Annotated in this window: 50 protein-coding genes and 4 pseudogenes (2 of these 54 cut by a window edge); 34 read left to right on the forward strand and 20 right to left on the reverse strand. The window is 60.0% G+C overall.

The window, feature by feature from the left end; genetic code table 11:
• Positions 1-71, reverse strand: partial view of a hypothetical protein gene (locus IHQ71_RS29410; RefSeq protein ID WP_258163223.1) — the beginning only. Its footprint begins 346 nt before the window's first position; only the first 71 of its 417 coding nucleotides appear in the window; it begins with the start codon at positions 69-71; its stop codon lies beyond the left edge, outside the window.
• A 507-nt stretch (positions 72-578) separates the two neighbouring features.
• On the opposite strand from IHQ71_RS29410, the gene IHQ71_RS29415 reads away from it, so the two are divergent.
• Complete coding sequence (locus IHQ71_RS29415) at positions 579-908, forward strand: DUF982 domain-containing protein (RefSeq protein WP_258163224.1); 330 nt, start codon at positions 579-581, stop codon at positions 906-908.
• A 1-nt stretch (position 909) separates the two neighbouring features.
• Here IHQ71_RS29415 and IHQ71_RS29420 read toward each other — a convergent pair whose 3' ends face one another.
• Positions 910-1,344: a GFA family protein gene (locus IHQ71_RS29420; protein ID WP_258163225.1), complete on the reverse strand. Its 435-nt coding sequence runs from the start codon at positions 1,342-1,344 to the stop codon at positions 910-912.
• 101 nt (positions 1,345-1,445) lie between these two features.
• On the opposite strand from IHQ71_RS29420, the gene IHQ71_RS29425 reads away from it, so the two are divergent.
• Entirely contained in the window at positions 1,446-1,742 is a 297-nt protein-coding gene (locus tag IHQ71_RS29425; protein WP_258163234.1) for a RidA family protein, read from the forward strand.
• A gap of 26 nt (positions 1,743-1,768) precedes the next feature.
• Here the strand turns inward: IHQ71_RS29425 and IHQ71_RS29430 are convergent, their stop codons facing one another.
• The 4 genes from IHQ71_RS29430 to torT are packed head-to-tail and all read right to left on the reverse strand — an operon-like array spanning position 1,769 to position 6,391.
• Positions 1,769-2,740 (reverse strand): ABC transporter permease, encoded by a 972-nt coding sequence (locus IHQ71_RS29430; RefSeq protein WP_258163226.1) that lies wholly within the window; start codon positions 2,738-2,740, stop codon positions 1,769-1,771.
• Positions 2,737-3,732: an ABC transporter permease gene (locus tag IHQ71_RS29435; RefSeq protein ID WP_258163227.1), complete on the reverse strand. Its 996-nt coding sequence runs from the start codon at positions 3,730-3,732 to the stop codon at positions 2,737-2,739. The genes IHQ71_RS29430 and IHQ71_RS29435 overlap by 4 nt, the downstream gene beginning before the upstream one ends.
• Positions 3,729-5,324 carry a sugar ABC transporter ATP-binding protein gene (locus IHQ71_RS29440; protein ID WP_258163228.1) on the reverse strand — a complete coding sequence of 532 codons (1,596 nt, stop codon included), beginning with the start codon at positions 5,322-5,324 and terminating at the stop codon, positions 3,729-3,731. Before IHQ71_RS29440 ends, IHQ71_RS29435 begins: the two co-directional genes overlap by 4 nt.
• A gap of 11 nt (positions 5,325-5,335) precedes the next feature.
• On the reverse strand, positions 5,336-6,391 hold the full coding sequence (gene torT / locus IHQ71_RS29445) for a TMAO reductase system periplasmic protein TorT (RefSeq protein WP_258163025.1): 1,056 nt from the start codon (positions 6,389-6,391) through the stop codon (positions 5,336-5,338).
• A gap of 520 nt (positions 6,392-6,911) precedes the next feature.
• Between torT and IHQ71_RS29450 the strand changes: the two genes are divergently transcribed.
• The 8 genes from IHQ71_RS29450 (at position 6,912) to IHQ71_RS29485 (ending at position 17,589) form a co-directional block, all read left to right on the forward strand.
• A complete protein-coding gene (locus IHQ71_RS29450; RefSeq protein WP_258163026.1) occupies positions 6,912-7,868 on the forward strand; it encodes a helix-turn-helix domain-containing protein in 957 nt (318 codons plus the stop codon).
• Between the two features lie 119 nt (positions 7,869-7,987).
• Positions 7,988-10,021, forward strand: a complete 2,034-nt coding sequence (locus IHQ71_RS29455; protein ID WP_258163028.1) for a hydantoinase/oxoprolinase family protein — start codon at positions 7,988-7,990, stop codon at positions 10,019-10,021.
• Positions 10,018-11,979, forward strand: a complete 1,962-nt coding sequence (locus IHQ71_RS29460) for a hydantoinase B/oxoprolinase family protein (RefSeq protein ID WP_258163031.1) — start codon at positions 10,018-10,020, stop codon at positions 11,977-11,979. The genes IHQ71_RS29455 and IHQ71_RS29460 overlap by 4 nt, the downstream gene beginning before the upstream one ends.
• Positions 11,980-12,068: 89 nt before the next feature.
• On the forward strand, positions 12,069-12,920 hold the full coding sequence (locus IHQ71_RS29465; RefSeq protein WP_258163032.1) for a xanthine dehydrogenase family protein subunit M: 852 nt from the start codon (positions 12,069-12,071) through the stop codon (positions 12,918-12,920).
• Positions 12,920-13,390, forward strand: coding sequence for a (2Fe-2S)-binding protein (locus IHQ71_RS29470; RefSeq protein ID WP_258163034.1), 471 nt, complete (start codon positions 12,920-12,922; stop codon positions 13,388-13,390). Before IHQ71_RS29465 ends, IHQ71_RS29470 begins: the two co-directional genes overlap by 1 nt.
• On the forward strand, positions 13,387-15,744 hold the full coding sequence (locus tag IHQ71_RS29475) for a xanthine dehydrogenase family protein molybdopterin-binding subunit (protein ID WP_258163035.1): 2,358 nt from the start codon (positions 13,387-13,389) through the stop codon (positions 15,742-15,744). The genes IHQ71_RS29470 and IHQ71_RS29475 overlap by 4 nt, the downstream gene beginning before the upstream one ends.
• Positions 15,745-16,105: 361 nt before the next feature.
• Positions 16,106-16,327, forward strand: a complete 222-nt coding sequence (locus IHQ71_RS29480; RefSeq protein WP_258163235.1) for a type II toxin-antitoxin system Y4mF family antitoxin — start codon at positions 16,106-16,108, stop codon at positions 16,325-16,327.
• A 2-nt stretch (positions 16,328-16,329) separates the two neighbouring features.
• Positions 16,330-17,589, forward strand: coding sequence for a type II toxin-antitoxin system HipA family toxin (locus IHQ71_RS29485; RefSeq protein WP_258163036.1), 1,260 nt, complete (start codon positions 16,330-16,332; stop codon positions 17,587-17,589).
• Between the two features lie 9 nt (positions 17,590-17,598).
• Here IHQ71_RS29485 and IHQ71_RS29490 read toward each other — a convergent pair.
• A pseudogene (locus tag IHQ71_RS29490) lies at positions 17,599-19,926 on the reverse strand (hypothetical protein).
• A gap of 149 nt (positions 19,927-20,075) precedes the next feature.
• Between IHQ71_RS29490 and IHQ71_RS29495 the strand changes: the two are divergent.
• The 3 genes and pseudogenes from IHQ71_RS29495 to IHQ71_RS32130 all read left to right on the forward strand — a co-directional run.
• Positions 20,076-20,953, forward strand: a pseudogene (locus tag IHQ71_RS29495) (HNH endonuclease).
• 412 nt (positions 20,954-21,365) lie between these two features.
• Positions 21,366-21,605: a hypothetical protein gene (locus IHQ71_RS29500; RefSeq protein ID WP_258163037.1), complete on the forward strand. Its 240-nt coding sequence runs from the start codon at positions 21,366-21,368 to the stop codon at positions 21,603-21,605.
• Positions 21,606-21,954: 349 nt separating this feature from the next.
• A pseudogene (locus IHQ71_RS32130) lies at positions 21,955-22,169 on the forward strand (IS6 family transposase); the annotation flags it as partial.
• Here the strand turns inward: IHQ71_RS32130 and IHQ71_RS29510 are convergent.
• The 3 genes from IHQ71_RS29510 to IHQ71_RS29520 all read right to left on the reverse strand — a co-directional run bounded on the left by IHQ71_RS29510 (position 22,145) and on the right by IHQ71_RS29520 (position 25,645).
• Positions 22,145-23,128, reverse strand: a complete 984-nt coding sequence (locus IHQ71_RS29510; protein WP_374990074.1) for a calcium-binding protein — start codon at positions 23,126-23,128, stop codon at positions 22,145-22,147. The pseudogene IHQ71_RS32130 and the gene IHQ71_RS29510 overlap by 25 nt on opposite strands.
• Positions 23,019-24,827, reverse strand: a complete 1,809-nt coding sequence (locus tag IHQ71_RS29515; protein ID WP_258163040.1) for a calcium-binding protein — start codon at positions 24,825-24,827, stop codon at positions 23,019-23,021. Before IHQ71_RS29515 ends, IHQ71_RS29510 begins: the two co-directional genes overlap by 110 nt.
• A 137-nt stretch (positions 24,828-24,964) precedes the next feature.
• Positions 24,965-25,645, reverse strand: a complete 681-nt coding sequence (locus IHQ71_RS29520; protein WP_258163041.1) for a hypothetical protein — start codon at positions 25,643-25,645, stop codon at positions 24,965-24,967.
• Positions 25,646-26,093: 448 nt separating this feature from the next.
• Between IHQ71_RS29520 and IHQ71_RS29525 the strand changes: the two genes are divergently transcribed.
• On the forward strand, positions 26,094-27,182 hold the full coding sequence (locus tag IHQ71_RS29525) for a helix-turn-helix transcriptional regulator (RefSeq protein ID WP_258163043.1): 1,089 nt from the start codon (positions 26,094-26,096) through the stop codon (positions 27,180-27,182).
• Positions 27,183-27,381: 199 nt separating this feature from the next.
• Here IHQ71_RS29525 and IHQ71_RS29530 read toward each other — a convergent pair whose 3' ends face one another.
• Entirely contained in the window at positions 27,382-28,071 is a 690-nt protein-coding gene (locus IHQ71_RS29530; protein ID WP_258163045.1) for a GntR family transcriptional regulator, read from the reverse strand.
• A gap of 99 nt (positions 28,072-28,170) precedes the next feature.
• Between IHQ71_RS29530 and IHQ71_RS29535 the strand changes: the two genes are divergently transcribed.
• The 10 genes from IHQ71_RS29535 (at position 28,171) to IHQ71_RS29580 (ending at position 37,814) form a co-directional block, all read left to right on the forward strand.
• The gene (locus IHQ71_RS29535; RefSeq protein WP_258163046.1) at positions 28,171-28,773 is read left to right on the forward strand and encodes an amino acid synthesis family protein; all 603 of its coding nucleotides are present in this window, start codon (positions 28,171-28,173) and stop codon (positions 28,771-28,773) included.
• A complete protein-coding gene (locus IHQ71_RS29540) occupies positions 28,748-29,554 on the forward strand; it encodes an alpha/beta fold hydrolase (protein ID WP_258163048.1) in 807 nt (268 codons plus the stop codon). Before IHQ71_RS29535 ends, IHQ71_RS29540 begins: the two co-directional genes overlap by 26 nt.
• Entirely contained in the window at positions 29,544-30,467 is a 924-nt protein-coding gene (locus IHQ71_RS29545) for a flavin reductase family protein (RefSeq protein WP_258163049.1), read from the forward strand. The genes IHQ71_RS29540 and IHQ71_RS29545 overlap by 11 nt, the downstream gene beginning before the upstream one ends.
• A gap of 5 nt (positions 30,468-30,472) precedes the next feature.
• Positions 30,473-31,510: an LLM class flavin-dependent oxidoreductase gene (locus tag IHQ71_RS29550; protein ID WP_258163050.1), complete on the forward strand. Its 1,038-nt coding sequence runs from the start codon at positions 30,473-30,475 to the stop codon at positions 31,508-31,510.
• A gap of 8 nt (positions 31,511-31,518) precedes the next feature.
• Entirely contained in the window at positions 31,519-32,982 is a 1,464-nt protein-coding gene (locus IHQ71_RS29555; protein ID WP_258163051.1) for an aldehyde dehydrogenase, read from the forward strand.
• A 118-nt stretch (positions 32,983-33,100) separates the two neighbouring features.
• On the forward strand, positions 33,101-34,111 hold the full coding sequence (locus IHQ71_RS29560) for an ABC transporter substrate-binding protein (protein WP_258163052.1): 1,011 nt from the start codon (positions 33,101-33,103) through the stop codon (positions 34,109-34,111).
• A gap of 83 nt (positions 34,112-34,194) precedes the next feature.
• Entirely contained in the window at positions 34,195-35,034 is an 840-nt protein-coding gene (locus IHQ71_RS29565; RefSeq protein ID WP_258163236.1) for an ABC transporter permease, read from the forward strand.
• 3 nt (positions 35,035-35,037) lie between these two features.
• Entirely contained in the window at positions 35,038-35,838 is an 801-nt protein-coding gene (locus IHQ71_RS29570; RefSeq protein WP_258163054.1) for an ABC transporter permease, read from the forward strand.
• Entirely contained in the window at positions 35,835-36,914 is a 1,080-nt protein-coding gene (locus IHQ71_RS29575; RefSeq protein ID WP_258163056.1) for an ABC transporter ATP-binding protein, read from the forward strand. Before IHQ71_RS29570 ends, IHQ71_RS29575 begins: the two co-directional genes overlap by 4 nt.
• Positions 36,915-37,628: 714 nt before the next feature.
• Positions 37,629-37,814 (forward strand): hypothetical protein, encoded by a 186-nt coding sequence (locus IHQ71_RS29580; protein ID WP_374990075.1) that lies wholly within the window; start codon positions 37,629-37,631, stop codon positions 37,812-37,814.
• Between the two features lie 106 nt (positions 37,815-37,920).
• Here IHQ71_RS29580 and IHQ71_RS29585 read toward each other — a convergent pair whose 3' ends face one another.
• Positions 37,921-38,097, reverse strand: coding sequence for a hypothetical protein (locus tag IHQ71_RS29585; protein ID WP_258163058.1), 177 nt, complete (start codon positions 38,095-38,097; stop codon positions 37,921-37,923).
• Between the two features lie 199 nt (positions 38,098-38,296).
• Here IHQ71_RS29585 and IHQ71_RS29590 point away from each other — a divergent pair, with 199 nt between their 5' ends.
• The gene (locus IHQ71_RS29590; protein WP_308737977.1) at positions 38,297-38,920 is read left to right on the forward strand and encodes a 3'-5' exonuclease; all 624 of its coding nucleotides are present in this window, start codon (positions 38,297-38,299) and stop codon (positions 38,918-38,920) included.
• A 157-nt stretch (positions 38,921-39,077) separates the two neighbouring features.
• Here the strand turns inward: IHQ71_RS29590 and IHQ71_RS29595 are convergent, their stop codons facing one another.
• Positions 39,078-39,815 (reverse strand): SDR family NAD(P)-dependent oxidoreductase, encoded by a 738-nt coding sequence (locus tag IHQ71_RS29595; protein WP_258163060.1) that lies wholly within the window; start codon positions 39,813-39,815, stop codon positions 39,078-39,080.
• A gap of 259 nt (positions 39,816-40,074) precedes the next feature.
• A complete protein-coding gene (locus IHQ71_RS29600) occupies positions 40,075-40,470 on the reverse strand; it encodes an Ohr family peroxiredoxin (protein WP_258163062.1) in 396 nt (131 codons plus the stop codon).
• 258 nt (positions 40,471-40,728) lie between these two features.
• On the opposite strand from IHQ71_RS29600, the gene IHQ71_RS29605 reads away from it, so the two are divergent.
• Positions 40,729-43,578 carry a helix-turn-helix transcriptional regulator gene (locus IHQ71_RS29605; protein WP_258163063.1) on the forward strand — a complete coding sequence of 950 codons (2,850 nt, stop codon included), beginning with the start codon at positions 40,729-40,731 and terminating at the stop codon, positions 43,576-43,578.
• 23 nt (positions 43,579-43,601) lie between these two features.
• Here the strand turns inward: IHQ71_RS29605 and IHQ71_RS29610 are convergent.
• Positions 43,602-43,726: pseudogene (locus tag IHQ71_RS29610) on the reverse strand (IS630 family transposase); the annotation flags it as partial.
• A 287-nt stretch (positions 43,727-44,013) separates the two neighbouring features.
• Between IHQ71_RS29610 and IHQ71_RS29615 the strand changes: the two are divergent.
• The 7 genes from IHQ71_RS29615 to IHQ71_RS29645 all read left to right on the forward strand — a co-directional run bounded on the left by IHQ71_RS29615 (position 44,014) and on the right by IHQ71_RS29645 (position 50,591).
• The gene (locus tag IHQ71_RS29615; RefSeq protein ID WP_258163065.1) at positions 44,014-44,748 is read left to right on the forward strand and encodes a GntR family transcriptional regulator; all 735 of its coding nucleotides are present in this window, start codon (positions 44,014-44,016) and stop codon (positions 44,746-44,748) included.
• A gap of 2 nt (positions 44,749-44,750) precedes the next feature.
• Positions 44,751-45,785, forward strand: a complete 1,035-nt coding sequence (locus tag IHQ71_RS29620; protein WP_258163067.1) for an ADP-ribosylglycohydrolase family protein — start codon at positions 44,751-44,753, stop codon at positions 45,783-45,785.
• Entirely contained in the window at positions 45,778-46,731 is a 954-nt protein-coding gene (locus IHQ71_RS29625; protein ID WP_258163069.1) for a PfkB family carbohydrate kinase, read from the forward strand. Before IHQ71_RS29620 ends, IHQ71_RS29625 begins: the two co-directional genes overlap by 8 nt.
• 63 nt (positions 46,732-46,794) lie before the next feature.
• Positions 46,795-47,841: an ABC transporter substrate-binding protein gene (locus IHQ71_RS29630; RefSeq protein ID WP_374990080.1), complete on the forward strand. Its 1,047-nt coding sequence runs from the start codon at positions 46,795-46,797 to the stop codon at positions 47,839-47,841.
• Between the two features lie 40 nt (positions 47,842-47,881).
• Positions 47,882-48,751: an ABC transporter permease gene (locus IHQ71_RS29635; RefSeq protein WP_258163070.1), complete on the forward strand. Its 870-nt coding sequence runs from the start codon at positions 47,882-47,884 to the stop codon at positions 48,749-48,751.
• Positions 48,748-49,539 carry an ABC transporter permease gene (locus tag IHQ71_RS29640; protein ID WP_258163071.1) on the forward strand — a complete coding sequence of 264 codons (792 nt, stop codon included), beginning with the start codon at positions 48,748-48,750 and terminating at the stop codon, positions 49,537-49,539. The genes IHQ71_RS29635 and IHQ71_RS29640 overlap by 4 nt, the downstream gene beginning before the upstream one ends.
• A complete protein-coding gene (locus IHQ71_RS29645; protein WP_258163076.1) occupies positions 49,539-50,591 on the forward strand; it encodes an ABC transporter ATP-binding protein in 1,053 nt (350 codons plus the stop codon). Before IHQ71_RS29640 ends, IHQ71_RS29645 begins: the two co-directional genes overlap by 1 nt.
• A 958-nt stretch (positions 50,592-51,549) precedes the next feature.
• Here IHQ71_RS29645 and IHQ71_RS29650 read toward each other — a convergent pair.
• The 5 genes from IHQ71_RS29650 to IHQ71_RS29670 all read right to left on the reverse strand — a co-directional run bounded on the left by IHQ71_RS29650 (position 51,550) and on the right by IHQ71_RS29670 (position 56,685).
• A complete protein-coding gene (locus tag IHQ71_RS29650; RefSeq protein WP_258163077.1) occupies positions 51,550-52,335 on the reverse strand; it encodes an SDR family oxidoreductase in 786 nt (261 codons plus the stop codon).
• 49 nt (positions 52,336-52,384) lie between these two features.
• The gene (locus tag IHQ71_RS29655; protein WP_258163078.1) at positions 52,385-53,335 is read right to left on the reverse strand and encodes a sugar-binding transcriptional regulator; all 951 of its coding nucleotides are present in this window, start codon (positions 53,333-53,335) and stop codon (positions 52,385-52,387) included.
• 22 nt (positions 53,336-53,357) lie between these two features.
• Positions 53,358-54,827 (reverse strand): FGGY family carbohydrate kinase, encoded by a 1,470-nt coding sequence (locus IHQ71_RS29660; protein ID WP_258163079.1) that lies wholly within the window; start codon positions 54,825-54,827, stop codon positions 53,358-53,360.
• An 89-nt stretch (positions 54,828-54,916) separates the two neighbouring features.
• Positions 54,917-55,876, reverse strand: a complete 960-nt coding sequence (locus tag IHQ71_RS29665) for a transketolase family protein (RefSeq protein ID WP_258163080.1) — start codon at positions 55,874-55,876, stop codon at positions 54,917-54,919.
• Positions 55,876-56,685 carry a transketolase gene (locus tag IHQ71_RS29670; protein ID WP_258163081.1) on the reverse strand — a complete coding sequence of 270 codons (810 nt, stop codon included), beginning with the start codon at positions 56,683-56,685 and terminating at the stop codon, positions 55,876-55,878. The genes IHQ71_RS29665 and IHQ71_RS29670 overlap by 1 nt, the downstream gene beginning before the upstream one ends.
• A gap of 205 nt (positions 56,686-56,890) precedes the next feature.
• Between IHQ71_RS29670 and IHQ71_RS29675 the strand changes: the two genes are divergently transcribed.
• Positions 56,891-57,432 carry the 5' portion of an ABC transporter permease gene (locus tag IHQ71_RS29675; RefSeq protein ID WP_258163082.1) on the forward strand. 433 nt of this gene lie beyond the right edge of the window, so 542 of the gene's 975 nt are visible here — the first part of the coding sequence; its start codon is at positions 56,891-56,893; its stop codon lies beyond the right edge, outside the window.

Here is a 57,432-nt window from a genome sequence, read left to right on the forward strand (position 1 = left end):
GTGCATGCCGCGTCGGCGACATTGGATATTCCGAGCAGAACGATCCGTTCGGTATTTGCCAATGCCCTCAAGCTGAAGCTCCACACCATCGTTCCAACTCTGCATGACCGCACTCCCAACGCAACTGACGCGAATCAATCAAATCCCTTGCGACTCGTTCCGCGAGCAAGGAAAGAATCTTCGCAACCGAGCGCAAATCACATTTGATTGTTCAAAGAAGTATCATTTGACTCGCATGACGCCTGTGCCAAGCTGATGATCAGCAGAGGTCGCATCCGTGTCTATGAATTCGCCTCGATATCCTTGGCCGTACCCGCAAAGATCATACGATTGCGAGCAAGCGATAGAGCGTGACTTTCTAAAACACGCAATTGAAGCTGGGACCGCTTATCTCGATCTTGATGGACTTCTCTCCGCTATCGCGGACGACGCCACCCAAGCGGGCTGGTCGGAGGAGGACCTGACAGAGGCAGTCATCGCCTTGGCGAAACGTCACAAAATGGGCGCTGTGGTTGTTCCAATCTGCACGCAGGACTGACGCATCGGACGCCGCATTTATGCGGCCGGTGGGCGATAGCTTGCTTGAGCTTTGGCCCCTAGATACCGGCAGAGCCTTCATGGCCGCTCAGCGAGCCTGTCTGGCGGCCCTGGAGGGTAGAGCTACGGCGGACAAAGCACGTGCGGCCTTTATCAAGGCCGCCGATGAAGCAGACGTCCATATCCGATCGCACGAGGACCCGCGAAAGGCTGCGATGCGCAATCCTGCTAAGTCCCAGGCATGGCGCAAGGCAAACAAGAGCGCGCTTGAAGCCGTCGAGAAATCCGTCACCAAGATCAAAGCCGAGCGGGAACGGTTCTTTCGGAAACGGCGCAACAGCAGGAACAGCCATGGGTCAGGGCTGGCCTGAATTACTCCGCGATCAATTCTCCCGTGCCGCCCAAGGCCGTTGGAACGTCCCGATATTTAGGCAATCCGTCCTTCATCGGCAGCACCGTCTCCTGATAATTTACATGGAGCGCAGGCTCGAACGGCAGTGTCGGAATAATTGCTGCATAGACATCCGTGACACTCCAGAGCGGATGCTCGGTCATAAGATGCCCACCGCAGACCTTGCACCATCTGCGCACACTCGTCGCAGTCTTCTGATAGCCCAGCAGATTGTCCGCTCCCTTGACGATCCGGACCTTCTCCGGTGGCCAAAGCGTGAAGGCATTCACCGGTCCCGCCGACCACGTCCGACAGGAGCTGCAGTGACAGAAGCCCATGGCAGTCGGGTCGCCGCTCACCTCGATCTCAACTGCCCCGCAGAAGCATTTTCCGGTGTAGCTGCCATTCGCTGTCATGACGTCCTCCTTTCGGCTCGCGGCACCCAGAGAGTGGGCTGTCGCGGGTGAACGATGATAGCGAAGTGATCGTGGCACTTTTGAACCTTAGGTCAATCACTATTTCAAGCTGGCTAAGTTTTCCCTGCTCGCTGCGCGGGTCGCGTGTCGGGAGAGCTGACCAGACCATCAACGCGCTTGAGAACGTGACGCGGTTGCTTGAGGCGGTGGGAAGTCATCCGACCCATATCCTTAGCGCAACGATATGGCTTGCCGATATCGCGACCTTCGATGAGATGAATGCGGTGTGGGACAGCTGGGTGCCTCACGGCCATTCGCCGGCGCGCGCCACTGTTGAGGCGAAGCTGGCGGGCGTGGAATACGCTGTGGAAATCGGGATTGTCGCGGCGCTGGCTTAGAACCTTCCATCTAACAATGAAAGAATTCAGCCGCGCAATCCGTTGCCTATCGATCCCGCAAAAGCGGCAAGGATGACGATCAGGCCGATGATGACGGACTGTAGCGATCCGTCGATCTGGGCCAGGTTCATCCCAACGGAGACAATCGTCACAAGTAGGGCACCGAAAACAGGCGCCAGTACCGAGCCCACCCCGCCGCGGAGCGAGGCGCCGCCAACCACGGCTGCGGCTATGCTGTTGAGAACGAGGCTGGCTCCCAGACTGGGTTCGCCCGACCCGGTTCCGGCCGTCATCATGAGCCCGGCCATGGCCGCGATCACGCCGCAGCCCATATAGGCGAGAAACAGATGCAGCCTGATATTCCTGCCGGCGACCATTGCTGCCCGCGCATTGTCGCCGATCAGATAAAGTGTCCGGCCGAACACCGTTTTTGAGAGCAGAATATGGAGGATCGCTGCAAGCAGAGCGGCCAGAACGAACGGCGCGGGCAGGGCGAGCACATGTACCTGATTGAAAATGTAGGTGAAGGCCACTGGGACGCCGAAGACGGGAAACCCGCCTGAAATCGTCGTCGCCAGCCCAGTGGCGATGCTCATCATACCAAGCGTGACGACGAACGGGTTGATCTCGAGATAGGCGATCAGAAATCCGTTCACCGCACCGATCACGCAGCCGATCGCAAGCGCCACGACGAGTCCAGCCGCGACCGCGACTCCCGCATGCTCCGGCGGAAGCGCAACCATGACCATGCAGGAGGTCACCGAGACGACGGACACATTGGCGCCGACTGAAAGATCGAAGCCCCGGCCGATCAGCACGAGCAATTGCGCGGCTGCCAGCATGAACAGCAGCGACGCCTGCTTGAGCAGATTTTCAAGATTGGCGAATGAAGCCATTGCCGGCTGGATGAGCGCAAACAGTCCGAAAATCGCCAGGATGACGATCGGCAAGCCGAGCGCGCGGATCGGGGACGAGGGCATGAATGTCGCCGCCTTCATGGGCTGGTGCTCCGCATGCGTTTGAAATTATCGAGCGCCACCGCGGCAATGACGATGGCCCCTACCAGGATGACCTGATATCGGCTGTCAATGCGGACAAGGTTCAAGCCGTTGGCGAGCACCGACAGGAACAACGCGCCCGTCATCACCATGGAAAGGCGGCCCGAACCGCCCTTGAGAGATACCCCCGCCAGGATGGCCGCCGCGATGCTGTCGAGCATCATGGAACTGCCAAGCGTCGCCTCGCCCGATCCCACGCGGGCGGTGAGCAACAGTCCTGTCGCCCCGGCAAGAAGGCTACCCAGGCAATAGGCGAGGATGGTGACAAGCCGCACGTTGACTCCGGAGAAATGCGCGCCGCGTTCGTTACCGCCGACGGCATAGAAATATCGGCCTGTTCGTGTCGATGTCAGCACATAGCCGAGCGCGGCCAAAATGAGAACGGCGACCGCGATCACGATCGGCATGCCGTGGAATCGTCCGCGTCCTATCGTTTCGGTGAAGATCTCGGGAAGCCCGTAGAGCGGTGTGCCGCCTGACAGAAATTGCGCGAGGCCGGCGGCAATCGACATCGTGCCGATGGTGACGATGAAGGGCGGTGCGCGCAGGATCGCGACGCACGCGCCGTTCGCCAGGCCGATCAGGCCGGCGGCAAGCATGCCCGAGAGGCAGCCGAGCACCAAGCCGGCGATCGCGAAATCAGGCATGAACTCCAGGAAATAGACCATCGACATAGTGCTCGTGACACTTGTGAGCGCGATGACAGCACCAACGGAAATGTCGAAGCCGCCGACGACGATCACCAGCATCTGGCCGGCGGCCACCAGCGAGAGATAGGAGGTGTTGCGCAGGATGTTCATGACGTTCTCGAACCGAAGGAATTTGGGTTCGATGAGCGCGAATAGCAGGCAGGTTGCGGTAAGAAGAAGTGGCAGGGCCGGAGGCCTTGTGATCTTGCTCCTGATGGTGCGGTTTTGGACGAGGGTGTTCAAGACGCTACTCCTTCCCTCTGTTCGCCTTTCATGTCCCGCGGCACTTCAACCGGATGGTCGAAGAAGGCCGACAGCAGTGCCGCTTCCGATATGTCATCGCCCTCCAGTTCGGCCACGATCTCGCCGTTTCGCATCACGAGGAGCCGATGCGAGATATGGATGATTTCGGCCATATCGGATGAGCAAACCACGACGGCCTTGCCGGCTTCGGTCAGTTCCTTGATGAAATTGTAGATTTCGACCTTGGCCTGGACATCGACGCCGACGGTTGGTTCGTCGAACAGATAAATGTCGAGTTCACGGGAAAGCCCGCGCGCGAGCAGAACCTTCTGCTTGTTGCCGCCGGACATTCCTTCGACCGGGGCGTTCACGCCGCGCGCCTTGATATCGAGACGGTCGGTCATGCGCCGCGCGAACAGTTTTTCGGCGCGTTGCCGGATCCAGAGCCTGCTCTTCGAGAAGGCACCATCGTCAAGAGCCGCAATCGTCGCATTCCAGCCGAGGCTCTGGCGCATGGCCAGGCCCTCGGTCGCTCTATCGGACGGGAAGTAGCAGAGCTTGCGGCCGAGCATGGCGGCGGGTGTCGGATTCTTCACCGGCTCGGCATCGAGGCTGATCGTGCCGTCCAGGATCGCTTCGAGACCGTAGATCGCGCGTATCAGTTCGGATTTGCCGCAGCCGGCGAGCCCGGCGATGCCCAGCACTTCGCCATGCCGGATCTCCAGATCGACGGCGTTCACGAGGCCGTTCGCAGCACACAATCCCCTGACCTCGAGAGCCGTCGAGGACGCGTTTCGCTCGATCTTCGGATAGAAGGTCTCGAAACTCCGCCCGGTCATCGATTTGACGAGTGTCGGATGGCTGATCTCATCGCGAGCGAGGGTGCAGACATATTTGCCGTCGCGCAGCACTGTCACGCGATCGGCGAGACGATCGATCTCGGCCATGCGATGGGTGATGTAGACGATCCCGAGACCCTGGTCGCGCAGGGACTCGATCAGATCGAACAGCGCCGCTGCCTCCTGGTCGGCGAGCGAGGCGGTCGGCTCGTCGAAAATCATCACCTTCGCGTCGTGCAGCAGTGCCTTGGCGATTTCCACCATCTGCTTGTGGGCGCGTCGCAGTGTGACGATCCTCGCATCGGGGTCGAGGGCAAAGCCGAGCTTGCCAAGAATGGCGTCGGCCGCTTGTCGCATGGCCGTTTTGTCCAGCCGACCCCGGCGCATCAATTCCCGTCCGAGAAAGAGATTTTCGGTGACGGTCAGTTCGGGGATCAGGCTGAATTCCTGGAACACCGCGGAAATTCCGGCGCGCTGCATCCTGGCCGGCGTGGCGTTCTCGATAGTCTGCGACAGGAGCCGATATTCGCCTTCGTCGGCCTGCAAGACGCCGGCCATGATCTGGATGAGCGTCGATTTCCCGGCACCGTTCTCGCCAAAGAGCGCGTGGACTTCACCCGCTTCGAGATCGAAATCCACGCCTGACAGCGCCGCGAATGCGCCGAACCGTTTGACGATTGCCCGCATCGAGAGGACCGGGCTTGACGATACGGGTTCTTTCGAACCCGTATCGTCCGTGTTGGCAGTCTTCATCAACATGACTTTCAATCGACCGAATAGACTGGCTTCCAGCCGGCGGGAGCGAAGGAGCGGGTCAGATCGATAGTATCGATATTGTCCTTGGTCACAATACTCATCGCCGGATTGAGGTGCTTGTAATGCTCCTTCTTTTCAAGGATTCGGACTGCGAGGTCGACCGCGATACGGGCCTCCATAACAGGCGACTCCGTAACCGTCGCGGACACGTCGCCTTTCTTGACGAGATCGACGATGCCCTCGTTGGAATAATAGGAGGCGATCGTGACGTCCCGGTCGATGCCGGCTTCCTGAAGCGCCTGCTTGGCGACCTCGGCCGTCACCGCTGTGCCGTAGATGATGCCGACATCGTCATAGGTCTGGAGGGCATCCTCCACCAGCTGGAGCTGGATGCTCTTGCCGGTGTCGCCGTATTTGGCGTCCGCGAGCTCGATCTTGGAGTCCTTGATACCGAGCTTCACGCCCTCGGTTGATGCCTCTGCCCAGCCGGAACCCTGCGGACCGGGAAAATGCAGCAGTTTGACGGGATCCGCGCTATCCTTGAATTTCTCCGCCAGGAATCTTGCGCCGGCTGCGGCCGCGACGTCGTAGTTCGCATAGATCTTGGCATCGGCCACGTCGCCCTGCAGCGGATTGATCACGCCGACCTGCACGATCCCCTTCGCCTTGCCCTCGGCCATGCTCTTGGCGAGACCCGCCTCCGAGATCGCGCCGATGATGATGGCATCGACGCCGAGCGCCACGCAGTCGTTATACTGTGCCACCTGCTTGGCGGCTTCGGTATAACCGCCGGCCTGGAAGATCGTCGCCTTGACACCCAGCGCCTTGGCCTGGTCGGCAATGCCGTAGTCGACGCCCACCCAATAACTGTCCTTCATATGCGGGAAAAGGACACAGATGTGCCATTTCTTCGATGCCTTATCGAGGCCCTGATAGGAGACCGTCTTGCCGGCAACGACATCGGCCACGTCGAACGGCCAGGTATCGGTGGCATGCGACAGGGTAGGGGAGAGAAGCGCCAGTAAGCCTGACAAAATCACTTTCTTCATGTTTGTGCGTTTCATTGGTTCCGACCTCTTTTATTTGATTATGTTTGCACGCATGAATTTATACTTCGACGCGTCCACAGTATGGAATGCGGTCCGCCAGCATTTCGAGCGTCGAAAGGCCCTGAGGTTGTTTTCCTTCCCCGCCATGCGCAACACCTGCCAACGTAGCAGAGAGACGGGGAAATACATCATTTCTGCGCGAACAAATTCTGGTTCCACTGCGCACAGTCAGGGACGTTCAGTCACCAGAGTTTCACAGTCTATACTGCCTGGTTTATGAATAGATACGCGCGCGCGACGTTTTGCATTCTATGGATGAGGCGAGGAACGTTCTGCAATTTTCGATTCGATTGCCCGTGCGCATTGCCTGTTCTGGGCTCGGTAATGACGGGTCCTATGCCAGGATTGACGAGATTTTATGCGCCTGGTGACAAGACACCCGCCTATTTCATGCTATCTTCGGAAAAAGAACGAATGGGAACAACTGGTGAGACCGGTAACAGCCGGCCGCCGCCTTCGCAAAGGAGGATGAGACATGCATTATTCGACGGCCAATTCCAGCCCTGGGGCTCGCGCGGGTTACTGGAAAGACATCATCTCCAACGCGTATTTCCCGCTCGACCTCAAGTATCGGGACGAAGACCGGTTCAACGGCGGTTTGGACTATTGGTCGATGGGGAGCGTATCGCTTTCCAGAATTCAATGCGACGCGATCCTTTATAAGCGCCACGAACGGCAGATCGTCACGGAACGTGAGAAGAGCTTCCTGGTCACCATCCCCGATCTTGCCGATATCAGATTTGCCCAGGACGGTCGGGAAGTCTCCTGCGCACCAGGCGGATTTGTGCTCGAACGCGGCGATGCGCCTTATGAATTCAGTCACCCCGGTGCCAATCTGCTGTGGGTTTTCAAGGTGCCGGCCGCAGCGCTGAGGGCGCGTGTCGGGCCGCCGGAGCGGCTTTCGGCGATGTCCTTCGATGCCACCAAAGGTGTGGGCGCCTATTTCGTGGATGCGGTGCGGACAAGCGCTCGCCGGATCGCCGAGATGGATTCCGCCGCGCATGAAGTGGTTGGGCAACACCTGATCGATCTGCTTTGCCTGGCGATCCAGGGCGACGAGCGTGTGCTGAGCAGCAATCTCAGTTCCGTACGGTCGGCGCATCTGTTCCGGGCCGAGCAATTCATTCGCGGCCAACTCAACAAGCAGGAACTGCTTCCCCAGGATATCGCCGATGCTTGCGGCATCTCGCTCAGATATCTCCAGCGGCTTTTCACCGACAGTGGCCGGTCGATCTGCGAATGGATCCGCGAGCAGCGGCTGCTGATGTGCGATGAGGAATTGCGCAAGAAGAATTCGCAGCTGACGATCTCCGAGATCGCCTACAATTGGGGCTTCTCCGACCAGTCGCAGTTTTCCAAGCACTACCGGGCCTATTTCAGCCGCTCGCCGAGCGAAGCGCGCCTGCAATACCGGCAGCAGACTTTCTGCTGATCCATGAAATCTAGCTGGCCGCAGCGAGCGGCCATCCTGCCAAAACCCAACTTCTGCATGAAAGCGGCAATCCGTTGCGTCAGCGAACGGTCTCCGCTTGCCTATAGAAAGGACATACAATGGAGACCATCCGCGTTGCGGTGGATGTCGGCGGCACGTTCACCGACATCTGCATCCTCGACGAAACAACCGGCGAGATCAGGATCGAGAAGACGTCCTCGACGCCGGATCCGATCGACGGGATTATATCCGGGATCGAGCATGCAAAGGTCGATCTTTCGCAAGTCTCGATGTTCTCCCACGGCACGACCGTCGCGACCAATGCACTGATCACCCGCCGCTTGCCCCGCACCGCCATGATCTGCACCGAAGGTTTCCGCGACGTGATCGAGATCCGCCGCGCCAACAAGCAGGATCTCTGGGACGCCTACAAGGATGTCGCCAAGCCTTATGTGCCGCGCAAGGACCGGCTGACGGTCGCCGAGCGTGTCGATGCGTCCGGCAAGGTGCTGACACCGCTCGATGAAGACGGCGCCCGGCGCGTTGCCCGCATCCTCAAGAAACGCGGCGTAAAGGCGGTATCGGTCTGCTTCATGAACGCCTTCGTCAACGGTGAGAACGAGCGGCGCATGCGCGCCATCCTGCGCGAGGAAGTGCCGGGCCTTCCGGTTTCGATTTCATCGGAAGTCATGCCGGAGATCTTCGAGCATGAGCGATTCTCGACGACGGTGGTCAATGCGGTGCTGAGCCCGGTTGTCGTCGACTACACGACGCGCCTCGGCGACAATCTGCGCAGCAAGGGCTACAAGCGCGACCTGTTGTTGCTTCACACCGGCGGCGGCGTGATGACGCCGAAGAGCGTGCAGGATTTCGCCGCGCGTCTGGCCGGCTCCGGCATCGCCGCAGGCGCGATTGCCAGCCGCTATATCGCGATGCTCTGCGGCTATCCCAATTCCATCGGCCTCGACATGGGGGGCACATCGACCGATGTGTCGATGGCCTATGAGGGCGAATCCCGCATCAGCAAGGACTGGTACATCGAATTTGGCTATCCGATCCGCTTTCCCAGCATTGAAGTCCTGACGATCGGCGCCGGCGGTGGATCGCTCGCCTGGCTCGACGAGGCGGGATCGCTCCGCAACGGCCCGCAATCCGCCGGTTCCCAGCCCGGACCGGCCTGCTATGGCAACGGCAATGTGGTGCCGACCAATACCGACGCCAATGTCGTGCTGGGCCGGCTGGGTACGAGCCTGGCAGGCGGCAAGCTGACGCTCCGTCCCGAACTCTCGGAGGCGGCCGTTCGCACCGGTGTCGCGGAGCATTTCGGCATCGATATCCATGTTGCGGCGGAGTCGATCATCAAGGTCGCCAATGCCAATATGGCGAATGCCGTCCGGCTGATTTCGATCAGCCGGGGCTATGATCCGCGTGATTTCGCGCTGGTTGCCTTCGGCGGCGCGGGCGCGCTCCATGGCGCGGCGGTCGCACAGGAACTGGCCATCCCCGTCGTCATCGTGCCGCCCAATCCCGGCGTCACGTCGGCTCTCGGCTGCCTGCTCGTCGATATCCAGCATGATTTCTCCGACAGCTTCATGGCGGATGCCGCCAGCACGAAGCCCGAAGAGATGGAGGCGGCATTCCAGCGGCTCGAGAAGGAAGCGCTCGATCGGCTGATCCATGAAGGCGTGGCTCCAAAGGACATCGTCCTCCAGCGCAGTGTCGAAATGATGTATCAGGGCCAGTGGCGCTCGCTTGCCATATCGGCGCCGGGCAAGGTGGTCGATATCGGTCTCCTGATCGAAAGCTTCCATCGCGAGCACGAGCGGGAATACAATTTCCGTCGCGACGACGCCCCGGTCGGTCTGTTCCGTGTCGCGCTCAAGGCCATCGGCACGGTGCCCAAGGCGCAATTGTCCGAGCACAAGCCCAGCATGGAAAGACCCGGCCCCAAGTCGCGGCGCCCAGTCTGGTTCGAAGGCGAGCCGCATGACACACCGGTTTTCGAGCGCAGTGAATTGCCGGCCGGTTTCAAGATCACCGGACCCGCGATCGTCGAGCAGTTCGATTCCACCGTCGTCGTCCCGCCGAACACCACGGCCGTGGTCGATAAATATCTCAATATTCTCATTCACCTCCAGGGAGTTGCCAGATGAACGGCGAAAAGTTGGACGGGCTCGATCCCGTCACGTTCGAAGTGCTCAAGAATTCGTTCATCACCTCGGTCGACCAGATGGCCGAGCAGATGCTGAGGACCTGCTATTCCTTCGTGATCTACAATCGCGACTTCTCGAACGGACTGCATGATGCCGAGGGCAATTCGGTGGCGCAGGGCACGCAGGATATCGCGGTGCATGTCGGGACGCTGCATTTCACCTGCAAGGAGGTCATCCGCGCCTTTGAAGGCGACATGCTGCCCGGCGATGTCTATGCCATCAACGATCCCTATGCCGGCGGCACGCATTTCAGTGATGTCCGCTTGATCCGGCCGATCTTCGACGAGGACGAACTGATCGGATTCAGCCAGTCCAACGGCCATTGGTCGGATCTCGGCGGCAGTGTGCCGGGTTCCTTCGATGTCACGGCCAAGGATATGTTCCGCGAAGCGCTGCGTATCACGCCGGTTCGGTTGTTCAACGGCGGGCGTTTCTGCAGCGATGTCGCAAACCTCATTGCAGCCAACACTCGCGACCCGCGGTCGATCATCGGCGATATCCACGCCCAGGCGCAGGCAACCCACGTCGCCGAGCGCGATGTGCTGCGGCTGGTCAAGAAATATGGCCGCAAGACGGTTACATCAGGCATGGCTGCCGTTCAGGACTATGTCGAACGCGCCATGCGCCAGCGTATCGCCGCCCTGCCTGACGGCACCTGGGAAACCGTCGACTATATCGACCGCGATCCGGCCGCGGGCGAGGGCATGATCCCTATCCGCATCAAGATGACGATCAAGGGCGACAAGGTCTATTACGACTTCACCGGCAGCCATGGAACGATCGGATCGATCTACAACTCCGCGCCCGGCGCCACCTTCTCCGCCGTCGCGGCCGGCATGAAGACCTTCTTCCCGGATCTCCCGCTCAACAGCGGCTTCTACCGGATCTTCGAGATCGTCAGCCCGGAAAACAGCGTGGTGAGCGCCCAATGGCCGGTCGCCGTCACCGGCTTCCTGATGCCGTTCGAGAAAATCATGAATTCGATCTTCGAAATGTGGTCGAAAATCATCCCCGAACGGGCGATTTCCTGCTCGTTCAACCTCGAATATCTACTCACCGGCGGCCATGACCTGCGCCGCGCCGACAAGCCGATCTTCATGTTCTACGACTGGCTTCCCGGCGGCTGGGGTGGTCGCAACGGGCTGGATGGCTGCAATGCCACGACGGCCTGCTTCGGCACCGGCCTGATGGCACAACCTGTCGAGGGGCAGGAGCGCGTCAACCCGGTCCTGACGACGAAATTCGAGATCAAGCAGGATTCAGCGGGGCCTGGAAAATTTCGCGGCGGCGCCGGCGTCGAGAAAACCTCCGTGCTTCTCGAGGCAGAAAAATCAGTCATTTCGTACATCTGCGACCGCGAGCGGGCGGTGGTCTGGGGCACCAATGGCGGCCTGCCGTCGATGCCGCACGGATTGACACTCCGCCGTGCGGGCGAGGATCGGGACACCTGGCTCGGCTCGGTCTTCTCGGATGTGCCGCTGCGGACCGGCGACATCTTCTCCCGGCCGACCGCCGGCGGCGGCGGCTTCGGCGATCCCCTCGAGCGCGATCCTGACAAGGTTCGGGAGGATGTCGAGCAGGACTACGTGTCCGTCATCCGCGCCCGCAGGGACTATGGCGTGGTTCTCACTGTCGTAGACGAAGATCTTGCCGAATACGCGGTCGATCTCGAGGCGACCGACCGAGAGCGGGCATCCATCCGTGCCGAGCGCCGCAAATGGGCGGCCATGGACCCGGCGATCGTCGCGGACATGTACAAGTCTGGCGATATCGATGCGCTCGACGCCGTCAGGCACTATGCCGTCATTCTCGATTGGGACAATGGCGATGTGCTGCCCGAGACCACGCGGCAGTTCCGCGAGATGCACGAAAAGCGAACAGTCTCGCACTGGAAGTAAGGCGCCTGGTGACGACGCGTTTTCCCCAAGCGTGTCGTGGCCTTTCGAGCCGACGAGAGAAGGTGCAAGTGCCGATGGGATCATCCCCGATGACGATCAGAGAATTCATTGCCGCAACAAGCGTGGAACAGGCGGTGTCGGCTCTCACCGACCACGCCGGTGCCAGCCTGCTGGCCGGCGCGACGTGGACGATGCGGGCAAGACTCCGTGGGGAGGATTTGCCGGAAACAATTGTATCAATATCAGGCATTGCCGAGCTCGGAGAGATCCAAATCGGAGTGGATCGGCTTTCCATCGGCGCCTGTGTCACGCATGCGGGACTCGCTGTCGCATTGGCGGCGTCGGGCGAATTTCAGGGACTTGCCGATGCCGCGCGCCAGTCCGCCAATCCGGCGGTGCGATCGATGGCCACCGTGGGCGGCAATCTTTGTACCCATGATTTTGCCGCAGCCGATCTCGTGCCCGCGCTGCTCTGTCTCGATGCCATGGTTGAATATCGCTCCGCGCAGGGCGTGGTCGTGATAGGCCTCGAGGAATTTCTTCAGATGCGGATGACGCTAGGCCCGGGACTGGTCACAGGGGTGAGCGTGCCGCGCGGAAAATTCCGCTCAGCTCATGCGCGGCTACCGCTTCGCAAGGCAGGCGACTATCCAGTCGCAATCGTCTCGGTTAAGGCGGATCGTCATCCAGACGGCACCTTCCATGAGGTGCATATTGCCGTTGGATCGGTCGAGCCAGCGGCCCGCCGGTGGTACGCGCTTGAAAACGCAATAGAGGGCAGGGCGCTGGCGCCTTCGCACATGGGCGCGATGGCCGGGGAAATATCCAAGGGCTTTTCGGGGCGCGATGGCATCGAGGCTCCGGGCTGGTATCGCGTCCAGGTGTTGCCCGTATTGGTGCGCCGCGCTTTTGAAGATCTCTGCCAGCAGGGGGGAAACTGATGGCCGTCAGCCTCAGTATCAATGGCGATGCGTATACCTATCATGGCGACCCCCTGACGCCGCTTGTCGATGTCTTGCGCAACGAAGCGCTATTAACTGGCACCAAGGCGGTGTGCGGCGAGGGCTTCTGCGGCGCGTGCATGGTGCATCTGGACGGCAAGCCCACTGTCTCCTGTCTTTGTCCGGTTGGTCTTGTTGCCGGGCTGAACGTGACGACAATCGAGAGCATTGCCGCCGGAGATGTTCTCAACCCCATTCAGCAGGCGCTCGAAGATCTCGACGCCGTTCAATGCGGAATGTGCTTTCCCGGCATAGTGATGACGCTGACTGCTTTCCTCGATCAAAATCCAAATGCGGACCGCGCGGCGCTCAAGGCAGCGCTTTCGGGCAATATCTGCCGCTGCACGGGCTACGAGCGGATCATCGATGCAGCACTTGTGGCGATGATGAACACGGAGCGCCCGGAATGAACATGGCAATTCCTCCCGAAGGTGCAGTCAGGAATCTCGCCCGGCGCGACGCGCGCGACAAATTGAGCGGCCGGACGCGCTACACCATCGACCAGGCCGGACCCGGCACGCTGCAAGCCGCGATCCTGAGATCGCAGGTCGCATCCGCACGCATCCTCGGCATCGACACTTCCATGGCCAAGGCGATGCCCGGCGTGCGTGCGGTGATCACGGCCGCGGATGCACCCGGCCGGCACGGAATAGGCGTTATCGATCATCCGCTGTTTGCCTGCGATGTTATCCGCTACTACGGCGAGCCGATCGCCGCCGTTGCCGCCGACACGATCGAGCAGGCGCAAGCGGCTGCGGCAGCCATTCGGCTCGAAACCGAGTCCCTGACTCCGGTCTTGAGCATGGCGGAGGCACTGGTATCGGGTGCTCCGCTCGTCCATCCCGATTGGAAGAGCTACGTGGTACAGCTTGATGGTGTCGCGCGCGAGGGCAATGTCGCCTGGGAGGCCAAGGTCATCCGTGGCGATACCGATGCCGCCTTCGCGCGGCCCGATGTTGCCATTGTCGACAGTTGCTTCACTGTCGGCCGCCAAAGCCATGTGCCTTTCGAGCCGCGCGCGGCCGTCGCCACCTTCGAGGATGGCCGCTTTCACATCATCTGCTCTACACAGGTGCCCTGGACCGTCCGCAAGGTGACGGCCGAAGTCCTTGGCGTCTCCTCGTCGCAGGTGCGGGTAACCGTTCCTCCTGTCGGAGGCGGTTTCGGCCTCAAGTTCGACTGCACGATCGAGCCGATCGCGGCGCTGCTGGCGAAGCGAACGGGCCGGCGCGTGGCCATGATCAATTCCCGCTACGAAGAGACGATCACCTGTCTCTGCCGCGAGAATGCCGAAATCCGCATCCGGTCCGCCGTGACCGGGGAAGGTGAGATCGTCGGCCGTGAAGCGACGGTGCTGATGGATTGCGGCGCCTATGGTGGCGAGCAGATATTCCTGACGACGATGACCGCCCACACGCTGGGCGGCAATTACAAGCTCGGCTCGGTGCGTCTCAACAGCCGCGCGGTCTATACGAACACCACGCCCAACGGTGCCTTCCGCGCATGCAACGGCGTCTACAATACCTTCGCGCTCGAGCGTCATACAGATGAAATCTGTACGGCCATCGGCATGGATCCGCTGGAATTCAGGCGACGCAATGTCCTCGGTGACGGGGATATCGGCGCGACTGGCCAGGTGTTCGAAGGCGAGGTCCTGCGTCCGATGCTCGAGCGGATGGAGGCACTGAAGGCGAGCCTGCCGTCGAAAGCGCCGCTGGCGGACGGGCGGCTCTATGGCCGGGCGACGACCGTCGGCACGTGGTTCATCTTCGTCGGTCCCTCCGCCGCAACCGTCAATCTCAATGCCGATGGAAGTGCCACGCTGGTGACATCCGGCGTCGAGATCGGTTCGGGCAGCATGGTTCAGTCGCTGCCGCAGATCGTAGCGGCGGAACTCGGCATCCGGCCGGAGGACGTCGTGGTCAAGGCAGCGGATACGGATGCGGCGGGTCTCGACCTCGGCGTCGGCGGCGGACGCACCACGGTCTCCATTGGAGCGGCGAGCCTCAAGGCATGCGAGGAAGTCCGCAACAGGATACTGCCGGTCGCCAGCGAAATTCTGCAGACGCCGCGCGACCAATTGGTGCTCGCCGATGGCCGTGTCGAAATCGCGGGCCGGAAAGGGGCGGGCACGACTATCGCCAAGGTGGTCGAGCGCGTCCAGCAGCTTTCGGGGCCGGTAATGGGTTCAGGCGCCTTCACCAAGCCGGGCGTGCAGGCGATGGCCGGTTGCGCCATGGCGCATTTCATCGATGCAATCGATATCCCAGTCTTTGCCGTCCACGATTGCGAGGTCGCTGTCGACCCGGAAACCGGACATGTCGAGGTCCTGTCCTATTCCGTGGTGCAGGACGTCGGCCGGGCGCTCAATCCTCGTGCGATCCACGGCCAGATCCAGGGCGGGGTGGTCCAGGGGCTCGGCTATGCATTGCATGAAGAGGTGACCATCGACGCAGGGGGCCGCATCGCCCAATCCGGCTTTGAGACCTACAGGTTGCCATTGGCGCAGGATGTCGTGCCCGTGGTCGTTGATCTTTACGAAGGCGCCCCTTCGATCGGTCCGCTCGGCACAAAAGGCGCGGGGGAGGTACCAATCCTCAATGTCGGGGCCAGCGTCGCCTGCGCGGTCGCGAATGCCACGGGCAAGAAGGTTGAGAGCCTACCGCTCACACCGCCGCGCGTCCTTGCGTTGCTATCCGGAACCAACGCCCCACTTAATCCCGGACATATCGACGTTGTTTGGCGCAAGAATATCATCCCCTGATGTCGCCGCGGCATTTTCGCTCGATTTTGACGGATGATCTCTATTCGGGAATATGGAACGCACGAATCTTGGCACCAAACGCCGAAAAATTTCGCATTGGCGCGGATACAGTTGTCATCGCAGAAGTGCATGGAACGTACGCAATAACAGTAGGCTGCGGTTCGATTCCTATCAAGGCGTTCGTAAATGTATAAAGCGGAAATGATTTTCCGTCTTCTCGGCTCAATATCTCCCAGACCGATCGTCCCGATCGGGATGAATATGAAGCCATTGTGCAAGAAATTGCGAAATCATCCCGATCGGTTCGTTTCCTTGATAGTTGGCTCATGAAGTGGTAATTTCGTCCCGAAAAGGGACGATGATGGACACTGTTAGCGACACCAATACGCTTGGAATGCTTATTCGGGCTGAGAGAAAATCTCAGAGCCTCACCCAAGAGCAGCTTGCCGGCATTGCTGGAGTTGGTGTTCGATTTGTGCGTGAGCTCGAGGCCGGCAAGGAGAGCTGTCAACTTGGTCGAGCGTTGCAGGTGGCCCAAACACTCGGCCTTGTCCTGTCTGTAAGCACCAGACGGGAGAGATAATCGTGACTCGATACTTGGACGTCTATTTCAGCAACATAAAGGCCGGCACACTCGGCCAGGACGCCGACGGGACGCTTACCTACTCATACGACGTCGAGTATCTTCGAGATGGAGGAGTCGCGGCGATTTCCTTCTCAATGCCGTTGAGGGAAGAGCCCTACCTCGACCAGATCGTTCGCCCATTCTTCTCGGGCTTGCTTCCCGATGAGGGCGCCCGACAGCGTCTTGCGGGCGCACTTGGCCTCTCGTCCGGCAATGCATTCGGTTTACTCGAAGTGATCGGCGGCGAGTGTGCAGGTGCATTGTCTCTCCATCGCGCTGGCGAGGCGCCTGCATTGAATGACGATGAGGGGGTCGAGGAGCTTAGCGGCGAACGACTGAGTGATGTGATCGGCAAATTGCGCAGCCGTCCCCTCCTGGGTGGCGAGGAAGGGGTTCGCCTCTCGCTTGCGGGCGCGCAGGACAAGCTCGCGGTCATCGCGCAAGACGACACCATTGGCTTGGCCAAGGGTGGCCGTCCGACAACCCACATTCTCAAACCGGTGATCCAAGGCCTGGAAGGAACTGTCGAGAATGAGCTTTTTTGTTTGCGTCTTGCTGATCGCCTGAAACTACCGGTTCCTACTGCAGAGATGCGGTGGAGCAACGAGACAGCCTTCTTGCTCATTGAACGTTATGACCGTGCCCGGGCGAGCCACGGACGTATTGACCGGTTGCACCAGGAGGATTTTTGCCAGGCGCTGAGCGTGCCACCAGAACTCAAATACGAGGAGGAGGGCGGTCCTAGCACGGAACGCTCAGTTGATCTCATCAACCGAGCCTGCGGTCGCCCGGCCGCAGACCGCCTACGCTTCATCAGGATGCTGATTTTTCACTACCTTGTTGGCAATGCGGATGCCCACGGGAAGAACTATGCCTTACTCTATGACGGTAAGTCTCCAGACCTTGCGCCGCTCTATGATGTGGTTTGCACAGCCGCCTATCCCAGACTGGCCAAGAAGCTCGCAATGAAGATCGGTGGTCGGGCGGTTCCAGACACGACCCAACTGAAACACTGGCTGACCCTCGTCCCCGACACAAAGGCGGCACAACGTCTTCTCGTCAGCGATATCGCAAATCTCGCTGGCAACATTGAAAGCGAAGCCGACGCGCTGTTGCTTGAGTTCTCGGATGCGGGCGTCAAGCACCCGGTCCTCAAAGCAGTGCGCGGAATTGTTGGAACCCGCGCCGCACATCTGCAGAGGATTATCGAGAGGGTGTGAGCAGGCCGCTTATGCGGCCTCCCACACACGGTTCAGGATCTTCGCTGCCAGTGCGGCCTTATCTTGAGGCAAAAATCGCCCATAATGTTGCGCCACCATGTCCGGCGTGTCCTGGATGGCATAACTTGCCTGCTCATAAGAGCCGGTTTGCTTCAAGATATGGGTCGCTAGGACGTCTCGAACATTGTGCGGTCCATGCGGCAACAGTCCCTTGATGACGCCACGACCGGTATAAGGGTTGAAGATTCCGTATCGCTAGATGACCAGCTTCCACGCTTCATAGAAGGTGGTCTGATTGTAGGCTGCGTCCTTGCTGGTCGTTTTCACCGTCTTGATGAAAAGGGTGCCTGGGTCTTCGGACCCGGCGAGAAGCACACGACGATGGCGATCAACATAGGTGTTGATATAATGGTACAGATCCTGGAGGTCGGGCAAGATGAGCCTGAACGGTTTTGAGCCGAAAAACGACGAGTTTGCGTTCTTGAAGGCGACTGCGGGGATCAGAACTTCCCAACCATGATCACGCTCGCTCCATCGGAGCTCTCCACGCTTCATGTCCTCCAATCGGCGCTCTGACGTTGGAAACTGCCCACGCGGGCAGACCAGTAATTGTCGAAGGTTCTTCTGACGCAGCCCCAGATGAAGTCCGAGCCGGAGGAGAAGGAAGGATCGGACCGCTTCCGCCGCCGCACGCGGATAGCGGTTTTCGTCCGGCATCCGCTTGACAATTTCCTCTGTGATTTTTCTGTATTCGCCCAGCGGGCTTTCTGCCTCGAGCACGCACATGATTGGTTCGAAGGGGTCGCGATGGACCCGTGCCACACGCTGGATTTCTTTTTGCCGCTGTGTCGCGTGCTTGAAGCAGGCTTCGCATGCCGCGTACCAATCATTCCGGGCAGTGCGAATTTCGGCTGCGGTAACCAAGCCAGCAATGGGCTTTGTATTGAGGGCAAGTTCTCGGTGCTGCCACATCCAACCGGTTTCTGGTCGAACCATGCCGAGGAGGATTTGGAGCATGTCCTCCTCCCATTTCGTGTAGAACCCGCGGCGGCGCTCGCGCCACTGCAGATACCAATCCCAGACACCTGGGAAGACCAGTAGACCGAATGTCAGTTGTGCCAACGGCACGCCATAGCCTTTGACAGCGCTCTTAGGCGACGCCGCCAGTGAACCGAACATCAATCCAAGATGTTCGATCTTCTGCGATGTCGTTTCCTCACCCCAGACCCCGTTTCTCCGCAATCCAACGGCCGTCAGTGTGGCAGTCTTGAAATGCACCAGGTTCGCCATCTCCATCGACAACCGCGGGGGCGCATCGATTACGCCCGCCAAGAGATCTAGATCTTCTATGGTCGTGTGATCCCCGTCGCCATCGAAGGCCGTTTCCTCAAGCGTTAGACGAGGAGACAGCGTGCCGCCGTACGAGATGGCGGGGAAGCGTATCGCATACCGCTGTTTTGATGCGGCGGCTTGGAAGCGGCGGTAATCCGTAGATCCGGTGATGATCACTCGACGCACCCATTCGAGGATTTCTTCGCGCTTACCGAATGGCAGGGTGTTGAAGTCGTCGGGAAGATGCCAGGCCAGCCGTCTTCGCTCGGCGGCGGTTACCTCGCTTCCGAGCTCATACCCAGACGCCGAGCGAGACTGATGTGGCAGCTTCGCCTTGAAGTAGCCTGCGCGGAGGCGATATCGACGTTCGAAAGATGCCAAGACCTCCAGGCTATCCACCGTGCGTGGCGACTTCGTCCCCTTCCTCCAACTCACCAGCGTGGATCGCTCGAAGCCTGGGTGTTGGTCGGCGATTGCCCGATGAAGATGCCAATCGGAGTCGCAATGTCTGCGCATCTGGTACATCAGAGCCGCTGCGAATTCGATCGGATCTTCCGAAGCATCGAAGAGTGGCTCTGGAAACTCCGCGACCTGTTTTGGCGGTATACCTACCTTTGCCCTGGCTGGTTGTGCCGAGTCACTCAATGTCGCATCTTCCTGGCTCTTGGCCCGCGCAGACTTCTTCTGTACCTTTGCCGGCGAGCGGCTGCCATCTTGGCTAGATTCCTCTTTGTCGATCCAGCGGACGATTGCCTCGAGCCCGGATTGAAGATTCTGTTTCAAAGCGCTGCTCATCACAGATTCAAACCCGCACGCCGATTGGATGGAAAGCCAGTCCGTGCGACCCGATCGTGTCGGTGGATACTTGCGATAGAGGATCAAACTATGGAGGTAAGGTCTGATATTGTTCAACTCTCGGGTTGAGACGAGCGGCGCAATCCGAACATCGCAAAAGGTTGAAATCTTACGCTGAAATTGAATAGATGAAGCAGACTGGTTTCTCATGGCATTCCTGGTTCGCACTCTATATCGGAACAAAGCACCGGGGGGTGGCCTGCTAAGGCCACGGGGTTAACGAAATCTGAATGCATGCGATTTCAGATGTAATGCCCAGGCGAAAACATTGGTGTGGGCAATTGCGTGGGGGACGGAGAGTGGCGTTCGGGATCTTCATCCATCGAGCAGATTCGATTTACGACGATAGCCCGTCGGAGCAGTATCAGTTCCCGAAACAATATCTCGGACGTGTGCAAGCTTGTGCCGGCGATTGGGTCATCTACTATGAGCCCCGCAAGGCGTCGGCGGCGCGAGGCTACTTCGCCGTCGCTAAAGTCGCTCAGGTCATCCAGGACCCAAAGGCGCCTGCGATGTACGTGGCCTTGATCGAACCGGGGAGCTACCTCGACTTCATCAACCCTGTTCCGTTCAACGGTCCAGCGGGAGTTATCGAGAGCGGTGTGCTAAATGAAGCCGGGCGGATTTCTGGCAGAGCGCAAGCAGCAGTACGGCCGGTCTCAGCATCAGACTTCAATCGTATACTCTCGATTGGGCTCGAAGAGCGCGGGCTGGAACTGCCTCGAATTGGCGAGCCATCTGTGCCTGGCTATGGTTTCGGTGATGGTCCTCAAACGCCATTTGTCTTCGATCAGGAGCGCGATCGCATCAGCCACTTTCTTCGCGTATTGTCCGTGATCGGATGTTTCGGCGCCTCGTTCTCCAAGCTTATGACAAACGATGTGCCATCACCGGACTGAAGCTCATCAACGGTGGCGGGCGTGCGGAAGTAGATGCTGCTCACATCAAGGCGGTTGACGCGAACGGACCCGATATTCTCACCAATGGTATCGCACTGTCTGGCACAGCGCATTGGATGTTTGACCGAGGGCTAATAGGCCTGTCGGACGACTTGGAAGTCCTGATTTCACGACAGGCGAATGATGCTGGCAGCATTCGAAGTCTGATCAATTCGACCGGGAAGGCAATTGTACCTTCGAGGCCGTTCGAAAGGCCCCACCCGCAGTTTCTGCAGTAGCATCGCGAAAACCGCTTTAAGTATTGAAGCCTGTCTGCGCTCCGTCAAGTCCGGTGGTTCGATTCCCATCAAGACCTTAAGAGCTCGTCCGCTGACGAGGACATTGCGGAGTTTGCGATGTATGCGTTCAACGACGGCTTCGCGCCCTATCCCTATGGCCTCGTTGCATGAGGTGCGTCGATGAAACTTCAGTCGTTCAACTCAGCGCGAGAAATTGAACATGAACATCATGCTTGAAAGGTCTGTCAGGACTGCGAAACGTTGGCGGGTCGGCGCAACGTATGCTGACGGCGCAGGCCCCGCCAGGCGCACGGAAATCCTTTACGAGCTCACTATTTAGAACTGGACGTGGGCTACCGCGAAATGGCAAACGGGGCGAATTTCGTATGGAACGCAGTCGCGAGGAACTGTCATGAAAACACTCATTCGCGTGGTGGTGATGATCGCTGTTGCGGTCGTCGTTGTTATAGGTTTCCGCTGGTATCGTTATGTTACCAACACCGACAGCCCTTACGATGAAATCGGCATCACGCTCAACAGTTCCATGCCCGGTCCGCTCAACAGTTGGGGCTGCGCCAAGCTCAAAACCACTTTTGCTAATTCCTTGCCACCGTATGGCTGCGCCGCGGGCGACGGAACCCAGTGGAAGTAAGGCTGTGGGGCCGCGCCAGAGGTTGATCCAGTGAACATCAGCATGCCAGATCATGGCGATCGGCATTTCAGCGACCTTGTCAGTAGCGGTTCCGGGCGCCCCCGCGGCAACACCACGGAAGCAAATGCAAATGGCATTCCGAATAACCGCCGTGAGAATTTCGCTCACGGCCACAGCTTACGTGCTATTCGCGCCACCGTTAGAGGTGGCCGCCTGAAAACCGAATGGACATCCAATCCGCGATGGTGACAGCCAGCGCAGGATCTCCCGCTTCGCAAACTTATTGTGGTTAACGGCATGTTGACGAACGCGGAAGAAATTCCCGCTCCCGATGTTGTGGATCGTACCGATGATTCTGAATGCCATCGCCGAAAAGTTGAAGCACCAATCAAGAGACGATTTCAAAGGGCGGATTTCGAGGTGGGGCTGATCGTACAAGCGGTTGTCTGGTATCTGCGCTATCCACTCAACCGAGACCTTGAGGGATGTTCCGAGAGCGCGGTTTTCAGTCGAGCATAGCACGATCTGCTGGCGCCAATCTATATGATCTCAAAGTCATTGAGACCAAGCGCACTAGCGTCTGTGAAATTGAGGAGTGCGATGAAAATTGCGGCTTCTGAACCCACACCGTCGGGGTCAAAGTACAGTCGGTCGTTATCCTGCCGAAAAATGAACTGTGCCTTACTGCCAGTGGCAATGCTGTCAGAAGCACGGTTGAAAAGTTCGTCGGATCCCAACACCGCGCCGATTCCGAATTCTTTACCTCTCACTCGGAGGATGTCCTGATTGTCGGTGAAGTAGTTAATAACGTCCGTTCCCTTGTTCAATTGAATCCAGAACGTCTCAACTGTCGCCTCGGCGGTGTCACCAAACAGAGTATCGTCGCCACCATCGCCGCGCATTAGGTAGCCGGGAGCATAGATCAGGTCGGCGCCAGCTCCCCCGTACACGAAGCAATCCTTCGCTGTTGTGTTATCGGTAAAGTTGAAAACATCATTCTCTCGAGTTAAGACGAAGTTCTCCATCCCCAAATAGGTATCACCCGCAGCGTCCTCTTGGCCGGTACTGGTATCGGCCGAAGGTCCTTGAATAGTGACGCCCGCCGAGGTGGAGAATTTCGAATAATTCACGGTATCGCTGCCCTTGCCGCCATTCATTGCATCGATGCCGCCCATACCTGGCAGAAACAGGTCATTTCCATCGCCGCCGAGAAGTTCATCGTCGCCGAGCTTTCCGTCGAGCTTGTCGTTACCATCGCCACCTTTCAGGACGTCATTGCCACTAAGACCGACAAGATAGTCGTTGCCACCAAGACCCATCAACAGATCGTCGCCAGTGGTGCCATTGATCTTGTCGTTGTTGCCGGTGCCCTTCTTCTTCGCCATCGCAAACCCTCTCAGGAAAAACGTCACGTCAAAACAAGAAATCGCTGCTGCCCAAATCCTTGATATTGAGCCCCGCCAGCGTGATTGTATCGCCATGGCCGGCATTGATGAGCACGGAGGAGCCTTTCTGGCTGACATGGTCGGCCTTGAGATCGGCAAAATCGGCAATCGACGTCATGGCCTTGAGGTCGAGGCGATCGTGGTCGGCGCCCGCAGCGTCGAAATCGGCGATCGCATCCTTACCGGATCCGGTCTTGAACACGAATCGGTCGGAGCCATCGCCGCCAAAAGCCTTGTCGGTTCCCTTGCCGCCGATAAGAATGTCGTCGCCGCCAAGGCCCTTGAGGATATTCTTGCCGGCATTGCCTGTCAGGACGTTGTCGCTGCCATTGCCGGTGGCGTTGATGGTGTCCTTGCCCGTCAAAATCAGGTTCTCCAACCCGGCATGCTGCAACAGGCTGAAGGATACCGAGGCCAGGACGCGGTCGACGCCTTGCACGACGAATTCCCGCACATCGTCCAACCCGGAATTGATAATATAGGTGTCGTTGCCAAACCCGCCGACTAGGACGTCGGTACCGCCCGCGCCGCCGAGCCGATCGTTGCCGTCATAGCCGATCAGCGTTTCGTCCGCCTCTGTGCCGGTCAGCGTCTCGTTCTTGTCACCGGGTGTGTCGTCAGGGACAAAGCTGCGCTGGTAGATGCCATAGGTGTCGCCCGCCCCCTGGCCCTCCCAGCTCACAATCCAGCCGCCGTTGGCAAGCGCCTTGACCGTGGGATCGAACTGCACGCCCGCCGTGCCGGGATTGACTAGCGTTTCCGACCCAACAATGTTTCCATTGGTGTCATAGCGCTGCTGATAAATGTCGAAGGTAACGCTGTCCGGGCCGAAGGATCGCCAGGTGACAAGCCAGCCGCCATCGGCCAGGCCTGTCACCGAAGATTGCATCTGGAAATTGGTTGTGTAGGTGTTGACCTGCGTTTCCGTCCCGACCTTATTGCCAGCCATGTCATAACGCTGCTGATAAATGTCCCACCAATTTGTGTCTCCATAGCTGTTCCATGTCACCAGCCATCCGCCATCGGCAAGCGCCGTCACGCTGGATTGCGCTTGATCTGCGGTTGTCTGCGTGTTGACCGCCAATTCGGGACCGAGTGCGGCACCGTTGCCGTCGTAGCGTTGCTGATAGATGCCATAGCCGTGGCCGTCTTGGCCAACGGACGACCAAGTGACCAACCAGCCGCCATCCGCAAGCGCTGCCGAGGACGATTGGAACTGGGAATCGGTCGCGTGCGTATTAACGCGGGTCTCGGTGCCGCCGGTGCTTCCATCGGCTTGGTAACGCTGCTGATAGATGCCCTCGTTGTCGCCATCTTGACCGGAAGACGTCCAGGCGACCACCCAGCCGCCATCTGTCAGGGTGATCACGGAGGAATCGGCCTGAGAACTGGTCGTGTAGGTATTGACGAGCGTCTCAAGGCCCGTTGCGCTGCCGTTCGCATGGAAGCGTCGTTGATAGATGCCAAAGCCGCTGCCATCCTGATCGGCGGACGTCCAAGTTGCCAGCCACCCACCATCTGCAAGTGCCGTCACGCTGGATTCGGATTGGCCGCCAGTCGTATGGCTGTTGATCAGCGTTTCAGAACCGATCGCATTGCCGCTCGCGCCATAGCGTTGCTGATAGATGCCCAACTGTCCTCCGGACTCGCTACTGTCGGAAGTCCAGCTCACCACCCAGCCGCCATCGTCGAGCAGGGTCACGGCGGGCTGATGTTGATCCATCGTGGTATGGGTGTTGACGCGCGTCACCGCACTGCCCGTGGCATTCGATGGCATGATTTTCTCCTGCATTCCCGCTTATTGAGCCTGCCGTCGCATCGTGACTTTCGCCGCTCGCCAACCAAACGGGGTTGTGTCAATGGATGAATGGGCGTCAAAACCCCTGTGCCCTAAAATCGAAGACGCCCATAAAATTAAACAAAATCAGTGTCGTCAATTTGGGACGGTTTGACGTTCAAGAGCGTCAGAGTATCGCCGCCACCAAAATCAAGGATTGTATTTTTCCCCGACTTCACGATGTGATCTACATCGGCAAATGTTCCATTGATCAAATCTTGAAACCCTACACCACCGGTAGCGTCGAAATCAGTGATGACATCGTTCCCATAGCTCGCGACGAATGCGAAATTGTCGTTGCCCGCGCCGCCTGTTAAAATATCTCTGCCAAGGCCACCCGCCAAGCTGTCATCACCGCCGCGACCGATCAGAATTTCGCTTTTAGCACCCGGTCGCCCCATAGTATCTGCAAGATTTGTTCCGATGGCTCTAACGTTCCCCGAGACAGCTCGGCCACTGATTTCTCCAAATTGTTCAAAAAAAGTATCACCGAGTAGGAATCGCGCGTCGACTTTAAAGTCTTCTATCGACATAAATTTATCGCCGTTCGCGTCCGCGCGGGTAAATTTCTCGACCACCCCGCTTTTTAGGATTCCATGCGCGTAGTCGAGGTTCGTCCCCTCAATAATCACCTCGTCGAGACTCGTTCTATCAACAAAAACAGCTCTGTTTTTCGATCCACTCAACAAGGCGAGATCGTTCAAATCCTCGTCGCCGCTATACCATGCTTCGAAAAGGCGTACGGTTGCCCGGGTCATGATGTTCTCCGAAATGTTGTTTGTTGTGCTATTTCCGAAACGTACCCTCGTTCTTTTCCCGCCGATAAGTCCGCTATCGTCATGAGTCCGCAACTTAGGAGCTAACGGTTTCCGTGCGTGACAGGTCCATGAAATAAACCGGCCTAACCGCTGTGGCCCCGGTGCGACCGACCGCATGAAGTAGCAGCAACTATCAACGCAATTTTGGAGGCGTCACGGAGGGTGAGCCTGATCTTCTTTGCCGTGCGAGCCACTAAAGGAGCTGGTTTCCTGCCGCCAATAATGCATACAGTCGGGCAATCTCCACCTGTCAAATGACAGGGGGCGATGATGAATTTCTGGTTTGTCCATAAGGGCTACGTGTTTCTGCAATGTGGCAGAGTACTCATGGGCTCTTTGGCGATTAGCGCGCTCGTTGCAGCGCCGGAGCCGAGATGCGCGAGCTAACATGACAGTTGATCTTGCCGATGCAATCTACGAGGCCGCGTTTGTTCCGGAACTATGGTCCAAGGCATTGGAGCGGCTGGCGCAGCTCTCGACTTCAGTTGGAACAGCCCTCTTTCTCTTCAGCGACGGCAGGCCGACGCGGGGCAGGGCACTCGATAGCCAGCACGAGGAGTTGGCCGCATTTCTTACAAGCGATACGCTGCCATTTTCCGCAAGCGTACAAAACGTCTGCCGCGCTCAGCCCTCGAGCTTTGTAGACTTCGATAGCCTACTGACGAACGAGGAAAAAGCGAACGATGTCGCCCAAATTCGCTATCGATCAATGGGAATCGGTGCCCATTTAGGAACCGCAATTCCCATGCCGAGTGGTGAGTTGGTCATCTTTGTTCAGCAGAGGCTGATTGAGAGCGGGCCTTATGGCCGCAAGGAAACGCGGCTTCTCAATCGTCTTAGACCGCACTTGGCGCGCGCCAGCATGATCGCGGTCCGGCTGGGTCTCGAACGTGCCGAGAATGCTGTCAATGCCATGGAGACTATGGGATTTCCCGCTGCCGTGCTGTCGGACTTGGGGCGGGTTCGTGCAACCAATGTTCTGTTCGACCGTCTTTCGCAAGTGTTTCTGACCACGGCCTTCGGCGGACTCGCCATTTCCGGACGCGAGGCTAACGGGTTGTTTCAGCAAGCCATTAGGGCCATGCGCGAGGACCGTGAGCCTCTGGTCCGTTCAATTCCACTCGCTCCTCGGGAGGACAGGGCGCCGTTAATCATCCACCTACTGCCCCTTCGCCGCGCTGCACATGACATTTTCGCCAATGGTGACGTTATGCTTGTGGCAACGACGGTGGGTGCTAGCGCGATGGTGCCCGCCGCGACGATTCTGACCGGTCTTTTCGACCTATCGCCGGCAGAAGCGAAGCTCGCAACTTCCCTTGCAGTGGGACTGACGCTCAAAGCCGCGGCAGCGGAGCAAGGAATTCAAGTCAGTACGGCACGATACTATCTGGAAAGAGTATTCCAAAAGACAGGCACCCACCAGCAAAGTGAACTGGTTGCCCTTCTCAAGACTGCGCAGCCCCTCTCGCATGGGTGATCCAAGGGCACTGCCCCAGAAACGACGCGCTGAAGCGTTGGTGCACGGATCACCGGCTCTGAGGTTCTGCTCCCATCAACTGCTGAGTTCGGACCTCTAAAAATGTGCCCACCGCATCGCGCCTGAAATGAGGGTAGGCTCGGTTGCTAGTCGAGATTGCCGATTGGCCTGTGTTGGCTTCACCCGCGAACAGTGGAAATCACTCCACAGTGGCAAGCAAGGTCTTTGCGATACCTGCTGCCGCGGCCACATGGGCTTTGCAGGCTTCTGCGGCGGCCACGGGGTCGTTCTGTTCTATCGCCGCGAAGATCTTGCGGATTTGGGCCGGGCCGGAGGTCGTGCGGTTGGCGGTGGAGAGTGTCATCACGCGCAGCCGTGAGATACGGCCATTGAGCCGGCTGACGATGTCCCAGGCGATATTGTGGCCGCTGGCCTCGAAGATCGTGCCGTAAAATTCGGTCGTGGCGTCGAGAATGCCGGGCGGCGAATGCAGTTTCGAGGTGCGGTCGAGTTCGTCCAGCGACTTCCGAAGCTTGGCCTTGATCTTGTCGTCAGCAACGCGGGCGCAATCCGCCACAGCCGTCGATTCGAGTGCAGCGCGAATCTCGTAGATCTGCCTTGCGTCGTCCCAGTTTAGCTTGGCAACGATAGGCCCCTGCTTGGCCAGCATTTCGACCAGCCCCTCGGCCTCCAGATGGCGGATGACCTCGCGGATCACCGACCGCGAGACACCGAGCTGATCGCACAATGTGCGCTCCACAAGCCGTTCTCCGGGCTCGAACAACCCGCTGATGACCGCGCGACGCATGCGATCGAGCGCGATCTCACGCAGCGTCGTGGGTGGCGTTTCAATGCGCAGGGCGGCGAGACTCTTGGCGTTCTTGGTCATGGGCCTTCGTGTAGCCGCAAAATTTCTTTTGCACAAGGTCTTGACACTCGGTCTTATGGTATACCAACATACAGGAAGACAAATTGAAGGAGATTTCCCTTGGCGCCCACCATCCGCAAAACGCTTCTCCACGTGGAGACGGCGCTGATCGAAGGCGGGCGCGAGGCAGCCACGCCGCTCAAGCTGATCGCAGCCATGGCCGTGCTCAAGAACCCCTGGGCCGGTCGTGGCTTCGTGGTCGACCTGAAGCCCGAGATTCATGACGCCGCACCGGTGCTGGGTGCGCTGCTGACGAAAATGATCCTCGAAACGGCCGGTTCGGGCGATGTGGTCGAGGCCTACGGCAAGTCTGCCGTGGTCGGATTGGACGGAGAAATCGAGCATGCCTCTGCGCTGATCCACACATTGCGCTTCGGCAATCACTATCGCACGGCCGTCGGTGCCAAATCCTACCTCGCCTTCTGCAACACGCGCGGCCCGGCCAATGCGCCGATCATGATCCCGCTGATGGACAAGAACGACGAGGGCCGGCGTTCGCATTACCTGACAATCCAGTGCGCCATCCCCGATGCGCCGGCGGCTGACGAGATCGTTGTGGCGCTCGGCGCCTCGATCGGCGGCCGGCCGCATCATCGCATCGGCGATCGCTATCAGGACCTCAAGGAGTTGGGCCACGATGTTGCAAACCCTGCAGCGGTCTAGGACGCCTTCGGGCGCGGCCTATCTCGACCAGGGCGAGGGCGACGAAACCGTCGTCCTCATCCACGGGGTGGGCATGCGGATCGAGGCCTGGGGTCCGCAGATCGAGCGGCTGGCAGAGACCTGCCGCGTCATCGCCGTCGATCTCCCCGGCCATGGTGGTTCGACGCCGCTCGACGGGCCGCCACGTCTCGAGCAGTTCGTCGCGTGGTTCGGCCGAGTGCTGGAAGAGTTGTCATTGGGTCCGGTCAATGTCGCGGGTCATTCCATGGGCGCGCTGATCGTCACCGGGATTGCAGCGACTGCACAGGATAAGGTGCGCCGGGTCGCTTTGCTCAACGGCGTGCATCGGCGTAGTGAGGCTGCCCGGAAGGCGGTCATGGCGCGCGCCGACGAAATCGTCAGCGGCGCGTTCGATCGCGAGGCACCGCTCTCGCGCTGGTTTTCAGTCGAGGAACGCAACAGCGAGGCCTATGTCCTGGTGCGCGATCTTCTCCAGGCCGTCGATGCGGCCGGTTACGCAGACGCCTACAGGGCCTTTGCCTCTGGCGATTCGATCTATTCCGATTGTTGGCCAAGGGTGACCCGCCCGGCACTCTTCCTGACCGGAAGCGATGATATGAATTCGACCGCCGAAATGGCGCAGGGCATGGCGCGCGCCGCACCCCACGGCAAGGTCGTCGTCATACCAGGCCATCGCCACATGGTGAATCTTACGACGCCGGAAACGGTCAATGCGGCACTGGCCGACTGGCTGACATGGGAGGTGGAGAATGACACTTGAACCCAGAGCCCTGCGGGATGCCTTCGGCGCATTTCTCACCGGTGTCACCGTCGTGACGACCGTGGACCAGACCGGCGCGCCGTTCGGCTTCACGGCCAACAGCTTCACCAGCGTCTCCCTCGATCCACCGCTGCTGCTCGTCTGCCTAGCCCGCACCTCGCGCAATTATCAGACGCTGACCAGCGCCAAGGGTTTCGCCGTCAATATCCTGTCGGAGAGCCAGAAGGACGTGTCAAATACGTTCGCGCGGCCAGTGGAGGACAGGTTCTCGGCTGTCGAATGGCGCAAGGGTCCGCATGGCTCGCCCGTGTTTTCCGACGTCGCCGCCTGGTTCGACTGTTCGATGCATGAGCTTGTCGATGCCGGTGACCACGTTATCCTGATCGGCCGCATCGAGGCCTTCGAGAACAGCGGCAGGACCGGATTGGGCTATGCACGCGGCGGCTATTTCACACCAGCGCTGGCGGAAAAGACTCTGCTTGCCAATGCCGAGGGTGGGTTGCTGCTCGGTGCCGTTGCGGTGCGCGACGACGATATCCTGCTCGTGCCCGACAGCAAGGGTGGCTGGACGATTCCCTTCGTCGAAAAGCCCGAAAGCGATGGCATCGAAGCACTTGAAGATCACCTCCATACCCTGACAGGGTTGAGCGTGCAGACCGGCATTCTTTACTCCGTCTATGAAGACACCAAGACCGGCCGCCAGCAGGTGATCTACCGGGGCAGTCTCGGCGAGGGAACGCCGAGAACTGGACAGTTCTTTCCCATACAGGACCTGCCACTGGCCGAGATCGGCGACAATGCGGTGAACGAGCTCGTGAAGCGCTATGCTGCAGAGAGCACGCTGGGCAATTTCGGTGTCTATTTCGGCAATCAGGAAAAGGGCCGGGTGCACGCCGTGGCCGCTAAAGGGTAATCCCGATGAAATTCTCGCTCTTCGTCCATATGGAACGGCTGGATGCCAGCCAAAACCACCAGCAGCTCTATGAAGAGTTCATCAGGCTGTGTGAGATCGCCGACGCGGGTGGTATGCATGCGATCTGGACCGGCGAACACCACGCGATGGATTTCACTATTGCGCCAAATCCGTTCGTCAACATTGCCGATCTCGCGCGTCGAACCAAGAATGTCAGGCTCGGCACCGGCACGGTGATCGCGCCTTTCTGGCATCCGATCAAACTCGCTGGCGAAGCGGCGATGACCGACATCATTTCCGGCGGGCGGCTCGATATCGGGATCGCGCGTGGCGCCTATGGATTCGAATATGAGCGCCTGCTGCCCGGGCTGGACGCCTGGGGCGCCGGCCAGCGCATGCGCGAACTTATCCCTGCCGTGAAGGGCATCTGGAACGGCGACTACGCACATGACGGCGAGTTCTGGAAATTTCCCGCCACCACGTCCGCGCCGAAGCCGGTGCAGCAACCGCATCCGCCGATCTGGGTCGCGGCGCGCGATCCGAACAGCCATGAATTCGCGGTGGCCAACGGCTGGAACGTGCAATGCACGCCGCTTGCTAATGGCGAAGCCGAGATTTCAAGCCTGATGGAACGGTTCACCGCAGCCTGCGGCAAGAACCCAGATATCGAGCGGCCGAAGATCATGCTGCTGCTCCACACCTATGTGGGCAGTGATGCGGCCGATATCGAGCAGGCAGCTCGGGAGCTGAGCGTCTACTACAATTACTTCTTCGCCTGGTTCAGGAACGAGCGGCCAATCCACCAGGGCCTGATCGAACGACTCTCCGAAGAAGAACTCGCGGCCAATCCCAATCTGTCGCCAGAGATGATGCGGACGAACATGCCCATCGGCACGCCGGATGAAGTCATTCGCCGGCTAAAAGTCTACGAGGATCTCGGCTATGACGAATATTCGCTCTGGATCGACAGCGGCATGAGCTTCGAGCGCAAGAAGGCCTCGCTCGAGCGTTTCATTGCCGATGTCATGCCGGCTTTTCAGTGAGGCGAGAGATGCAACGGTTCCAGCAATATATCGACGGTGTCTTTGAGGACGGCTCGGCCCGCTTCGACAGCCTTGACCCCGCCACCGGCGATGTCTGGGCATCGATGCCGGAGGCTCGTGAGGAGGATGTCGACCGTGCGGTGAAGGCGGCCGAGAAAGCTCTCTGGTCCGGCGCATGGCCTGCAATGACGGCAACAGCGCGCGGCAAGCTGCTCTATCGCCTCGCCGACCTGGTGCAGGCCAACGCCCCCACGCTTGCCGAACTCGAAACGCAGGATACAGGAAAGATCATCCGGGAGACTTCGGCGCAGATCGCCTATGTCGCCGACTATTACCGCTATTATGCCGGGCTCACCGACAAGATCGAGGGCGCCACGCTCGCCATCGACAAGGCCGACATGGATGTCTGGACTCGCCGCGAACCGGTCGGTGTCGTCGCGGCGATCGTGCCGTGGAACAGCCAGCTCTTTCTCTCGGCGGTCAAGCTCGGGCCGGCGCTGGCGGCGGGCTGTACGGTGGTGGTCAAGGCATCCGAGGATGGCCCGGCACCGCTGCTCGAATTCGCCCGCCTGGTACATGAGGCCGGCTTCCCGAACGGCGTGGTCAATGTCATCACCGGCTTCGGGCCATCCTGCGGCAGCGCGCTCACCCGGCATCCCGGCGTGGCCCATATCGCCTTCACCGGTGGCCCCTCGACCGCCGCGCAGGTTGTGCGCAATTCCGCCGAGAGCCTCGCGACGACTTCCCTGGAACTCGGCGGCAAATCGCCGTTCATCGTCTTTGCCGATGCCGATTTGGAAAGTGCCGCCAACGCCCAGGTCGCTGGCATTTTCGCGGCCACCGGCCAGAGTTGCGTCGCCGGTTCGCGACTGATCATCGAGGCCTCGGTCAAGGATCGTTTTCTTGATCTGCTCAAAGCCAAGGCGGAAGCGATCCGCATCGGTTCGCCGCTCGATATGCGCACCGAAGTCGGGCCGCTCTGCACGTTGCGGCAGCGGGATCATATCGAGAAGATTGTCGCCGCGTCGATCGAGGCGGGTGCCAAGGTGGTCACCGGTGCGAAAGCCGTGGATGGCGAAGGCTTCTACTATCTGCCGACGATCCTTGATTGCGACGGTGTCACCTCGCCTTCGGTCGAGGCCGAACTGTTCGGGCCTGTGCTTTCCGTGATGTCCTTCGAGACGGAGGACCAGGCAGTCCAACTCGCCAACGATACCCGCTACGGACTGGCATCCGGGGTCTTCACCCGGAATCTCGCACGTGCGCACCGGATGATCCGAAAAATCCGTGCCGGCATCGTCTGGGTGAACACCTATCGCGCCGTCTCGCCTATCGCGCCCTTCGGTGGCTATGGCCAGTCCGGACAGGGCCGAGAGGGCGGCATGGCGGCGGCGCTCGACTATACAAGAACCAAGACAGTCTGGCTGCGCACCTCCGACGATCCGATCCCCGATCCCTTCGTGATGCGGTGAGCCATGTTCGACGAGATCCGCATCAACAAGATCATGACGCCGGCGGCCTTTTCGCCGCTCGGCGGAAATGCGCCTGCCTGAACAATACAACGACCAAACAGAACAAGGAAAAGGGAACATGAAAAACAGGATTGCTATCGCACTCTTCTCCGCCGCTCTCGGCTTCGCCGGAGCCGCGAGCGCCGAGGACATGGTCTTCACCAGCTGGGGCGGCACCACCCAGGACGCGCAGAAGGCCAGCTGGGCGGAGAGCTTCACCGGCGAAACCAAGATCAATGTGACGCAGGATGGTCCCACCGACTACGGCAAGATCAAAGCCATGGTCGAAGCCGGCAATGTCAACTGGGATGTCGTCGATGTGGAAGGCGACTATGCGGTCCAGGCCGGCAAGCTCGGACTGCTGGAAAAGCTCGACTTCTCCATTATCGACAAGTCCAAGCTCGATCCGCGTTTCGTGACCGACTATTCGGTCGGCAGCTTCTATTATTCCTTCGTCATCGGCTGCAACAAGGACGCTGTCGCCGCATGCCCGAAGAGCTGGGCGGATGTCTTCGATACCGCGAAATTCCCCGGCAAGCGCGCCTTCTACAAATGGTCCGCGCCTGGTGTGATCGAGGCGGCCCTGCTGGCTGACGGCGTAGCCGCCGACAAGCTCTATCCGCTCGATCTCGATCGCGCCTTCAAGAAGCTCGACACGATCAAGGCCGACATCATCTGGTGGGACAGCGGTGCGCAATCGCAACAACTGCTGGCCTCCGCCGAGGCGCCCTTCGGCTCCTTCTGGAACGGCCGCCTGACCGCGCTTGCCGCCACCGGTGTAACAGTCGAGACATCATGGACCAACAACATCACTGCGGCTGACTCGCTGGTCGTGCCGAAGGGGACCAAGAACAAGGACGCGGCGATGAAATTCATCGCGCATGCGACGAGCGAGCAGGCCCAGGCGAGCTTTGCGACCGCGACCGGCTATGCGCCCGTGAACCTCGAGTCCAACGTGCTAATGGACCCCGAACTGCGCAAGACCCTGCCCGACATGCAGGCGGATACCCAGGTCAATGCAGACATGGATTACTGGGCGGAGCATCGCGACGAGATCGGCACCCGCTGGTACGCCTGGCAGGCTCAATAAAGACCCGCAAGGGTTCCACGCGGACCGGCACAGCCGGTCCGCCATCTTCTGAACGGACGGCAACGATGGCAGTTTCAGCAACGATGGGTAACGAGGGACGAAAGGCGCGCAGGGACGGCAGCCTCAGCTATGTCGTGCCGGCGCTCGTGCTCGTCGTCCTGTTTTTCGTCGTGCCCGTTCTGATGCTGCTGATGCGCAGCGTGCTCGAACCCGAGCCGGGGCTGCAGAACTATGCGACCCTGCTCGGCTCCACCACCTATCTCAGGATATTCCTCAACACGTTCATCGTCGCGGGCGTGGTGACCATCATATCCGTTTTGATCGGCTATCCCGTGGCCTGGCTGCTTGCCATCATGCCTGAGAAATGGTCGCGGCTCGTGCTCGCCATCATCATCCTTTCGATGTGGACCAACCTGCTGACGCGCACCTATGCCTGGATGGTCCTGCTGCAGCGGACCGGCGTGATCAACAAGTCGCTGATGGGTCTCGGCCTGATCGACCAGCCGCTGCCGCTGGTCAACAATCTCATCGGCGTCACCATCGGCATGACCTATATCATGCTGCCCTTCGTAATCCTGCCGCTGATGGGCGTGATCCGCGCCATCGACCCTGCGATCCTGCGTGCCGCCGCACTCTGTGGCGCCACCAGCATGCAATGTTTCACCCGCGTGCTGCTGCCGCTGTCGCTGCCGGGGATCGCCGCCGGCGCGCTGATGGTGTTCGTCATGTCGCTCGGCTACTTCGTGACGCCGGCACTGCTCGGTGGCACATCCAACATGATGCTGGCGGAGCTAGTGGCCCAGTTCGTTCAATCGCTGGTCAACTGGGGCATGGGCGGGGCTGCGGCTCTGGTGTTGCTGGTTGTCACGCTGGCGCTCTACGCCGTGCAGCTCAAATTCTTCAACACCGCGCGGGCGAGGTAGGCCATGCTGCTCGATTTCGACAAGCTCGGCGCATGGCGATGGTTCCTGATCGGGTTGACCGTGCTGGTCTGTCTGTTCCTGATCCTGCCGATCGTCTTCATCGCGGCGCTTTCCTTCGGCTCGTCGCAATGGCTGATCTTCCCGCCGCCGTCCTGGACGCTGCGCTGGTATCATGACCTGTTCGCCGATCCGCGCTGGCTCTGGTCGGCACTGACCAGTCTCAAGATCGCGGCCATCGTCACCGTGCTGTCGGTGGTGATCGGCTTTCTCGCCGCGCTCGGCCTCAATCGCGGCCGGTTCGCCGGCCGTGATGCGCTCAAGGCGCTGTTCCTGACGCCGATGATCCTGCCGGTGGTGGTGCTTGCGGTGGCGCTCTATGCGCTGTTCCTCAAGTTCGGACTCGCAGGCACCACCATAGCCTTCGTGATCGCCCACCTCCTGATCGCGCTACCGTTCTCGATCATCTCGATCGGCAACGCGCTCGAGGGTTTCGATCGCTCGATCGAGGATGCAGCGATCCTCTGCGGCGCTAGCCCGTGGGAGGCACGCCTGCGGGTGACCGTCCCGGCGATCAGCCACGGCATATTCGGGGCGGCCGTCTTCTCTTTTCTCGCCTCGTGGGACGAGGTGGTGCTCGCGATCTTCATGGCGAGCCCGACGCTGCAGACGCTTCCGGTGAAGATCTGGTCGACCCTCCGGCAGGACCTCACGCCGGTGATCGCGGCGGCCTCGACCCTGCTCATCGCCTTCACCATTCTCCTGATGATTACAGCGGCACTCGTCCGCAAGGGACGAAAAGCATGACCGAGCCATTTCTCAGCATTCGCGGCATCCGCAAGGTCTATGGGGCCGTCACCGCGGTCAAGAATGTCAGCCTGGACATTGCCGAGGGCGAGTTCATGACCTTTCTCGGGCCGTCCGGCTCCGGCAAATCGACAACGCTCTACATCCTCGCTGGCTTCCAGGACCCGAGCGCCGGCGACATCCTGCTGAAGGGCAGGAGCCTGCTCTCGACGCCCTCCCACAAGCGCAATATCGGCATGGTGTTTCAACGCTATACGCTGTTTCCGCATCTGAGCGTCGGCGAGAATGTCGCATTTCCTTTGCGGGTCCGCCGCCGGCCACAGGCGGAAATCGCCGAGAGGGTGAAGGCTGCGCTCAAGCTCGTTCGGCTTGATGGACTGGAAGATCGCATGCCGGCGCTCATGTCCGGTGGCCAGCAGCAGCGCGTGGCGCTTGCCCGCGCACTGGTCTATCAGCCCCCGGTATTGCTGATGGATGAACCGCTCTCGGCGCTCGACAAGAAGCTGCGCGAAGAAATCCAGTTCGAGATCCGCCGCATTCACCAGGAAACCGGCGTCACGATCCTCTACGTCACCCACGACCAGGAGGAGGCACTCAGGCTCTCCGATCGCATCGCCGTCTTTTCGCAAGGGGAAATCGACCAGATAGGCACGGGCCAGGAACTCTATGCCGAACCCGCGACCCGTTTCGTTGCTGGTTTCATCGGCGACAGCAATTTTGTCGAGGCCGATGTGGTCTACAGTGACGGCAAGCATGCCAGCCTGAAGCTGCCAGGAGGGGCTGTGATCGAGGGAGTGCCGCTGCATGGCGTGGAGGCCGGTGGCGTTAAGGCGTCGCTGATGCTGCGGCCCGAGCGTATCGACCTCAAGCCGAGCAGTGGTGCCGGCGCCATTGCTGGCGAAGTCCGCGATATCACCTTCCTCGGCAACAACATCCATGTTCTGGTTGCGCCGGCGGGTGCCGAGCCCATTTCCGTTCGCCTGCCTTTCGGCCATGCCGCACTTGCCAAGCTTGCTCCCGGTGCAATGGTGGAGATGAAGTTCAACGCCTCTGAGGCTCGGGCTTTCATGTCATAGCGATATTCTTTCAGCGTACGAATCGCAGGAGGCTCGACGGCAGCCTTTAAGCAAACCTCCCTAGATCACGGGCAACCTAGGCCCGAGCACCAGTGTGCTAAACAGCTGCAGATGATGCTTGCGACGCTGCCACCTACTCAACTCGACCAAGTTCCGCGACAATGAGTGGCGATCAGGAGACTGGGAGCAAACGACCGTTGGCGCCGCTTGAGCTTGGATGGCGATTGTTGGGTGCAGATCGGGCCGTTGCAGTGACCAAACACTCAGGGCCGTGAATGATAGCAGAACGGCGGGGTTGCCGGTTCCACTCCCATCAAAGCGTTTTCCACTCCAAGGTAGGTGTCGCCGGATGTGGGCGGCAGACAGTTATCGACCTCGCTGGCCAATGTTTTCGCACTGCGAGGGATAATGTTGCGTTGCGGAAGCGTATTATGGAACGACGTACCCCAAAAACGTGCGAAATGTCATACAATTGAAACTAGATTCTACTGTGCGCTGTTATCCAATTGACAAATCCATGAGCTAATGTATTTTCTGACCCGTTAGCGGATAGGTCGGCCCCGAGATGAAGAGGAGAGTGTCTTGACTGTTTTCACAAGAACCTTGTCTCTCATTTCCATCCGGAAAATGCATGGTTGTCGCGATCGAATGTGACGCGAGTTGCGTCCTCTCTCGCATCCCCCACACAGTCGCATTTTGATCGGAGACTCCCTGATGAAGCAGGTCGTCGAATACCAAGGCATTGCTGTTGGCGTCCTCATACCGGCCGACAATTATCTAGCTTTTCTTGCTGTCAAATTTGATGTCATCGACCTTGATGGCAGACATTTTTCCTCGGCCGCAGAAGCGCGCGAAGCCATCAGAGACCATGTCACAAAGCGCGAACCTCTCGCTGCCTAGTCGCGCTGGTCGAGCGTTCTCAATGGTACTAACCCGACAATCTAATTCATAGCGAGCCCTACTAGGGTGGATTTGACCTTAAAGGTCGCGATCTTCACGGACAGGATCAGTGCTTGCGATCGCCCTTGTCGCCCTGGCCCGGCTTGGCTTCGGTCTTTGCGTCCCGCCGTGCATCGGCCGAAAGCGATCGGGAGACATCAACGCTTTTCTTGAACTTGTCCTCGTCGTCACGCCGGACATAGCGCTTGTCATTGCCGGTATCGATCATCTCACGCTTGGTCATAATGGACTCCAATTGTTTCGCGAAGACTTCAACGCGGTTGATCGCCGAAAGATGCATGCCGAGTCGCGGATGCCGAGGCGACCCTACTTTGGGTCCGGTTTGTTCACGATTAGAGTCTTGACTGTTCCGTTACATGTACGGGCCGCGATAGACATGTGGATATACGGATGCCGGAATAGATCGAGCAGCGACATGGCCGATGCTGGCAGGTATTGAATTGCATGGCATTACAGTTCGACATGTTTTCAGACGACGAGCGCGAGACAGGGCGCAAGCGCGGCCGTGGCGTGCCATCAAACCGCGAGCCGTCACGAGAGCTGACCGAAGCCGACATGTGCAGCATCTCCAAGACACAGGGCGGTATCGTATTCTCAGGAAACTCGAGCCGAGGGCTGTTGCCGAGGGCGTTCGTCCGGAGTTTCCACTGCGGGGTGTGATCCTCGACACCGAGACAACAGGATTTGATCATCGCAAGGACGAAATCATCGAGATCGGTGCGATTGCCTTCACCTTCGATCACGCCGGCAACATCGGCGACGTCACCGGTCTTTATGGTGGCCTGCAGCAGCCGACAGTCCCCATACCGGCCGACGTCATCAAACTAACCGGTGTCACCGATGACACGGTCGCCGGTCAGGCGATCGATTTGGCAGCACTGCGAGACCTCATAGACCCGGCCGATCTTGTGATCGCCCATAATGCTGGTTTCGACCGCCCGTTCTGCGAGGCGGTTTCACCGATCTTCGCTGACAAGGCTTGGGCGTGCTCGAACTCTGTGATCCAATGGGCCGCTCGCGGCTATGAAGGTACGAAGCTCGGGTAAGAGGTTTGTGTTGACAGCAGGTCGTCGGTTCTGATCCCGTCAAGTCCTTCGAAAAAGTAATGCTGGATGCGGGAAGCAACTCCCTCTGGCGCTTGGTTGCGGTGAATACCACGAACCCCGCCGCGCAGGTATGGCGGGGTCGATCCTGCGCCTTTGGTCAGAACTGGGCGAGCCCGCCGTCCACGAAGAGTTCAACGCCGGTGATGTAGCTGCTGTCATCGGAAGCCAGGAAAAGGGCGGCCTTGGCAACATCGTCCGGTGTCCCTATGCGGCCGAGCGGCACGTTGGCATTCATCGCATCGCGTACAGTCTCATCGAGAAGAACTGAAAGGCCGGGCGTCTGCGTATGACCGGGGCTCAGCACGTTTACACGGATGCCGCGGCCCTTGAGATCGACAATCCAACTACGGGCAAACGAACGGATGGCCGCCTTGCTAGCGTTATAGACGGAGAAAGCCGGCGAGCCCTTTATCGACGCAATCGACCCCGTCAGGATCACAGATGCGCCCGCCGAGAGCAGCGGAAGCGCCTTCTGCACGGTAAAGAGAAGGCCGCGCACATTGGTATTGAACGTCTTGTCGAAATGTTCTTCGGTGATTTCACCGAGTGTGCCGAATTCGTATATGCCAACATTGGCGAAGAGGACATCGATACGGCCGGTCTCTGTTTTGACGACCTCGTAGATCCGATCGATGTCGGCGAGGTTCGAGGCGTCGGCCCGGATTGCGGTGGCGTTTCCTCCGATCTCGGCGACGGCCTTGTCGAGTTCCGACTGGCGACGACCTGTAATGAACACCTGTGCGCCTTCCTTGACGAAGCGCTTTGCCGCGCCAAGCCCGATGCCGGCGCTGCCGCCTGTGATGACGGCTACCTTGCCTTCAAGTTTCCTTGTCATTGTTTCGTTCCTTTAAAAATGCGCCGGTTGTTGCTAGGCGCTGTGCGTATTGATCCGCCCTCTGATTGCGTGGAAGCGCAGCTAAGTGCGCTGAAATCGACACGGTCTCGGCGAGCAGTTCAGTTGTGAATGCCATTTCGACTTCTCAGCGAGCGGTTCACCTGGCGAAGGACATGAGTTGCCAATTCCGATGCTTGCGCTCTCTGCCGATCGGTTGGTCGGGCCTGGCTGTCTGCACAGACAGGCCCGACAAAGCGGTTCAGATCAGGTTGGTCGCAACGTTGACGTGGCCGTGCGTCGCCTTGGAGTAGGGGCAGATGCTGTGTGCGGCCGCGAGCAGTTCGCGAGCAATGGTGGGATCGATGCCAGGGACGCTGACATTGAGGCGAGCGCTCAGGAAGTAGGAGCCTTCCTCGGCGTTCAGATCGATCTCGGCGTCGACCGATGTTCCTGCTGGCAGCTTGATCTGCCTTTGCGAGGCGGCGAGCTCGATTGCGCCCATGTAGCAGGCCGACCAGGCGGCACCGAACAGATGTTCTGCGGCGGGATGCGGCTGCTTGAACCTGATGTCCAGCTGACCGTCGCTGCTGCGGGTTCCGCCGTCGCGGCCGTTGGTGTTGTGTGTCTTGCCAGTGAAGATTACCTTGGAGGTCATAGCGAATTTCCTTTTGTAGCTGTTGATGTTTGAACGACTGCACTTCTGTGCTGACCAAGAGCTACTTCGCCGAGACCGAGTTCGCACGTTATGGGTTGTTAGACGTCAATAGCTGCTGTTAGCACTGTATTTGCTTGGGGCTGGATGGGGGTGGTAGGCCCGCTTTCGTCGGTGCAAGATCGCGCCCGTCTTCCTCGATAGCATCGGCGAACCCCTTGGCGTATAAGAGCTTGGGTGGGGCTTGCTGCGGGTAACGTCATGATTGGAGCTGCGGGCGATACGGCTGACGAACTATCCTTCGGTCCCTTCAGTCTGAGTGTGAGCCAGCGCCTCCTTGCCAGGGAAGGGGTCTCGATCGAACTGGGCGCGCGCGCCATGGATTTGTTGATCGCGCTGACCTCTGCGCCCAACAAACTCATCAGCAAGCAAGACCTGATTTCGCGGGTATGGCCCGATGTCATCGTCGAGGAAGGCAGCCTGCGCTTTCACATGACGGGGCTGAGGAAGGCGCTGGGCGACGGCCAGGATGGAGCGCGCTACATAACGACCATCGCAGGCCGAGGCTATTGTTTCGTTGCGCCGATCACTCGGTCGAGAGCGCCGCCGACAATTCGGACAGACGGCGATTTCCGCCATGCCATTCTTCCAGGTCGCCTCGATCGAATGGTCGGCCGGGAGGAAGATGTCCTGCTGCTGTCCGACAAGCTGATGAAGTCACGCATGGTCACCATCGTCGGCGTCGGCGGTGTCGGAAAGACCACCGTCGCCACCGCGGTGGCACACCATGTCGCGCCAAGCTTCAACGGGGCTGTTTTATTCGCTGACTATGGCATGCTGAGCGATTCCGGTCTGGTCGCGGCCGGCATCGCCTCGATGCTCGGGCTGCCGGTCGGATCGAACGATGTGCGTCCCAGCCTGCTTGCCTATCTGTGCGACAAGCAGATTCTGCTGGTCCTCGATACGTGCGAGCACCTGATAGACGCAATTGCGGATCTCGTGGCAAATATAATCGACGCCGCGCCGCATGTGTATCTCCTCGCCACAAGCCGCGAGGCCCTGAGGATCGAAGCCGAAAGCGTTTACAGGCTCGACACGCTCGCCTGCCCACCGGATGATCCGGAAATTTCGACCGAAGCGATTTTGTCGTTTCCCGCAATCCAGCTGTTCATGGAGCGGGCTGCGGCCAGCGGAGCATCTCTCGATGTCAGCGACCGTGATGTCCGCGTCGTCGCGAGCATCTGCCGAAAGCTGGACGGCATGGCGCTTGCCCTGGAATTGGCCGCGCGACGGGTCGAGACCTATGGCCTGCTTGAGACCGCCAAGCTTCTCGATCGGCACCTGACATTGGGATGGGCGGGATCCCGGGCAGCGCCGCCGCGCCAAAAGACGCTCCAGGCCACGCTCGACTGGAGCTTCGGCCTTCTCACGGAGATGGAACGCGTCGTGCTTCGCAGGCTGGCGATCTTTGTCGGAGACTTCACGCTTGATGCGGCAATGGAGGTGTCTTCCACCCCGGATTTGAATCAGCTCGCCATCGTTGGCGCAATCGAAAGTCTCGTGGCAAAATCACTGCTTGCGACCCATCCGATCGGTGCGACGATGCGCTATCGGCTGCTGGATACGACACGCGCCTATGCACTTCAATCTCTGACGGATGAGGACCGTGCCGGAGTGGCTGCGCGCCACGCTGCGTACTATCAGCGTTGGCTGGAGCAATTCGGCTCTGATTGGCCGAGCCTGTCGACGGGTCTCGAGCGGGTGCCGCATTTCATCAGCATAAACAACGCTCGAGCGGCGTTGGAATGGTGTTTTGGGGAGAACGGCGATGTCAAGGTTGGCATCAGGCTGGCGGCGTCCGCAGTCCCGGTTTTTCAGGTGATGTCGCTTTTCCCCGAATGTCAGCGCTGGTCGGAGCGGGCGCTTCTCGCACTGGACGACGTCTCGCGAGGCAGCGTCGAGGAAATGCACCTTCAGGCCGGTCTGGGAATCTCCCTTATGTATCTGCAGGGTGGCCGCGACACCTCGCAAGTTGCCCTCAGCCGAGGGCTTGAGATCGCCGAGGAACGGGGCAACGCCCTCGATCAGTTGCGTATATTGGGGCCGTTGAACATGCTCAAGATGCGCACTGGCGACTTCAACGCCGCCCTTCACTACGCGCGGCGTTGTTCGGAAGTCGCCGCCACGATGACGGATGCTGCAACGGTCGAACTGGGGCATTTCTTTCTCGGCAATTCGCTGCATTTCACGGGCGATCTGGACGGTGCGCGCGTCGAACTTGAGGCGGCGGTGAAGGGTGCGTCAGGGCCAAAGCGGACGCCGGCGAGCTATGTCGGGTTCGAGGGAAAGCACCTGGCGGGCGGGATTCTCGCGCGGAACCTGTGGCTACAGGGTTATCCCATGCAAGCTGACATCCGTGCGCGCCAGACAATCCGCGACGCGGCGGAACTCGATCATTCGCTGACCCTGTGCATCGCATTGCTCGGGGGAATTGCCGTCTTCCTCTGGCGGGATGACCTTCGGAGCGCAGAAGAGCATATCGAATGGCTGATTTCGCGCGCCGGACTGCATTTTCTGTCGCCGTATGTCTCTGTTGCCCGAGGCTTCGAAGCAGAGGTCGCAATTCGCCGGGGCGATGTGAAACCTGGCCTGGAGACCTTGCGGCAATGTGTCGAAAAGCTTCACGCGGCAAACTACGACGTTTTCACCACCATGCTGGAGATCTCGATCGTCAACGGACTGGCGGCGATCGGTGAGATCGGGGAGGGCATGACGCGGATCAACCGAACGATCGACCTGGTCGAGAAAAACGGGGACCTCTGCTACATGCCGGAATTGTTGCGCATAAGAGGAAACCTCGTTCGGTCAATGCCGGCGGCTTCGGCCGACGATGCCGAGACCTGCTTCATGGGCGCACTGGCGTACAGCCGGAAAATTGGCGCACGTGCCTGGGAGCTACGAACTGCGACCGATCTCGCTACGCTCTGGCTCGGCGACGAAAGGGCGCGCGATGCGCGGGCACTGCTGCAGCCGGTGTTCGAACGGTTCGGCGAAGGCTTGGACACCGCGGACGTGATTGCCGCCGCACGGCTGATGGCCAAAATACATTGATCTTGTGCTAGAGCAGGTCCACTTTATTCGGGGTCATTTCCTGCGGCTGCGAAGCAATTCGCGCATTCCTGCGGCTCGAGAGTTTGACGATGTCACCAACTCTATCCCACAGGGCTTCGACGGAGCGTTCGGCCTTTGCCCTCAGATGTGTGTTTCGGCGCGACTCTTGACCCCACTACCGGCTCTGAACGTCGAGCCCTGCGGGCGCGAAAATAGCGACAGCTAAACAACGCCTTCGAGAGTGCAAACAGGGGTCAATCTTCGGAGCGAGCCGAAAGGGGTCAAAGTCCGGCGCCTATTCACACCTAAATCGCAGCCCCAAGGGTGCATCGGGTCCGCCCGGTTAGGCCTAAGGAACGTTCGCTCCCTTGACAGCGCGGATTTAATGGCCATGCTAGTGAACAGGATTGCACAGGTTGACTGAACAGGTCTCATATGGCAAGGCGAGCAAATCTCAAGACGCAATTGAAGCCGGGCGCTCCGAAGCCCGAGCAGATTGCGTCGGTGCTCGAGGACGAGATCCGATCCGGCGTGCTGGCCTTCGGCGATCGTCTGCAAAGTGAGAGCGAGCTGGTGCAGCGCTTCTCCGTCAGCCGCAACACGCTCCGCAAGGGCCTTGAGGAACTCAACAGCCGCGGCCTGATCACCACCAAAGTCGGCATCGGGTCATTCGTGACCTTCAATGGTCAGACGATCGACGACGCGAGCGGCTGGTCGAAGGCGCTCGCGGATGTTGGTGCCGAGACCGAAACACGGGCGTTGCGCATCGAGGTGATGGATGACGCCGAGCTTGCTGGCCTGTTGAGACTCACCGACACGTCGTTCATCGCGGTCGATCGCCTGCGCCTGCTGGTGGGCGACGGTACGCCGATCTCGATCGAGCGCAGCCGTCTGCCGCTTCTGCCGGAATTGGAGGATGTGCCGCTACGCGGCCTTCGCGCCGGCTCACTCCGTGAAACTCTTCGCGAGGCGGGGCTCGTACCCAGTCACGGCGAGGAGTGGGCAGACATCGAAATGCTGGGCGACAGCGATGCCGGCCTGCTCGACTGCGCCGCAGGTACTGCTTTCCTGCGCACACGACGGCTGACGCGCGGCGCCGACGGCCGACCGATCGAATATGTCACCAGCCTGCTCAATCCCGCCTTCTTCGCATTGCACCTGGAGTTCTAGGCATGACCGCGCCCTCCAAGATCATGTTCAATCGGGCGCTGGGCGCGCTTCTCGGCGGGGCGCTGGGCGACGCCATGGGCATGCCGACCCAGCTTCTGTCGCCTGCCGAGATCACGCGGAATTACGGCTTCGTTGATGATTTCATCGCTCCAATCGTCGATCATCCCGTCTCCCAAGGCCTGTCAGCAGGCACGATTACCGACGACACGGAGCAGACCTTGCTCCTGTCGTCGGTTCTTCTGGGCTCGCAAGGTGGCTTCGATCATCACGCCTGGGTCAAGGCGCTGATCGACTGGGAAGACGACATCAAGGTGCGGGGCGGTTATGATCTGCTCGGCCCGTCCACCAAGCGCGCGATCGATGCCATCAACAGCGGCAAATCGCCGGAAGAGGCGGGCCGTTACGGCGACACCAATGGCGCGGCGATGCGGATCGCGCCGGTCGGCATTATGGTTCGGCCCTCCGGCGATCTGGTGAAGCGGGTGGCCGAAACTTGCCGCGCGACGCACAATACCTCGATTGCCATTTCAGCCGCCTCAGCGGTGGCTGCGGTTATCAGCTACGGCATTCAAGGCGCGGATTGGCGGACGGCGCTTGGCTTTGCCGTCGATGCAGCCCGCGCCGGCGAACGCGAAGGACATTGGGTGGCGGGCGGCAGTGTCGCCGCACGCATCGAATGGGCGCTGGATCTCGTCGAAAATTGCAGCTTGGACGAAGGAATTGCGCGCGTCTTCGATCGTGTTGGCACAAGCGTTGCCTCGCAAGAATCCGTGCCGGCTGCCTTTGCCGTGCTGAAGCTCGCCAAGGGCGATGTCTGGCAGGCTGCGGTTATCGCCGCCAACTTGGGCGGCGACACCGACACGATTGGCGCGATTGCGGGTTCGATGGCCGGCGCCTGCGCGGGTTACGATAGCCTGCCCCAAGACAAGATCGCCCGCCTGGTCGGCATCGATCTTGACGAAACGAAGCGGCAGGCGAGGGCGCTGGTTGCCGCGCGGTCCGCCACGCTTTCGAGGCCGGAGGCGCTGCATGGCTAGTCCGCGCCTCATTCATATCGGCAGCGCCGTTGTCGATTTCATTTATCGGTTGGATCGTCTGCCTGCACCGGGCGATGACCTGACCGCATCCACCTTCGCGGCCTTGCCCGGCGGCGGCTTCAACATGATGGTCTCGGCCAAACGCAGCGGCATGCCGACTGCCTATGCCGGCAAGATTGGCGACGGGCTCTGTGGCGCGATGCTTGCCCAGGCTTTCAGGGCAGAGGGCATCGACTGTCTGCAGCCCGCGAGCCGCGGCATCGACAGCGGCACTTGCGTCGTCTTGGTCACGGAAGCCGATGCCGAGCGGACGTTCATATCGAAACCGGGCGCCGAAGGCGTGATCACGCCTGACGACTATCCCTTCATGCAGCCTGAACCGGGCGACTGGGTGTTCACGTCGGGCTATACCCTCGCCTATCCGGGCAGCCGCGACAGTCAGGCGGGTTTCATTGCTGGATTGCCAGCCGAAGCAATATTCGCCTTCGACCCAACCGGCATCGTGGCCGAGATTCCCGCCGATATCCTGAAATCGGTTCTCCGTCGGACAGACTGGCTCAGCCTCAATCGCAGCGAAGCGGCTGTGATTGCCGGTTCCGGTAATGACCACGAGCTCGCCGCACGGCTGCTGGCCGATCACTGTCCACATGCGAAGGGCGTCGTCATCCGCGCCGGTTCTGCCGGTGCATTGCTGGCGCTGCGGGCTGCAACGCCGTTTTTCGTGCCTGCCTTCAAAGTCGAGACGGTCGATACCAATGGCGCTGGCGACAGCCATGTCGGTGCCTTCATCGCGGCTCTCAGCCAGGGGCAGAAGCCGGCGGGTGCGCTACGCTATGCCAACGCGGCAGCGGCGATCTCGACCACGCGGCACGGCGGCTCGATGGCGCCGACCGCAGACGAAATCAAAGAATTCCTGACACGTGCCCGGGAAGAGAATTCCGCCTGACGCGGAGAAAGATGGGAACAAGGCACACGCAAAAGAGAGGAAATGATCATGAGCATGACGAGCATGATTGCTAAGATGACGACCGCCACTGCACTGACGTTGGTAATGATCGGCTCGGCGCTTGCCGCCGACGTCCATGTGCTGAACTGGAAGGGCTATGGCACCGATGAGCCATGGGCCGTCGAGGCCTTCGAAAAGGCCACCGGCAACAAGGTAGTCAACGACTATTTCAACTCCGAGCAGGAGATGCTGACCAAGCTCCGGACCAATCCGGGTCTCTACGACGTGGTGATGATCAACGCTGCCTTTACTGGCCAGGCGTTGAAGGAAGGCCTGATCCAGCCGGTCGATACCGCGAAGATCGCCAACTATGCCGATATCGGCGCCGAAAAGGCCAAGTCGCCGATGCTCAATAGCGACGGCAAGGTCTACGGCGTGCCGTGGGTCTGGGGCCTAACCTCGATCGCCGTCAACGACAAGGCCTTCGACAAGACGCCGACCTCCATCCAGGTCATGTGGGACGAGGCGCACAAGGGCAAGGTCGTGCTGCGTGACGATGCGCTCGAGGCCGTGCAGTTCGGTGCCATCGCCACCGGCCAGGATATCAACGACATCAAGGACCTCGATGCGGTCAAGGCCAAGCTGACCTCGCTGATGCCGCAGATCCGCACCTTCTGGAGCGCCGAGAACGACTGGAACCAGATGGTCGCCGGCAACCAGATCGACGTGGGCACCTATTGGAGCGGCTCGGCGGCGCGCGCCAAGAAGAACTTCAAGCTGCCGGTGACCTTCGTCGTACCGGAAGAAGGTGCCGTGGCGTGGCTCGATGCTTTCTCGATCCCCAAGGATTCCAAGAATGTCGCGGGCGCCGAAGCTTTCATCAATTACATGATCGACCCGTCCTTCTATGTCGAATGGGACAACAAGGTCGGCGCGCCGGTCTCCGCCAACACCAAGGCGGTCGCGGGCCTTCCGGAAGATGCTTTCAACCGTGTCGTTATGGGCGATCCCAAGGTCGCCGAGCGGATCAATTTCCAGGCGCCGGTCGATGATGCCACCCGCGAGAAGTACCTCGCGATTTGGCAAGAGTTGAAAGTCAACGTGAAGTGATCCGGCTGATATAGCGGACCAATCGGGCGGGAGGAGAGACATGGCAGAGGCAGTGCTCAATCCATCAAGATGGGGATTGCGCAAGGCCGTGCCTTTGCTTCTCCCCGCCTATCTCTGGCTGATCGTCGCAATCTTCCTGCCGCTCTCGGCCATGGTGTCTTTCAGCTTCTTGACCGACCTGCCGCTTTCGGGGCGGGAATGGAGCTTCACGACCGGCAATTACGAGGCCTTCTTCAGCACCAGCGTCTACGCCAAGCTGCTGCTGTCATCACTGCGGCTCGGGCTGGAGGTGACGTTCTGGTGCCTGGTGCTTGGTTTTCCCACTGCCTATGTGTTGGCCAAAGTATTCAAGGGCCGCAGCCGCGAGGCGATCTTCCTGCTGGTCATCTTGCCCTTCTGGAGCAACGGGCTGGTGCGCATCTTTTCCTGGGCGATGGTGCTGCGGGAAGGCGGTATTCTCGACACCGGCCTCAACGCCATCCTGCCGTTCAAGATCAATATCGATCTGATGTATTCCTATCCGGCCGTCATCATCGGGCTGGTCCATTCCTACGTGCCCTATATCGTGCTGACCTGTTATCTCAGCCTGCAGGCGATCGATGACAGCCTGATCGAGGCCGCGCGGTCGCTGGGTGCCTCGCGGCCGACCGTGTTGAGGCGCCTGATCCTGCCGTTGGCCGTGCCGGGCATCATTGCCGGCGCTGTGCTGGTCTTTGTGCCGGTCGTTGGTTCTTTCATGGAGCCGCGCATTCTCGGCGGTCGCACCGGTACGTTCTACGGAACTGTCATCGAGGACCAGTTCGTGGCGGTGTTCAACTGGCCGCTGGGTGCGGCGCTCTCCTTCATCCTGCTCGCCGTCGTGCTAGTCATCTTGGCCGCTGCCTCGCCCGTTCTGAGGAGGGTGCAATGAACCCGGTCACGCGCATTCTCAATCGTGTTGGACGGCTCTGGGTGGCGATGCTGCTCGCCTTTCTCTACCTGCCGATCATCATCATGGGGTTGATGTCGTTCAACGCCTCGCCCTTCTACCAATTGCCGCTTGAGTTCACGACGACCTGGTACGAGTCATTCCTGGCCAACGACCAGTTGATCGCCGCGACCTGGAATAGCCTGTTCATCGCGGTCATCACCACTGTCATCGCTTCCGTTCTCGGCACGGCGGCATCGCTGGCGCTGTTCCGTTATGAGTTCACCGGCAGGAAGGTGCTGCAGGCGCTGCTGCTGCCACCGATCGCCATTCCGTGGCTGATCACCGGCACCGCCATGCTGATCTTCTTCTTTGGTGTCGGCATCGGCCGTGGCCTGCATGCGATCATCCTCGGGCATGTCGCATTGGCACTGCCTTACGTGATCATCGTCGTCAACGCCCGGCTCAACACATTCGCACCGGAACTGGAAGAAGCGGCCCGCTCGCTCGGCGCCAGCCAATGGCAGGTAACGCGCCGCGTGACGCTGCCCTGGATCGCGCCCGGCATCATCGCCGGCGGCCTCTTTGCCTTCGCCGTGTCGTTCGACCAGTTCGTCGTGTCCTATTTCCTTGCGACGCCCGGACAGACGACGCTGCCGGTCGAGATCTATGCCGCCATCCGTAAGGGCTTCACGCCGGAGATCAACGCGGTCTCGACCATCATCATCGTGCTGTCGATGGCGCTGATGCTGTTTACCGCGCGCTTCTACAAATTCGGGGGAGACAAGTAATGGCAAGTGTCGAGGTCAGAAACCTCTCCCGCACATTCGGAGCGCACAAAGCGCTGGACGACGTCTCCGCCCGTTTCGATGACGGTGGTTTTTATGCGCTGCTCGGCCCATCGGGCTCCGGCAAGACGACGTTGCTCAGGATGATTGCCGGCTTCGACTATCCGGATGCCGGTCGGATCGAAATGGACGGCGAGAGCGTCGAGCGAATACCGCTGGAAAAACGCCAGATCGGTATGGTGTTCCAGAACTATGCGCTTTTCCCCAATATGTCCGTCGAGCAGAACATTGCGTTTGGCCTCGATGTGCGCGGCATCAAGGGCGCGGAGAGTGCGGCCAAGGTGCAGGCGGCACTCGATTTGGTGCAACTTGGCAAGCTTGGTGCCCGTCGTCCGCACCAGCTATCGGGCGGCCAGCGCCAGCGTGTGGCACTTGCCCGCGCCATCGTCATCAATCCGCGCGTGCTGCTGCTCGACGAGCCGCTCGGCGCGCTCGACAAGGCGCTGCGCGTCGACATGCAGATCGAACTCAAGCGGATCCAGCGCGAGATCGGCATCACCACCATCTTCGTTACCCACGACCAGGAAGAGGCGCTGACCATGGCCGACCGCATCGGCATTCTCAGGGATGGCCGGCTTGTGGAGGAGGGGACGCCCGAGGAAATCTACAATCATCCGAGATCGCTGTTTGCCGCGACCTTCCTGGGGGATGCGAACATTCTGTCGGGAATCTGGTCAGGCGACACGATGGTGATGGCCGATGGAACCGAGATCGGAGTATCCGGGGTAACTGACCGCAAGCCAGGAGAGGCAATGCAATGCGCCATCCGCCCTGAGCGCATGCGGCTTGAGTCAGGCACTGGCGCCCCTTCCGAGAACGCACTCACCGGCCGTGTGGTCAGGAAGATGTTCTCCGGCGTCAATTCCACATTCCATGTCGAGACGATTGGTCGCGAAATCCGAGTCGTGGTGCCGAATTCAACCGACACCCATCTTACAGACGGCGATCCTGTGACGGTAACTTGGTCGGCGCGCAGCACGTTCCCGGTGACCTGAGGCGTTTCAGGCAGAATGCGAATCCCAGAAGATTATCCGACCTGAGAGATAGGTGACCTTTATCGGAGACGCCGGCCGCGGCGGTGTCAGAAGCTGGCAGGGGAGGAGAGGCGTTCGAACTGGATCCACAAGACGCCTTGGCCGCGGAACTCGCGGCAATCGACGCCGTGCTTGCCAGCTCGGAGGCAGCATTGAGCGAAACGGCGGCACGGCGCCGCCCTAATTGGGACAATGTCCGCTGCTCTACGATCTCGAGCGGGTCGTGCTGGCGGAAAACGAGGGCCTGTCTCCGGTGCTGCGCGATGTAGTCCTCCTGGACGCCTGGAAATGTGCTCCAGGTGCTGGAGCATGCCCCGTGGCTTGGCCGGCTCCTGGCAGCTTCGGTTCTGCGCTCCGCCGGCTCAGCGGTCGCTGAAAGCTGCGGATGAGCTCACATATTTGCAGTCGAGCGTTACCTGCATTTTATCGCCCACGAACAACGTGCATGCGCCTGCAATCTCTCGGACACAGGCTGGCGATGGCCTCCGCCTCGTAGGCTCAGTCGGTGTGGTGCATTCTTAATCCGTGGGATGCCTGTTGAAGGCAGTGGAGTCATTGCCGAAAGATGTAACTATCGCGTATTATCCTTGCCTCCGCCAATCCGCCCTCCGGCATAGGGGAGCCGGGCGTTCCGCCCATCGGACCTGCGGTCGCCAATGCTATCTACAAAGCGCTGGGCAAGCGGTTCCGAGCGATGCCCTTCACCAAGACGCTGAATGCGTGATTCACATCGCCGGCCGGTTCGCCGGCCGGAGATGTCATCGACACATTGAGATTCAGAAATGAGGGCCGTCAGGGCGCGGATCTGCGGGAGGAGACTTACGTGGTCCACCTCGATTTGGCGGTGCTCTGGTCTTGCCTCATATGACAAAGAGGCCGGCTTAAGCGGCATCGCCGCGAGCCGAGTTTGGTGCCAAGCTCAAGACATGATCAACCCCCCATCGATGTTGATCGCCTGCCCGGTAATGTAGCCCGCATCTTCCGAAGCGAGAAACGCGACGAGGGCGCCGACCTCGGCGGGCGTGCCTGCGCGGCCCATGGGGATGCCCCGGACCCAATCGGCCATCAGTTCGCCCGGACCATATTCGCCGAGCATCTGACCCCAGACGCGGTCGTTATAGTCCCACATCTCCGTGTGGATGATCCCGGGGCAGATCGCGTTGGCGGTGATGCCTTCACGCGCCAGTTCCTTGGCAAGACTTTGCGTCAGGCCGACCACTCCGAACTTCGAGGCGGCATAGTGCGGGGTGTAGATGAAGCCTTGGCGCGCCTGGCCGGACGCGGTGTTGATCAGACGGCCCTTGGTGCCGCTGGCGCGGAAGCGGCGGATGGCCTCCTGGCAGCATAAAAAGACACCTTTGGTGTTCACGTCCAGATTCAGATCCCACTCGCGTTCCGTCAGGTCTTCGACCTTGGCGATTGTAATGACGCCCGCGTTCTGGACCGAGACCGAAATGGCTCCCAGCTCAGCCTCGGCTTTGCCGTAAGCTTCCCGCACGGCCTTGGCGTCGGTCACATCAAGGGTAAGCCCGATGACCTGTGAACCTGTGTCCTCGCCGAGCGCCGCGGCGGCCTCGGCTGTGTTGCTGTCGATCGCCGCTATGGCGACCTTGGCTCCCTCTTCGGCGAAGCGCTTGGCAATGCCGTGGCCGATGCCCTTGTTGCCTCCGGTGACAAAGACTGTCTGGCCTGCGAAACGTTTCATGGTCTTTCCTCCATAATGCGCAGCAGACAAAGACCAATCTCAAAGGAGGCTAGGCCGTCAGTCTGGCTGCGGTGAACTTGTCGGTAACAAGCACATCGATGACGCCCAGCTTCAGGGCGCCGGCGATGGCCTGGGTTTTCGATTCTCCGCCCGCCAACGCCATGACGCGGTCGGCTCTCCTGAGGTCTTCCAGTGAAATGCCGATAACCCGTTCATTGAGCGGCGATTCGACCAGCTTTCCGTCCTCGTCGTAAAACCGGTAGGAAATCTCGCCCACAGCGCCGGATTCGTTCAACATCGCCATCTCCTGCCGGGAGAAGACATTGCCGGAGCGGGCGAGAAGCTCGGACGGTTCCACCGCGCCGATGCCGATGATTGCCAGGCTCAACCGGCCGAACAGATCCATCGTTTCGCGCACGACGGGGTCGGCCAGCATGACGAGTTTTGCTTCGCGGGACGACGTGATGCCCTGAACCAGAAGCAGCCTCGGTTCGCCACCGGTGAGCCGGGCAAGGCGGGCCGTGAGCTGGGTCGCATGGGTCTGCACCGAGGCATCTCCCATGCCGCCCAGAATCTGCACGATGTATTTAGCCTTGGCGTTCTTGAAGGGGTGGATATTGTCCACCATGCGCAGGATGGTCTGGCTCCAGCTGGAGACGCCTACGATCTCGTCCTGTTGAAGGGTGACTTCCAGGAAATGCGCTGCTGCCTCGCCGATGCGAGCCATGATCGCGCCGTCCCGGTCTTCGGAGCAATCGATGACAATGGCTTCGGTCAGGCTGTAGCGCTCGCGCAACGCGGTTTCGAGCTCAGCAAAGGTTCCCGGCGGAGGAATAACCGTCGTGCGGACGATGTCTTCCTGCTCCGCCCGTTTCAGCATGCGCGAGACGGTCGCCTGCGACATATGCATGATCTCGGCAATCTCCGCCTGCCGTTTGCTCTCGACATGGTACATCTGTGCAACTCGGGCGATCAGCCGCAGCTCGTTGAGTCGTCCCATGGTTTCCTCCAAGTGTGAATTTTTATTCACTCATAGTTGAAGGATTCGGAAGGGTCGAGCGGTAGATTGCGTCTCGCCAGATCAGAAGCCGCGCCGCAATGTCGGAAGCCTGCGGGCGCAGGAGATTGCCGGGGCGCGGCAGGGCGGCGATGGCGGCAAGATCGGGCCAGACGCCCAGCGAGAGGCCGGCCAGATAGGCGGCACCAAGCGCGGAAGCCTCGGGCGCGTCGCATTGGATGATGGCGTGGTTCAGCGTATCCGCCACGCATTGCATCAGAAAGATATTCTTGCTCGGCCCGCCATCGGCGTAGAGGCGTCCAAGCGGTGCCGGCGACTGCGCGGACATCACCTTGAAAACGTCGTGGACCTGGAATGCCATCGAATCCGTCACTGCGCGGGCCATTTTGGCGCGTGTCGTGTTGAATGTGATACCGGAGAACAGTGCCCGGGCATCGGCCTGCCAGTAGGGAGCCCCAAGGCCCACAAAGGCCGGCACGAAGCCCGGTCCGCCCGGCTCGGCCGCCGCGGCGAGATCGGTTAGCTCCTGCACATCCGACAAGCCTAGCATCTCCGTCATCCAGGGCAGAGCCGCCGCCGAAACGAGAATGTTGCCCTCGAAGGCATAAGTCGGTTGGCCATGAATCGACCAGGCGATCGTTGTCGTGATGCCTTGCTGCGGCGCTATGAAGTGGGGAAGGGTCGTCATAACGGACGAGCCGGTTCCGAAGGTCACCTTGCCGTCGCCGGGACGGAAGGCGCCGTGTCCGAAGAGCGCGGCGTGGCTGTCGCCGATGGCCGAGGAAATCGGAATGCCATCTTCCAGGCCGGGCACGCTCCTGGTCGTTCCGAATCGCGCAGAACTATCGCGCACTTCGGGCAGGGCATTTTGTGGCACGCCGAACAGGTCGCAAAGCTCGTCGCTCCAGACTTGGCGGTTGAGATCGTAAAGCTGGCTGCGAGCGGCATTGGAGGCATCACAGGCATGGACCGCCCCACCAGTCAGGCAATGGATCAGCCAGGCGTCGATGGTGCCGAGCCGGACCGCCCGTCCAGTGGGGACACGATCGAGAAGCCACTTCATCTTCGGACCGGGAAACATCGGGTCGATGGGCAGGCCGGTCAGTGTCTGGACCCGCGGCGCATGGCCGGCAGCGATCAAGCTTGCGCAGTCCGGGGCGGTCCGGCGGCATTGCCAACTCACGACCGGGCCGAGAGGCTCGCCCGTGGCTGCATCCCAAATGGTGACGGACTCGCGCTGATTGGAGATCGCAAGTCCCAGAATGTCCGTCGTCGGTCCGGCTTGCAGGCAGGCGGCGATTGCCTCCTGCACCGATTGCCAGATGCGAAACGGGCTCTGTTCCACCCAGCCGGGTTGCGGGTGTTCGATGCCGACAGGCGACGAACCGCGCGCCAGTGTCTCTCCAGTCGTCGAAACGAGGACGGCCTTGGAGTTCGTGGTGCCCTGATCAATGGCGAGAATGGCGGTCGTCATGGCAGCTCCGGCAGGCGACAATAGGAGGCGCGGCGGAAGGGAGGCTTCGCCGCGCCCGGCACGTCATCCAGTCGCGCATAAAACGCGCATCAGGACTTCCGTGCAATGAGTGCAGTCGCCGCCTCGGCAATAGCGGCGGGTGACATGCCGAACTCGTCAAGCAGGAATTCAGCCGAGCCGGTAGGGGCAAAAATGCCGGGAACACCGAGTATCTTCATTGGCACGGGCGCTTCGGCCACCACGACTTCGGCGATCGCCGAGCCGAGACCGCCGAAGACGGAGTGTTCTTCCGCCGTCAGGATCGCACCGGTTTCGCGGGCCGCCGCCACGATTGCATCCATGTCGAGTGGGCGGACGGTCGCCATGTTGAGCACGCGCGCATCAATTCCCTTCTCGGCGAGAAGATCGGCCGCCTTCAAGATGCGATGGGTCAGGGTGCCGTTGGCGATCAGGGTAATCGCATCGCCATCGCGCAGCAGGTTTGCCTTCCCCAGTTCGAACTTGTGACCCGTGGGCAGTAGGTCCGGCACGCCCACGCGCGACAGTCGCAGGAAGACCGGCCCCTCATAAGCGGCCGCCCATTCCACGGCCGCAGCCGTTTCGATCGAATCGCAAGGCGCGATCACCGGCAGATTGGGCAGGACTCTCGTCCAGGCAAAGTCCTCGATGGAATGGTGGGTCGGGCCGAGCTCGCCATAAGCCATGCCGGACGAAATGCCGACGAGTTTGACGTTGGCATTGGAATAGGCGATGTCGGCCTTGATCTGCTCGAGAGACCGCCCGGTCAGGAAGCAGGCGGCGCCGCAGACGAAGGGCAGGAGGCCGCCATTCGCAAGGCCCGCGCCAACGCCCACCAAATTCTGTTCGGCGATGCCCACATTCACCAGCCTTTCCGGCCATTTGGATTTGAACCCACCCAGCTTCGACGAGCCGACGGAGTCGTTGCAGACCGCCACGATCCTGGAATTCTCTGCGCTCAGGCGTTCGAGCGTGGAAACGAAGGCGTCGCGGCAGTCATGCAACGTGGCGGAAGATGTCATGGCGTTCATCACAGGGCCTCCGAAAGCTCGCTCGTCGCGATCTTGTATTGCTCGGCATTCGGTACCTTGTGATGCCATTCGACTTTGTCCTGCATGAATGAGATGCCATGGCCCTTGTTGGTATGCGCAACGATACAATGCGGCCGGTTGCCACGCCATTCCAGCGCCGGAACGATTTCGTCCATGCTATTGCCGTTGATCTCGGTCACATCCCAGCCGAAGGCTTGGAGTTTGGCTGGGAAGGGGGCGAGGTTGTTGGTGTCCTTCAAGGTGGCGCCTTGCTGGAAGCGGTTGTGGTCTATGATCAGCGTCAGATTGTCCAAGCCGAACTGCGCAGCGCAGGAGATGGCCTCCCAGTTTGATCCTTCCTGCATCTCCCCGTCGCCGGTCATGACATAGGTGCGATAGCTGCCGCCGGTGAGCTTCGCGGCCTTGGCCATTCCCACCGCAACCGGCAGGCCGTGGCCGAGGGGCCCGGTATTGGTCTCGATGCCCGGAACCTTGGTGCAATTCGGATGTCCGTTCAGCCGCGAATGCGGCTTCAGGAATGTGCTGATTTCTTCCTCGGGCAGAAATCCACGCTTTGCAAGCGTCACATAAAGCGCGAGCGCGACATGCCCTTTCGAAAGCACGAAACGATCCCGACCCGGATGTTTCGGCTGATCGGGCCAGATGCGTAGCACCCGGAAATAGAGCGCGGTGAGAATGTCGATCGCGGACATCTCTCCGCCGATATGGCCGGCGCCTGCTTCGAAAACCGCCTGGAGATCGCGGAGTCGGATCTGTCGAGCGATACGGTCGAGATCGTTCGGCTGCATGAAACCCTCTTTGTGCATAAATATACAGTTGCACATATATTTGCACTAAGCGGCGGCAAGTCAAGCGAAAAGCCTGCCGATTGCGCTAATTATGCTGGAATAAAAATATTGACATGCGATGGAGCCATCATGTACGAATTTACAAACGGTATTGAATATTTATGCTAATCGCTGCTAGAGGAGCAGGCAGCGGGAGGAGCGCTAGATGCTTGCGACGATGAAAGACAATGAAGGGAGCGTGCGCTCTATGTTTCCGTCGATGCGGGGGGCCACGGGGCCGTTGATCGGCCTCATCGTCCTGTGCCTGTTCCTCACTTTCGCGACCGACAAATTTCTTTCGGTGAGGAACTTCCTCAATATATTGGATCAAATCACGGTTCTCGGCGTGATGGCCGTCGGCATGACGCTTGTCATCCTGATCGGCGGCATCGACCTTGCCGTCGGTTCCGTCATGGCCCTGGCGATGATGGTGCTCGGTTACCTGAACGTGGTAGCCGGCGTGCCGATGGGGCTTGCGATCCCACTTGCGTTGTTCGTCGCCTCGCTCAATGGCTTGATCGCGGGTCTGCTCATCACGCGTTTCAACGTGCCCGCGTTCATCGCGACGCTTGCCATGATGTCGATCGCGCGCGGCGTCGCCAACATGATAACCGATGGGCAGCAGATCATCGGTTTTCCAGCCTGGTTCAACACGATGGCGATCGTCCGGTTCGGCGGCTTTCTGACGCTGACCGTCGCCGTAATGCT

The organism is Rhizobium sp. TH2, from assembly GCF_024707525.1.
Classification (GTDB): Bacteria; Pseudomonadota; Alphaproteobacteria; order Rhizobiales; family Rhizobiaceae; genus Rhizobium_E.

Bases quoted from the DNA above. Each gene is read 5' to 3' on its own strand.
- IHQ71_RS29455 (WP_258163028.1), top strand. From the start codon at position 7,988: ATGGAGACCATCCGCGTTGCGGTGGATGTCGGCGGCACGTTCACCGAC.
- IHQ71_RS29655 (WP_258163078.1), bottom strand. From the start codon at position 53,335: ATGGGACGACTCAACGAGCTGCGGCTGATCGCCCGAGTTGCACAGATG.
- IHQ71_RS29460 (WP_258163031.1), top strand. From the start codon at position 10,018: ATGAACGGCGAAAAGTTGGACGGGCTCGATCCCGTCACGTTCGAAGTG.
- IHQ71_RS29620 (WP_258163067.1), top strand. From the start codon at position 44,751: ATGACCGCGCCCTCCAAGATCATGTTCAATCGGGCGCTGGGCGCGCTT.
- IHQ71_RS29510 (WP_374990074.1), bottom strand. From the start codon at position 23,128: ATGTCAGCCAGAAAGGCTCCTCCGTGCTCATCAATGCCGGCCATGGCG.
- IHQ71_RS29565 (WP_258163236.1), top strand. From the start codon at position 34,195: ATGGGTAACGAGGGACGAAAGGCGCGCAGGGACGGCAGCCTCAGCTAT.
- IHQ71_RS29465 (WP_258163032.1), top strand. From the start codon at position 12,069: ATGACGATCAGAGAATTCATTGCCGCAACAAGCGTGGAACAGGCGGTG.
- IHQ71_RS29635 (WP_258163070.1), top strand. From the start codon at position 47,882: ATGGCAGAGGCAGTGCTCAATCCATCAAGATGGGGATTGCGCAAGGCC.
- IHQ71_RS29540 (WP_258163048.1), top strand. From the start codon at position 28,748: ATGTTGCAAACCCTGCAGCGGTCTAGGACGCCTTCGGGCGCGGCCTAT.
- IHQ71_RS29440 (WP_258163228.1), bottom strand. From the start codon at position 5,324: ATGAAGACTGCCAACACGGACGATACGGGTTCGAAAGAACCCGTATCG.
- IHQ71_RS29615 (WP_258163065.1), top strand. From the start codon at position 44,014: ATGGCAAGGCGAGCAAATCTCAAGACGCAATTGAAGCCGGGCGCTCCG.
- IHQ71_RS29585 (WP_258163058.1), bottom strand. From the start codon at position 38,097: ATGACCAAGCGTGAGATGATCGATACCGGCAATGACAAGCGCTATGTC.
- IHQ71_RS29645 (WP_258163076.1), top strand. From the start codon at position 49,539: ATGGCAAGTGTCGAGGTCAGAAACCTCTCCCGCACATTCGGAGCGCAC.
- IHQ71_RS29530 (WP_258163045.1), bottom strand. From the start codon at position 28,071: ATGACCAAGAACGCCAAGAGTCTCGCCGCCCTGCGCATTGAAACGCCA.
- IHQ71_RS29575 (WP_258163056.1), top strand. From the start codon at position 35,835: ATGACCGAGCCATTTCTCAGCATTCGCGGCATCCGCAAGGTCTATGGG.
- IHQ71_RS29670 (WP_258163081.1), bottom strand. From the start codon at position 56,685: ATGCAGCCGAACGATCTCGACCGTATCGCTCGACAGATCCGACTCCGC.
- IHQ71_RS29605 (WP_258163063.1), top strand. From the start codon at position 40,729: ATGATTGGAGCTGCGGGCGATACGGCTGACGAACTATCCTTCGGTCCC.
- IHQ71_RS29475 (WP_258163035.1), top strand. From the start codon at position 13,387: ATGAACATGGCAATTCCTCCCGAAGGTGCAGTCAGGAATCTCGCCCGG.
- IHQ71_RS29660 (WP_258163079.1), bottom strand. From the start codon at position 54,827: ATGACGACCGCCATTCTCGCCATTGATCAGGGCACCACGAACTCCAAG.
- IHQ71_RS29625 (WP_258163069.1), top strand. From the start codon at position 45,778: ATGGCTAGTCCGCGCCTCATTCATATCGGCAGCGCCGTTGTCGATTTC.
- IHQ71_RS29555 (WP_258163051.1), top strand. From the start codon at position 31,519: ATGCAACGGTTCCAGCAATATATCGACGGTGTCTTTGAGGACGGCTCG.
- IHQ71_RS29515 (WP_258163040.1), bottom strand. From the start codon at position 24,827: ATGCCATCGAATGCCACGGGCAGTGCGGTGACGCGCGTCAACACCCAT.
- IHQ71_RS29665 (WP_258163080.1), bottom strand. From the start codon at position 55,876: ATGAACGCCATGACATCTTCCGCCACGTTGCATGACTGCCGCGACGCC.
- IHQ71_RS29580 (WP_374990075.1), top strand. From the start codon at position 37,629: ATGAAGCAGGTCGTCGAATACCAAGGCATTGCTGTTGGCGTCCTCATA.
- IHQ71_RS29570 (WP_258163054.1), top strand. From the start codon at position 35,038: ATGCTGCTCGATTTCGACAAGCTCGGCGCATGGCGATGGTTCCTGATC.
- IHQ71_RS29600 (WP_258163062.1), bottom strand. From the start codon at position 40,470: ATGACCTCCAAGGTAATCTTCACTGGCAAGACACACAACACCAACGGC.
- IHQ71_RS29630 (WP_374990080.1), top strand. From the start codon at position 46,795: ATGATTGCTAAGATGACGACCGCCACTGCACTGACGTTGGTAATGATC.
- IHQ71_RS29650 (WP_258163077.1), bottom strand. From the start codon at position 52,335: ATGAAACGTTTCGCAGGCCAGACAGTCTTTGTCACCGGAGGCAACAAG.
- IHQ71_RS29420 (WP_258163225.1), bottom strand. From the start codon at position 1,344: ATGACAGCGAATGGCAGCTACACCGGAAAATGCTTCTGCGGGGCAGTT.
- IHQ71_RS29480 (WP_258163235.1), top strand. From the start codon at position 16,106: ATGGACACTGTTAGCGACACCAATACGCTTGGAATGCTTATTCGGGCT.
- IHQ71_RS29550 (WP_258163050.1), top strand. From the start codon at position 30,473: ATGAAATTCTCGCTCTTCGTCCATATGGAACGGCTGGATGCCAGCCAA.
- IHQ71_RS29525 (WP_258163043.1), top strand. From the start codon at position 26,094: ATGACAGTTGATCTTGCCGATGCAATCTACGAGGCCGCGTTTGTTCCG.
- IHQ71_RS29545 (WP_258163049.1), top strand. From the start codon at position 29,544: ATGACACTTGAACCCAGAGCCCTGCGGGATGCCTTCGGCGCATTTCTC.
- IHQ71_RS29595 (WP_258163060.1), bottom strand. From the start codon at position 39,815: ATGACAAGGAAACTTGAAGGCAAGGTAGCCGTCATCACAGGCGGCAGC.
- IHQ71_RS29430 (WP_258163226.1), bottom strand. From the start codon at position 2,740: ATGAAGGCGGCGACATTCATGCCCTCGTCCCCGATCCGCGCGCTCGGC.
- IHQ71_RS29470 (WP_258163034.1), top strand. From the start codon at position 12,920: ATGGCCGTCAGCCTCAGTATCAATGGCGATGCGTATACCTATCATGGC.
- IHQ71_RS29560 (WP_258163052.1), top strand. From the start codon at position 33,101: ATGAAAAACAGGATTGCTATCGCACTCTTCTCCGCCGCTCTCGGCTTC.
- IHQ71_RS29450 (WP_258163026.1), top strand. From the start codon at position 6,912: ATGCATTATTCGACGGCCAATTCCAGCCCTGGGGCTCGCGCGGGTTAC.
- IHQ71_RS29500 (WP_258163037.1), top strand. From the start codon at position 21,366: ATGAAAACACTCATTCGCGTGGTGGTGATGATCGCTGTTGCGGTCGTC.
- IHQ71_RS29590 (WP_308737977.1), top strand. From the start codon at position 38,297: ATGCTGGCAGGTATTGAATTGCATGGCATTACAGTTCGACATGTTTTC.
- IHQ71_RS29640 (WP_258163071.1), top strand. From the start codon at position 48,748: ATGAACCCGGTCACGCGCATTCTCAATCGTGTTGGACGGCTCTGGGTG.
- torT (WP_258163025.1), bottom strand. From the start codon at position 6,391: ATGAAACGCACAAACATGAAGAAAGTGATTTTGTCAGGCTTACTGGCG.
- IHQ71_RS29520 (WP_258163041.1), bottom strand. From the start codon at position 25,645: ATGACCCGGGCAACCGTACGCCTTTTCGAAGCATGGTATAGCGGCGAC.